Source organism: Arsukibacterium sp. (assembly GCF_033721375.1).
GTDB lineage: Bacteria > Pseudomonadota > Gammaproteobacteria > Enterobacterales > Alteromonadaceae > Alishewanella.
On record NZ_JAWWAP010000007.1, the window covers coordinates 115343 to 173013 of the forward strand.

The window sequence follows — 57671 nt, forward strand, 5'->3', positions numbered from 1 at the left end:
CAACACCTACTGCAGCAACATGCCGGCAGCACCGTAATGGTAAAACCACTGGAAGGCTTTGGTGGCTCCGGTGTTATGGCCCTTGCCATCAGTTATGACGGTGAAACACTGCAGCTGCAATCGGTTGGAGAGCAGCAATTATATAGTGCAGAACAACTATTAAGTGCTTATCAGCGCAACGGCCTGCCGCCTGAGTTTATGCTGGAAGCTTATATTCAGCAATCGGCCCAGTTTGCCAGTTTTAACCCGTCCAGTTTAAATACCTTGCGGTTATGGGTGCTGGAAACCGCACCCGATCAGGCTGAAGTTATTGGCGGTTACCTGCGAATTGGCCGGGCTGGCAAGGTTATCGACAATGCTTCTGCCGGTGGCATTATGTGTCCGATAGAGCTGGCAGCAGGTGAACTGCAGCCAGGTCTGATTAAAAAAACCCCGCATCGTGATGACATCTGCCAGCATCCCGACCATGGCGCACCCCTGGCTGGGGTTATACTGGAGCAATGGCCGCAGATTAAGCAGTTTGCCGAAAAGGTATTGTTAACGCTGCCTCACACCCGCTTTGCCGGTCTGGACATTACTATGACCGGGCAGGGGCCGTTATTAATTGAATCAAATGTTGCGCCCGATAAAGATGGGGCTGCACATGGCAATATCCCATCAGTTAAATTACAACTCGCCGCAAGGAAGCCCTATGTTAAGCACCATTAGCAAAGCTATAAAAATGTCCCGGCAACGGGCTAAAGATGAAAATGCGCTGTCATTTTCCCAACAATTAAAAGAAATGCTGTTACTGCAGCTGAAAACCGGTTTTGGTCCGGGCAATTATCATAAATATTTGTTGTGGCAAAAAAATATGCCCTGGCAACAAAAACTGGGTTACTGGCATGATCAGAAGTATTACCGCTTTTTAAACAAGATAAACCCGCTAAACTACCGGATGCTGGCCCGCAATAAAGTAATGGCCAAAGCGATACTGAAGTTTTACAACATACCCGACGCTGAATATCTTGGTTATTTATCAGCTGCCGGCGGATTTAAAGCAGATGGTTCGCCGTTAAATAGCGCTGAGCAATTAGCTACTTTTCTGCAGCAGCGGCCAGATCTGGACAGGATCTGCTTTAAACCGGTAGATGGCTCTGGTGGTGAGGGTTTTTGTGCGGTTGAAATAGACCGTTCTAACGACATCCTTTTTCGGGAGCTGGGTAAGTCGACGACTTTACCAATTGCCGATTTCCTGAGCCAGGCACTGAAAGTAGACCAGGGGTGTGACTACATTATTGAAAAATATCTGCAGCAACACCCTACTCTGGCAGCTTTTAACCCCAGCAGTTTAAATACCTTAAGGGTCTGGGTTGGTAAAGCGACCAACGGTACCCCGAAAATTATTGCGATATACCTGCGGGTTGGTCGAAGTGGTCAACTTATCGACAATAAAGCGGCGGGCGGCTTTGGCGTCTCTGTTGACATGGACAGCTTTAAAACTGTTATGCTTTTACCGCCCGACAACAACGATCATTGCTATGCTAGCCATCCTGACAGCGGCGAAAATATGATTGACCGCCAACTGCCATTTCAGCAAGAGGTTATCGCGCTTGCTGAGCGGGTTATCAGTATTTTACCCAATACCCGTTTTGTTGGACTGGATATTGCGTTAACACCTGAGCGGCCTGTTATAATTGAGTTTAATTTTGCCCCAACAGCAACTGGCACCACGAAAATGAATGCAAGCCATCAACAATTGTTGGGCTGGCTTGACGGTAGCTAGGCTCTTTCAGCCCAGCTACTCTGCAAATTTATCCGTTTATGAACCGGGCAAAAACGCTGCCTTTTTGAAGTACAGCCATTTGCCTCAAACTTTTCTTAAGCTCTGAATCTATTAGTCCTTTACCATGCACTTGTAAAATATTAGTGCCACCAAGATCATTCAGTTCGAGGAAAACTGCACCTTCTTCACTAATTATTACATCCCAATGCATTGCCCCCATATCATTAATTATTGAGGACGCGTTCAAAACCTCTGCCTTAACCTTCTCCCATAACGGCAAAGTAAACTCACTAAACTTGCGCCCTGATACTGGATGCTGTTCAAGCAGCTGAGCATCGGGCCAGTATCTATCGACTGCACCGCCAACTTGCCCTGTTACTACATCAATCTCACCCAGCATATTGCCATATGCCCCGTTACTAAAGTTATCGCTGATATTGCCGGGTGTAACGATTTTCCAAACTGCTCGATGAATATATGGTCCACTGCCTGTATTTAATACGAGAATTCGTAAACCTGATGGCGTGTCGGTTTGAGTAAACTCATTAATTGCAGAGTGCTGTTGAACTATGCGTTGCAAAGAGACACCTGCTTTTGGGCTGTATCGATGCGAAACTTTTAGACCTATAGTTTTTTCAATGAACTCATCAAAACTTATAGCTTTACCGCCTTTATCAATAATCTTTTCGCATTCGTTCTCTATACCAGCTATGTAGAAAGTACCCTGCCCCAGCGATCCTTTGACAGGTTTAACGAATATCGGCATTTTTTCACGCTTGAGAAATGCTTTGAGTTCAGAAATATCAGTAAGGTGAGTTTTCACAAATTCAGGGACTATGCCAGTTGGTTTGTAAATTGCTAATATTTCTGTAGTCCTAATGTTGTAGGCGTTACAAAGTACAGCAAATACTAATTTATCCGATGCGGGGGTAACGGCATTACGCTTGTTTAAGCTACGATTAAATTCTTCATTTGATTTTCCGCCAAGTAACTCTGTATATAATGCCCCCCCTCGCTCAACCGCAAATACCCGATAAGTATAATAATCAAAAATGCCACAAGTCGGGTTTAGTCTGGAAAGAACTATGAGATCCCAAAACTGAGCTACAAATCCTTTTCCAAAATTTTGCTTTACATAGCAAGCCTTGGAAAATAATAATTTTACTTTTTCAAAGAATTTCTTTTTAACCATGGTCATTCTCTGGGGTGGTAATTATTGTTCCCACAAACGAGGGATACTTAGGATCATACTGAGTATTTAAAGTTAAAATTCATACTACCTAAGGCATCAAAGCACATAACGAGCTTAACTACACTTTTAGATTTTTATCAGGCTATTTAATTGAGAAAATAACTCAGGTTTAAGCCCTCGCCCATAAGCAACCTGAATTAAATCAACGCCATAATTCGTATTACCTTCAACGATGATAGGACCATCTTCAGTTATCGCCATATCCCAGCCAACAGAGGGTAAATTTTCAACGCTAAGATGAGCACGGGTAATTAATTCCCGAGTCTCTTTCCAATATGGAAGAGTAATTCCTTCAATCGGATTACCTGTATAAGGGCAATGGCTAAAAGATGTTATTGCTGGCCACAATTTGTTTAATGACCCTTTGGCTGCTTTTAACATACCTGTCTCAAGGTCAATTGCCGCCACCATATTGCCAGCCCTCCCTTGTTTGAAGTTGTCAATAATATTCCCAGCTCTAACCAGTTTAATAACGCCAAAAGCCATTTCCACGCTATTGCCTCGTCTGTGAGACAGTATCCTCATTGTGCTAAGGCCACCAGGAGCTGAGATAGTGGAAATTAGTGGATGCGAACTTAGCTTTGGTTGTATAAGCCAGCCATATTTATTTTCCCGGTTAGCTGAACAATACTGATAAAGATCAGCCAAAGACCCTGTTTTACTCTGAAAATGCCATAATCCATCTATCTTGCTCGCAGTAAATGCTCCTTCTCCTCCGGAGCCCGCTGCAAGTTTAATAAAAAAAGCGTCACAACTTTCAGGAACTGCTGCTATAAAGTCAGCCTCAGACAATTCCGCCAACTCTTCATTACGGTTAAATATTTTAATTGTAGCTAATTGATTTTTCTGGCAATGGCGCCAGAAAATCAATTTGTCACCAATTATTTTTCTGTATTCTTTCGGATTAACATCGCAAAGCACAGTACGAAGCGGTATATCTACCAAATAATTTGGCCATGTTTCAGTACTGACAGTGCTAAGTTCAAAAACAGAATGAAATGCCGGGCCAATGTTATAGCGTAGCTTTGCATTTATTACCGATAGTAATGCACGGAGTTTGCTTATTTTGGCCTGCGCTGCTGCAGTGTTTACTGCATACCAATAGGCATAAACTTTATTTGGATAGTCCATTTGCTGCCAAATCCTTTTAGCTCGCCAAAATTTTGCAGGGGAATTTTCTATTATTCAGTGTCAGAGTGTTACTCCTTCTCTTGTAAGTGGTCAAGATGTTTTTTCAATTTTTTAACTTATTTCGTTATCCAAAAGACGGCCTGAGCAATTTAACCAGATTTCAACATCTTCGCAGCCTTTCCTTATGTTACTGTTGTCACCTCCCCGGGTTTGATGGTATTTTGTCAGTGCTAAACTCACCGTAACAGGAGGCAAGACATGGATTTTCTGCCCGGCAAAACGTTAGGCTGCTCACTGCTGCTCACCATTGCTTTTTTCAGTTTTTTTTCGGCTGCTGACCCACTAGCAGAAAAACTGGTAGTTGACAGATCCTGTTTTGATCTTCAATGGCGCAGGCATAAGCCGTTCGATTACTATCACCCGGAAACAAGGGAGAACACCGCTACCTATCGCGGTGGGTTATTGTATTTAGTCGAAAGCAGGCACTTTGATGACGATGTCCGTAATCTTGTCAAAGGAAGTACGTCAGTGCTTCCTGGTGATATATTGTTCGTTTTAAATAGCATTCCCAATCACCCTGCGGCACTAGACAGCTATTCTCGATATGAATATGAGCTAAAACACTCTGAAATTTTTCGCAAAAAACAAGCTAAACAGGATTTAACCTATCAGGCAGATTGTTTTTTCCTCAGAGCAAACCAGGTTTTCCCAAATAACGCTGAGACTCTGTTGGTTTGGGCAATTCATCAATTCCGGAATAACCGCTTTAATGCAGCACAACAAATTCTGGAACGGGCAGTCGCTATCGCGCCAACTTATGTTGAAGCCCACTATAACCTGGGCCTGGTATATGCAGAGCTTAATAATGTAGAGGCAGCGCAAAAACATGCAACTATAGCCTATGATGCAGGTTACCCGCTGATGGGCCTTAAGAACAAAATCGCTAAGTTGAAAAAACAATAACAAGGAATGCCCGGATGTCGTACAACGGATTGTTAATTACCGGCGGCTGTCTGCGCCCAAATGGTTTTGAACTGGGTGAAGGCAAGTACTATGGTAAAGCGGGATTATTAAAACTGGATTTAACCAACGGTCAGTTCAACACCTTGCTTAGCAAGGCGGATGGTGGCAACAACTACCCGACAGAACACCCAAACCAGCAGTTTACCGCGGCTTGTTTAGACGGCGATACATTATGGCTGCCCACCGACACTGAGGTCTACCAGTACCAACTACCAGAGCTTAAGCAGTTGAAATGCTTTTCTCACCCGTGTTTTCATAATATTCACTCAGTGCATTTGATCGACAACGAGTTAATAGTAACCTCTACCGGTATTGATAATGTCGTTATCCTTTGCCCCGCTACCGGTGCTATTAAGCGCATTATTAATACTGAAGGTAAAGATCCGTGGCACAGATTTAACCCTGATACCGACTACCGGCGGGTTCACTCAACCCGGCCGCATGACAGCCACCCAAATTATGTTTTCAAAATGGACAACAAACTCTGGGCAACAAGGTGCACTCATGATGATGCGGTATGCCTTGACAATGTTGCGGACAGAATTGACGTTGCTCATCAGGATGAAATGAGTGTACACGATGGCATATGGTGGCACGATAAACTGGTATTTACCCGGGTTGACGGCTATCTGGTTATTGTTGACCCGAACACCCGTAAGGTTGTTGATAAGCACGACCCATTTGCTAATGAACGCAACCGCCCACTTGGCTGGTGCCGCGGCTTAATGGTAGACGGTGATATATTTTACATAGGGTATTCAAAGCTCAGAAAAACCAAGCTGATGTCAAAATTAAAATTTCTGAGCCAGGGCAATTTTAAGTATATGGATGGCAACGAAGCATTAGTGGTTGCCTATGACATCAGTAAAAAGAAAGTCATTAACACCTATGCCATACCGGCAGGTATGTTAGATGCTATTTACGGCATTTTGCCCTATAACTTTGCCTAATCAGGCTGATGCACTAACATCGCCATATATTCATTTTCAGCAAAAGGATTGCAGGACAACAGCCATGGACACTCACGTTGTAATAGCCGTTAACGATTGCCCGGAAATTCGTATCGCCGCCCACCCTAAGCTGGACATTGCGAAGAGCGATGCCTGTGCTGTCGCACTGTTTGGCCGGGCCCGCTGGCAACAACAGCCTGTTACTGCCCAAAAATTACTGCAGTTATTAAACGAAAAGTCTGATTTGTCAGTGCTGTACCAGCAATTAGCCGGCGACTTTTACCTTGTGGTTATTGAAAGCGGCAAACCAGTTTTGCTGGTAAATGACATTATGGGCGTACAAAGCTGTTATTACGCTTTACAGCAACAAGTACTTTATATCGGCCATGGCCTGAAACCATTAAAACAGCTGGGGGTAACTTGTGCGCTGAATAAACAGGCTATTTATCACTATGTGTACTTTCACTGTATTCCGGCACCCGATACCATTTATCAGCAGGTATATAAACTAGAGCCAGCCAACCTTATTGCAGTAACTGCAACCAATATTACCCCAGCAACGCTTTTATATAGCCCGGATTTTAAAACAAGTACGGCAACAGCCAACAAGTTGCAACAAGAATGCTTATCCGAATTAGCACAGGCAGTACAATACAATGTAGCACCAGATTGTGGCGCCTTTTTAAGTGGTGGCCTCGATAGCTCTACTGTTGCCGGCATGCTTGCCAGACATCAGCAGCCAGCTTATACCTACTCTATTGGTTTTAAGGCAAAAGGCTATGACGAAACAGAGTATGCATTAATAACAGCAAAGCATTTTAATACCCGCCATCAGGTACATTATTTAACACCGGAGCAAGCGGCTGAAGCCTTTGTAAAAGTGGCGCAGTATTTTGACGAGCCTTTCGGTAATTCCTCGGCAATGGCGGCTTATTTCTGTGCCCGTTTTGCCAAAGAAGATGGTCGCGATGTGCTGCTGGCCGGCGATGGCGGTGATGAACTGTTCGCGGGAAATAGTCGCTACGCCAAGCAGAAAGTGTTTGAGGTGTTTGCCAATAGCCCCGAATTCTTGCAGTCACTTGCCAGAGCCGTATTTGTTAAAACACCGCTGGCAAAGGTGCCCGGCTTTAAGAAAGTAGCAAGTTATATTCGCCAGGCTGATGAAAAACTGCCAATGCGCTTGCAGAACTATAACTTTATTAATCAGTTTGGCAGCACGGCGATTTTTACTGAATCATTTCTGGCAGGCATAGATACAGCAAGGCCTGAGCAATTACTAAAACAGCGTTACGAACAATGCCAAAGTGACGATCCTGTAGACAAAATGCTGTTTCTGGATTGGAAATTTACTCTGGCTGATAACGATTTAGTAAAAGTCAGCAAAATGTGTGAGCTGGCAGGTATTGAAGTACGTTATCCATTGCTGGACAAATCATTAGTAGACTTCAGTTGCAAGGTTCCGGCAAGCGCAAAACTACCTGGACAGAAATTACGTGATTTCTATAAAAAAACATGCCAAGGGTTTCTGGCTGATGAGACGCTCAGCAAAGAAAAGCATGGTTTTGGCCTGCCTTTTGGGGTGTGGTTAACCGACAATGCTGAGCTGAAAGCCTTAGCACTGAAGGCCCTGAATGCATTCCGACAAAGAAACATTGTTAAAGCCAGCTTAATTGACGCCGCAATTGAAGCGCATACCAACAGTCATGCCAGCTATTATGGTGAACTGATCTGGATCCTGGTGGTACTGGAACTGTGGCTCCAGGCTGAAGAGCATGAGAATACTGCCGATGCATAAATTACTGCAATTGGCCGGTAAACTGCTTGGCCGCAATAAACTGAGTATTCTGATATATCATCAGGTACTGGCCGAGCATGACCCAATGCGCCCCAGTGAGCCTACGGCAGAAGTGTTCGACTGGCATATGCGCTTGCTGCAACGTTACTTTACACCCTTATCACTGGACGACGCCTTGCACCACCTGCAACACAACAGCCTGCCGGCTAATGCGGTTTGCGTTACGTTTGATGATGGTTATCTGAATAATTTAACGGTCGCCCAACCTATTCTCGCGAAATACAATATTCCGGCAACGGTATATATTGCTACCGGTTTTAGCCAGGGTACCAATATGTGGAATGACCGGCTTATTTATCTGTTTGCCGATACAAAACGACAACAAATTAACTTGCAGGGTGAGCTGATAACACTGGCCGACTGGCCGCAACGGCGTGAGCTGGCACAGCAATGGCTGATGAAACTTAAGTACTTACCTATTGATCAACGCTTAGTTGCAGTGGAAAACCTGTATCAGGAAAATGAAGCTGCCGAGCAAGCCCCGCTAATGATGAACCCCAACGAGATAAAGCAACTGGCTGCAGCAGGTGTCTGTATTGGTGCCCATACTATCAATCATCCCATTTTAAAAGTGCTGTCGCCAGCTGAGCAACAAAACGAGATAGTACAAAGTAAGCAGCAACTGGAACAATGGGCTGAGCGACCTGTTACGCATTTTGCTTACCCTAACGGTGTTCTTGGCCGTGATTTTGATGAAACAGCGGTGAACATTGTACAAAATGCGGGCTTTGACAGTGCAGTAACAACTGACTGGGGTGTATCCACCGGCGAAAACTCTGTATTTAAGTTAAAACGCTTTACACCTTGGGATCGCAGTAGGTTGAAATTTCACATAAGATTAGTCAACCGATATTGGCAAAAGGGTTAATTTACGATGGGTGAAAAGCAAGCAGCTTTAGTAATCGGGGTTTGTAGCCACGGCCTTTCTGTTATTCGCTCTCTTCATGCTAACGGCGTCACTGTATTTGCTATTGAAAAAAGCACTGATATACCAGGAGTGAAAACCAACACCATATCTCAGTTATTTCAGGTTAAAGATTTTTCGGCTGAAGAATTACTAATATCGTTGCCTCAGATCAGAAAAAGTCTATCCCAATGGAATGAAATTGTTCTTTTTGCGACTAATGACAACCATGTAAAATTCATTTGTGATTTCTTCCCACAGCTAACAACCTATTTTAAGATTAGTTGGGCAGAACAAAGAGAAATGGTTGGTCAATTAATAGATAAGCGAAATCTCGAACATTTTAGTAAAGCCGCCGGATTAAATTACCCAAAATCTGCCATCATTAATCAATCCTCTCAAAAAGATACGGTTTTAAGTGACTTCAGATATCCAGTCATTATCAAACCAGCAAAACCGTTATCTTCATTTAAAACTCAAATCGCACGTAGTCATGAAGAAGTTAATAAACTGACAGAAAAATTTGCTGCAGATCTGCCATTTGTTGCTCAGGAATACATTGAAGGGGGGGATCAAACGTTGTATTTCTGCGCCCTAACCCTAGAGGCTGGTGCTCTTGTACAGAGCATGGTCGGACAAAAAATATCGTCTTTTCCGCCGGCTAGAGGTCAAACAACTATCGCTCAAACGTCTGAAAATCATGAAGTAACAGACTTTACCTTGCGTTTCTTTGCTCAGTTTAAACTAAGCGGACCGGTGTCTCTTGAAATGAAAAAAGCGCCGGATAACACATATTGGGTAATAGAGCCTACCGTAGGAAGAACTGATTTCTGGTCAGAGTTATGTATTAAAGCTGGTTTTCATCAGCCCTATCAAGAGTTTCTGATTGCGTTAGGCCAAAAAGCTTCCACTCAATCGCTTACCGGTGCTGTCTGGTTTGATTGTGAGCGTGCTCCACTAAACTATTTTAAAGCATGTCGGGCCAAGAAAACGTTTAAGCCCTTTGGTAAGCCACCTGCTTTTACCTATTTTAGGTTAGGTGATTTAAAACCTTTCTTTGCTGCATGTCTTTTACTTTTAAAGCGGTTGATACTTAAACGATGAGTAGTGCCAGCTCTTTTGAAGTTAAGATTTTCCCGGCGGAAGATACGTTGCCACTTGTATTGCAACAATGGCTTATATTACATCAGCCTCATGCAGTATTTGCATCACCAGATTGGTACTCATCGTTAATCCAATTTAAACAACGACATGATTGTAAGCCAAATACAACGTTCTTCTGGTTGTTTATTTTCCAGTATGGCAAACCTTGCTTGGCTGCGCCATTGGAAAGGGAAGGTAATAAATTCCGGGCAGTCTCAAACTTCTATACACCTTTTAATGAAGTTTTTTTTGATAGCACAATGCTGAATTTAACCCAGGCATGGTCTTTGTTGATAAACCAGCTTAAGTCTGTAGATAAAAGATGGTTAAGTATCGAAGTTTATCCATTATTTCCGGTTCAGTTGAATACCTTGCTCTCTTTACAGAAAAACGAACACGTTTGTGTTTTTCCGTACCACTTTTCCGCTAATTTCAGTTCAGAGTTTAGTGATTTTTCAACTTATTGGGTTAATCGCCCTTCCCGTCTGCGAAACACCTATAAAAGAAGAAAAAAAGCGTTACAGAAATTTGAAAACAGTATCGAAATTCACACTGAACTTACAGATGCTATCAGACAAGACTACTGGCAGGTTTATAACCTTAGCTGGAAAATACAGGAGCCTTCCCGGGAATTTATTAACTGGTTAATGAACTGGGCTGAAGAACATAACAAACTCAGATTAGGCATATTAAAAATAAATGGTCATGCAGCTGCTTTTCAACTCTGGTTGATAAATGGCGATACCGCTTATATTTATAAGTTAGCACAAGACAAAGACAAAGACAGTTTGTCGCCAGGGACAATATTGACAGAACACATGGTTCGAACTTTAGCCGACAATGACGGTATTAAACGAATTGATTTTTTGCTTGGAGATGACAGCTTTAAAACGCTCTGGATGGACAATAAAACAGAAGTCATGGGAGCAGAGATTTTTAATCAAGCCAATTTCTGGGGAGTTGTTCTGACTAGACTCTACAAACTACGCGATCTGATCAAGCTAAAAACCGGTATTAACTTTTCAAAAAAAGCATTTGTAAAAAAAACTTCTGGGGCTAGTGATGAGTAAAGGTGTTTTTGTTAACTCTGGCTTTTATGCTTTTTCATCCGGTCAGCTTTTTGTGCATGCAAAAGTTAATAACATTACAGCAGATGCCGTTCTAATCCTCCCTCCTTTCGCCGAGGAAATGAACAAAACACGGCATCTTATTAGTGCTGTAATGCAACAACTTGCTGCGGCTGGTTGTAATTGCTTTATGCTGGATAACTTTGGTACCGGTGATAGCGAAGGTGATTTAGATCAGGCCTCTGTTGATATATGGCGCCACGATATTCTGCAATTTATTGAGCTACTGCAGCAACAGGGCTACCAACGCTTGAGTGTTGTTGCCATCCGCTTTGGCGCCATGCAGCTGTTTGATTTACTGAACAAAGACGATTTAGCTTTGCCCTTGCAGAACATTGTATTGTGGCAGCCAATATTCGACGTAAAAAAATTCTGGCAACAATTCGCCCGGATAAAGGTAGCTGAAGCAATGGCGAGCGGGAATAAAATCAGCCAGAATGAGCTTGAACAGCAATTACTGCAGGGAGATAAGCTTGAAATAGCGGGCTACCCGATAAGCCCAGAGTTTTATCAAAGCCTGTTGAATATAAAAGCGGCGATACCGGCGCAACTAAGTGACTGCCAGCTAAGCTGGTTTGAAACATCGCAACTGGATAATATTGCTTTGCCAGTGCAAAAAATGCTACAGCAACTGCAGCAACACAGCGACGTGAATTTTCAGCAATTTAAGGATGAACCTTACTGGCAAACAACCGAGCTGGCCAGCGCTGATAAGCTGATAGCATTAACGGTGCAGCAGCTTGCCGGAGGCGAGCAATGACTGAGCGTTTTATAGTTGTTCACAGCGCGGGTTATAAACTCAGTGCTATTTTACATGAAGCGCAGACATGCGGCCCTGACGACACATCAGATACCGGGGTACTGATTCTGGTTGGTGGACCACAATACCGGGTAGGTAGCCATCGCCAGTTTGTGAAATTAAGCCGGGCATTAGCCAACGCCGGGATCAGCAATCTGCGCGCTGACTTTAGTGGTATGGGCGACAGCGACGGCGAGCTTCAGCCTTTTTATGCCAATAACCAGGCGATTAAACAAGCGATAGACACCCTTATCGAACAACACCCCGCTATCAAACAGGTTGTGATCTGGGGTTTATGCGATGCGGCCAGTGCCGCGCTGCTTTATAACTATCAGCAACCTGATAGCAGAGTTGCAGGCCTGGTTTTATTAAACCCCTGGGTAAGGCAACAACACAGCCATGCACAGGTAATGCTGAAACATTATTACTGGCAACGTTTAAGCTCGAAAGCATTCTGGCAAAAGTTATTAGGTGGCGGATTGAACCCGCTGCAAAGCTTTAAAGATTTACTGCAAACCTACAGAACAAGCAAAACTAAGCAGTCCAAAGACGCTGCTGCAAAGCAGCAAGCCATCAAAGAACAAACGACTGCTGATAATTATGTACAGCAGATGCTGGCAGGCTGGCAGAGCTTTACTGGTAAAACCCTGGTGATCACCAGTGGCAATGACCATACCGCCCAGGAGTTTTTAGATCTATGTGCTGATAGCACTGCCTGGCAACAGTGTTTAGCAAATGCCCATCATCACCATATCGCTGCAGCCAACCATACTTTTGCCAATGCGCTTTGGCGCGCTGAAGTAGAGCAACAGACCATTAATTTTGTCCGGCAGATAAAATCTGGCCGTTAAGCGCTAAAGTAAAATCTCTGCCACATTCGGATGGCCCAGAAAATCCTGTGGACTGGCGGTGGGTCCGTAAGCGCCTGACTGATAAACCACCACCCAGTCCCCCACCTCAGCTTTGGGTAAGTTCATCCGGTCCGCTAAGATATCCAGTGGCGTACATAGTGGCCCTACTATAGTGACCAGTTCAGTTTCGCTCTGGTTAAACTTGTTGGCTATGGCTACCGGGTAGTTTTTGCGGATCACCTGGCCAAAGTTGCCGGAGTTTGCCAGATGGTGGTGTAAACCGCCGTTGCAAACCAGATAAGTGGTACCACGTGATTGCTTTTTATCAACCACCTGACAGGCATATAAGCCGGCTTCGGCAACAATATAACGCCCCAGCTCGATAACCAGTTCGATACCAGCCAGGTCATTGTCGTATTGCTGCAATAGCCCCTGCAGCGACTCGCCGACCGGCGCTAAATTCAGCCGCCGCTCACCGGCAAAATACGGAATACCAAAGCCACCACCGAGGTTAATCATCTCGGGCCGGTAAGGGCACGCCGCTACCAGTTTCGCCGCCAATGCAAAAGTATGCTGGTGCGCTTCAATTAATGCTTCCGCTTTCAGGTTTTGCGAGCCACAGAAAATATGAAAGCCACGCAGCTTTACTGGCATATCGCCGATTTTGCCCAGCGTTTCCAGCACAAGCTCTTCATCGATACCAAAAGGCTTGGCACCGCCTGCCATTTTCATACCCGAGGCTTTAAGCTCAAACGCCGGATTAACCCGCAGCGCCACCTGAGGCGTTTTATTGGTTTGCCCACCAAGCTGACAAATACGTTGCAATTCACCCAATGATTCGACGTTAAGAGTAACACCGGCAATAATGGCTGCCAGCAGCTCAGCATCGCCTTTGCCGGGCCCGGCAAAGCTAATGTCGGCTACCGGCATACCACTTTGCAGCGCCAGTAACATTTCTTTTTGCGAGGCGACATCAAAGCCATCAACCAATGGTTTTAAATGCTGCACCACCGGCCAGTAGGGGTTGGCCTTCACCGCATAATGCAGCTTTATTCTTGCTGGGATATGCTGGCGAAATAAGCTGACCTGCTGGTTAATAATGTTGCGGTCGTACACATAAAATGCCGGACGGTTTAACAGCTGGCTGATTTCGGCCATCCGTAAACCCGCGGCGACTAACTCACCCTGCTCGACCTTGAACTGGCTCATTTGTTCATGCTGCGGCGCGTTGTGACTAATGCTGGTACTGGTCATGTTGACGCTCCTGTCAAAAAGTAATCCTGATACTGGTTGGCCAGGGTTTTACGATCGATTTTGCCATTGGCATTTTTCGGTAATTTATCCAGCACTAAAATGGTTTTAGGCTGCATAAAATTGGGCAAACTGCGTTTTAACTGGGTTTGCCAGCTGGCAATATCCGGCTCGTCGCCCGAGGTAGCTACCACGACTAAAATGGCCTGGTCGACTCCGTCGTAAACGCCCATTGCTGCGACATCGACTAATGCCGGGTCCAGCCGGTAGATGGCTTCTTCAACTTCTGTCGGGCTTACCCGGTAGCCGGAGGTTTTAATCATTTCATCGCGCCGGCCAATAAAGTACAGGTAACCCTCTTCATCGGCCTTTACGGTATCGCCCGACCATACCGCCGGGCTGGCTATCTGAATGCCGGCCGGGGTTATTGGGTCAAATTTAAACCGCTCGGCAGTTTTTTCCGGCGCGTTCCAGTAACCCAGGCTGACCAGCGGCCCGCGATGCACCAGTTCGCCAGGCTCATTCGGTCCGCACAAGCTGCCATCTTCGCGCACCACCAGAATTTCTGCGTTAGGAATGGCTTTGCCCATAGAGCCGGGTTTGCGGGCTAAATCGGCCGGTGGCAGATAGGTAGAACGAAACGCTTCGGTTAAGCCATACATCAGATAAGGTTCAGCATTGACAAAAATAGCCTGCAGCTGGCTGAGCAGTGTCTGCGGCATGGCACCACCAGAGTTGGTTAAATAACGGACACTGGCGGCACTATCACCGGCCCACTTTGCTTTGGCCAGCTGCGCCCATAACGGCGGCACTGCGGCAATGCCGGTGACCTTATGCCGGGCTACCGCTCTGACAACATCCTGCACCAGGAAAAAATCCAGCAGCACCACGCTGGCACCGGTACTAAATGCCGTGGTCAGCTGGCTTAAACCATAATCGAAACTTAACGGTAATAACGCCAGGATAACGTCTTCTGAGTGGTTTTGCAGATAAGTGGCTACGCTATTGGCGCCAACGAGCATATTGCGCTGCGACAGCACCACCCCTTTCGGCTTACCGGTGCTGCCAGAGGTATACAGAATAGCCGCCATATCGCTGTCAGTAACCGCGCCGTGTAATACGACAGCAGTGTTATTCTGCTGCACCACAGCAGACATTAGCGGCTTAACCGCAAGGTGGGCCACAGCCTGGCCAGGCTCGGCTTCATCAGTTAATAAAACAGTATGCAAATCGGGGCAATGGGCCAGCACCTCAGTTAAGGTTGCCAGTCGGTCTTTACTGGTCACCAGCACCCGCACATTACAATCCTGCAGAATATGCTGTACCTGCACCGCTTTCAGCGCCGGATTAACCGGCACAAAGACGCCGCCACAGGCATTGGTGCCCCAGATGCTGTATATGGTTTCAAACTGCTTGGGCAAATACACCGCTACCCGGTCAAAGCGCTGTATGCCCTGTTGTTGCAGCGTGGCAGCCACCTGATTAACCTGCTGTAGCAGTTCAGTGTAACTTAAGCTTTTTTCTTTATGGTACAGCGCAGTATGGCGGGGAAACGATTGTTGAGCCTGTTGCAGCAATTGATATAGATTTTTGGTCATTGTGTCCTCTAGACCTTTCACTTTTAATCCCTTTGTGTGCAATAATAAAACAGTTTTACAGAAAAACCGATAGTAAGTTGAGGTTGTGACAAATTTAAGTTGGTAAACAACGAACTGAGCTGAACCTCACTCAGAATACTTATTCAGGATACAGGTCAGGATATAGGCCAATAAAGGACGTACTGCATGCCCAATCAACAACTACTCGCCGACATTTTACGCACTGTACTACAGATAGATAAAGATTTCAGCGCCGATACCCCGCTGCTGGGTGCTATTCCGGAGTTTGACTCTATGGCGATTATTGCCGTTATTACCGAACTGGAAGATCAACTTGGCATTGAGTTTGACGACGATGAAATCTCTGCTGAAATTTTCGAGACTTTTGGCCAGCTAAGCGCTTTTGTTGCTGAAAAACAAGCGGCCTGAAGCGTAACTTCCCATTAATACAGGATTGATTATGTTGCCATTTAGCCGGGTATCAGTGATTGGCTTAGGATATATAGGGCTGCCTACCGCAGCTGTTATTGCCTCACGCGGCGTTGAAGTTCTGGGTGTTGACGTGTCAGAGCACGCGGTTAACACCATTAACCAGGGTAAGGTACATATTGTCGAACCCGATTTGGATATGCTGGTACAGGCAGCGGTAACTACCGGCAAGTTAAAAGCTGCGCTGAGCCCGGAACCGGCCGATGCTTTTATGATAGCGGTGCCCACCCCCTTTAAAGAGAATAAAAGCCCTGATCTGAGTTACATTAAAGCTGCTTTGGAAACCATAGCGCCGGTGCTGGCCAGAGGCAATTTAATTGTGCTGGAGTCGACCTCTCCGGTCGGCACCACTGAGCAAATTTCCGAGTGGCTGGCTGAGCTGCGTCCGGATTTAAAATTACCGCACATTGATGGCGAGCAGGCTGATTTGTATATCGCCCATTGCCCTGAACGGGTGCTGCCCGGCCGGGTGCTGCAGGAGTTAGTCAGCAATGACCGGATAATCGGCGGCATTACCCCGCGCTGTGCAGAGCGGGCTATTGAGCTGTATCAGTTATTTGTCCGCGGTGAATGTCTGCGGACCACCGCCCGCACCGCGGAAATGGCGAAACTGACCGAAAATGCGTTTCGCGATGTTAATATTGCCTTTGCCAATGAACTGTCGATTATTTGTGACAGCTTAAAAATTAACGTCTGGGAATTAATTAAACTGGCTAATCGCCATCCCCGGGTCAATATTTTAAGCCCCGGCCCGGGTGTCGGTGGCCATTGTATTGCGGTCGATCCGTGGTTTATTGTTGACTCGGCCCCGGAACAGGCGCAGATTATTCGTAAAGCGCGGGAAATTAACGATAACAAGCCGTTGTATGTTATTGAAAAAATACGCCAGGCTGCAGATCAGTTTAAAAAGCCGGTTATAGCCTGTCTGGGCCTGGCTTTTAAAGCAGACATCGATGATTTACGGGAAAGCCCGGCATTGGATATTGCCAGACAACTGTTAACTGAAAATATTGGTGAAATTTTATTAGTAGAGCCGAATATTAAGAAGCTACCTGCTAAACTGGCTAATTACAACGCTGAACTGACCACGTTGAACCAGGCGCTGGAAAAAGCCAATATTTTAGTGGTACTGGTAGATCACAAACAGTTTAAGAGTTTACAGCCAGCGGATGTCACTACCAAAGTGGTAATAGATACCAGAGGTATATTTGGCTGAACCGTACTTAATATAAGTGCGGTATGACACCGCCCGAATTGTCACTGACTAAAATGTCACCGACTGAATTGTCACCGCAAAGGAGTGTAGTAGCATGAAAAAAATTACCTTAACAGCGGCCGTACTGATAGCCGCATTATCCGGTTGCAGCGGCAAAGATGCCGCTGAGCATTACCAGGATGCATTAAAATACAGCCAGAATAATGAATACAACGCCGCTGTTATTGAACTGAAATCTGCCATATCGAAAGAGCCGGATAACAGCGATTACCGCTTGTTGCTGGCCAGAATTTATCTGAAAACCGGTGACGCCATATCGGCGGAGAAAGAATTTGATCGCGCCCTGCGTAACGGCGTAGATCCGGAATCTATTGCGGTAGAGGTAATTCAAACCAGCTATCTGGCTGAAAACCATCAGAATGTGCTTAGCCTGTTCAGTGAGACTGAGGGCCTGAGCCCGAAAACACAACAATATCTGAAGTTTTACCGGGCACTGGCCGAAGTTGAACTGGGCGCGCCAGCTAATGCCGTCGTTATATTTGATGAGCTGGTCAACAGCGAATATCCTGATTTAGCGGCTTATGCAAACGCTGCGTTGCTGTTAAATGCCCGTAATGTCACCGAGGCACTTAGTACGGTGCAACAGGTAGCAGCAGATAGCGTGATTGGCAAAGAAGCATTATTGCTGACCGCACAATTACAGTTGCTGGATAAACAGCCAGACGATGCTATTGCAAATTTACAACGGTACATTGAGCAGGTACCCGGCGCATTAAAAGCCAGACTGTTGCTGGCGCAAACCTATGTACAGCAACAGAGCTTTGCCGAGGCTGATGAACAGCTTGTGTTTATTCTGAAACGGGCGCCGGAACATGGCCTGAGCAATTACCTTAAGGCCACTATTGAGTATCAGAAGCAAGACTATGCCAAAGCAAAAGAGCATATCGACAAAGCCATTAGCGCCCGCTTTATTAATACACCAAGCCGGGTTCTGGCCGGTATTGTCAGTCATCAGCTTGGCCTTGAAGCCCAGGCGCTGAGTCATCTTGCCGCTGTTAAAGACAGTCTGCATACCTATCCGCCAGCGCAACGCCTGTATTCGCTGTTACAATTACGTGCCGGAGAAACTGCCGACGCAGCCAGTAGTCTGAGTAGTGCCGAACTTACCGAACAGGATTTATCGCTGGTTGCAGGAACGGCATTTCAATTAATCAGCCAGGGTGACGAGAGCCTGGCCGCCGAGATCCTCAGTCGTTACGAAAATATGGTGGTGCCGCAGGATGGCCGGTCACTAAGCACTCTGGGCAGCCTGAAACTAGGCTTGCCAAACCGCGGGGCTGAAGGCATTAAAAACCTGGAACAGGCGCTGATGATGGATCCGGGCTTACATGATACCCGCCTGGTACTGGCCGGCAGCTATATACGCCAAAAACAATTCGATAAAGCGGCTGAGCTGGCCGATGAATGGCTGAAAACCGCTGAAACCCGCAACGCTGGCTATAACCTGAAAGCACTGACCTATCTGCTGCAGCAAGATCTGGAAAATGGTAAGTTAATGCTGGCCGAAGCGCAAAAAGCCGACAGCGACAATGTATTTACCTTGTATATGCTGGCAGCCGTTGCCAGGGATGAAAATGATATCGCCAAAAGTGATGCGCTGCTGGAACAGGCCATTGCCTTACGCGCGGATTATGTGCCTGCATTGATCGCCTATTATGCATCGAAACAGCAACAAGGTAGCCCGGAAGTTGCAATGGAGGTGGTAGAGCGCTCTCACAAAGCTCACCCGGATAATAGTCAGATCCGGATGTTGCTGGCAAATCTGTATCAGAGCCAGAATAACTTTGCTGAGGTGGTTGATATCCTGAAACCGGTAAGTGAGACCCAGCAACAATTTACCCCGGCATTTTATAATTTGATGGTCAATGCCTACGTCAGAACAAATCAGCCTGATCAGGCGTTTGCTCTGGCAGAGCGCTGGTATAACAGTGATGAGAAGAATGTTCGCGCCGGTTTGGCGTATGCCAATTTACTGGCCAATGCGGGGCGCTTTAAAGAAGCAATAATGATATTGGATAAACAACTTAAGGCTCATCCAAAGGAGCCGATATTACTGCGCTCAAAAATTGCCGCCCAGTCTGAAAATGGCGATCATAAAGCTGCACTGGCGACTTATGAGCTACTACCCGCTGAACTGGCCAATAGCCCTGAAATGTTATATCACAAAGGCCGTATTCAGATATTGAATAAGCAAATCAGTCCGGGGCTGGAAACCCTGAATAAGTCATATAACATTGCACCGCGCGCAGCTACTGCTATTGCAATAGCCGGGGCCTATGCCACAGATATATCTTATCGCCGCGCCGTTTCCTTTATTGAAGACCACTTTGCCAAACATGGTAATAACAGTACCGAGCTGCGGGCTTTTTATGCAAACTTACTGATAGAAGATGATGTTAACAAAGCAGTTACCGTTTACAGCGATATTGTTCAGCAGTCGCCAGACAACCTAATTGCCCTGAATAACTATGCCTGGGTATTGCTGGAAGTGGGCAATGTCACAGAAGCGAAAACCTATGCTGAGCAGGCATTAAAAATTAACGACCGTCACCCGGATGTATTAGATACCTACGGCAGAGTATTGCTGGAGCAGGGCAAACACGCCGAGGCAAAAGCGCAGTTTGAGCAGTCGTTGGCAATCCGGCCCGGCCATGCCGAAGTGCAGCTTAATCTGGCGCAGGCATTGATTAATAACGGTGAGCAGGAACCGGCCCGGAAGGTACTGGCTGCGGTTAAAACAGATAATATTAAGTATCTTGACCGGGCCAAGGAACTACAGCAGAAACTGCAACAATAGCCTCATTAAAGCATCTCAGCATCATTGACTAATTGTAGCAATGTAATAAAAAGCCGGGCAATCCCGGCTTCTTTTACATTCATAACATTGTTTTTGCAGCCACTGAGTTTTGACTATATAAATTTCAATTGCTCGAAACCTATTGGTGCTAATGGTGTTGCTTAGCAAGCTCAATTGCTTGTGTTAGCTTAGTTAAATCATCTGATTAGCCCCTTTACATGTGATGTCAGAATAATTTACACCCACCTGGCGATTAACAAAAAATAATCAATAAAAACAATCAGATGAATTTTGGCCCGAAAAGTGCTTAATGTACTTAGAATGCGAATGCTATAAGTAGTTCGCCCTTTTGTTCGATTAAGGAGATGTATATGAACAAATTTTGTAAGGGTATGCTGGCAGGTACAGCTTTACTAATTGCCCCTGTAACACAAGCAGCAGTAATTGAGTGGGCATATACTGTAACAACAGAATGGACATCGGCTACATTCACTAACGGTGGTGCAAACGCAAATGCCATCGAAAATAATTCGCTAGTTAGCTGGGGTAGTGCGAGCGGTGACCACACCATGCTTGGACAGGGAGCTGCCGATTCACGTAGTGCATTAGAAATTACAGCTTCAACTGTTTCAGGCAATGTTTTTACCAATGATTTAATGCCTGAATCAACCAACACTATCACACATTTCAATAACACACTGGCTAGTAGTTTCGATACGTTAACAGGTGCAAATTTGAGAACGACTTTAAACTTGACGCCTGTAAACCCGGTCGGCCCCGCATTACCATCATTAATGACCGACTTTACTATTGATTTTATCGAAACAAATAACTTTTTAGCTTGTACCTTTCCAAGCAGTTCATTTTGCGACGATATTTTTATTCTTCAGGTAGGTGCGCTGAATTCGTCTTTCAATTACGAAGGCGTCAACTATTTCGTAAATATTGTTGAATTAACTGGTAATTTGCGTCTGCTACCGGATAGAACATGTGCTACTGCAGGTGTCGCAAACGGATGTTTTGGTTTTACAACCAGAGAAAATGCGATTACTCCGGCAAACTTTGGCTTCATTATTACTGCGGCAATACCTGAACCGGCAACTTTAGGTATATTTGGGTTAGGTCTGTTAGGTTTAAGCGTGTTTGGCCGTCGCCGTCAAATTAAAAAGTAATTAAGTGTTAAGTTAGAAAAAACCTCCGGAAGGAGGTTTTTTTATGGCTGCAAATCAGACCCCGGGGTTTGATATCCCGGCTGATAGCGACCAGGGCTGATAATATTATCCGGATCTAGTGCCTGTTTAATCTTGTTACTTATTTGCCAGAATGGCTGGTCTGCTTTAAGCAAGCTGGCTTGTTGCGCCAGGTTAAGCCGGTATGGCACCCAGCCCTGCTTCAAGCCTTCGCTGACTAACTCGTCAAGGCAGGCCTTTGCCTGTGCTACAGCTTCCGGATCTGCCAGATTAAAGACAATTGGAATAGTACTGTCTACTGTATCGTGCTTTAAACTGGTAAAGGTGATCATCGGTTCAATACCGTACTTTGGACAAATCGCTCTGACATGGCCGATAAAACGGCGCATGGCTTCGCTTCTCATCGGCACTAACGGCGCATACCAGAGTAAACCGCAACCATCAGCTGCAGGGTTCAGCGGCTGGTTTGTTGTCGGTTGTACCCGGGGATTACGCCAATATGCCAGCGGCAGCGCGACCTGATTCGGATAACCACGCATTATTGCAATACCGCCATCCAGCGAGCTTAACATTTTGCGTGGTTTGCTAAGCACAGCTGCTGGCATTAACTGCAGCAGGCTGCGACCAATATTGATTAGCCAGCTGTCTGAGAAGATCATTTTACTGCACTGGCCGCCGGTAAAGCGTTTTACTTCAGCCCGGGCCGCTTTCACCACAGATTTCTGGCCGTACAGGGTGCCGGCAATGGTCCAGGCAGGGATATCATAGTCTTTGGCTAACCTGGCAACCTGCTGGTTAGTCATTACCTGATGAGCCGCAGGCCCATTGGGGTTAGGTGCCATCATCGCCGTTACCCGGCGCTGGTCCATAATATTAACGGATCCCACTACCCCTTCCAGCTTCTGTAAGATGGTAAAAGCGATTTGCTGCGCCTGTTCAAACTGATGCTCACTGGCAAACTGCAGGTAGAAGGCACTGAAAGCCTCCGGTTCGGCTTTTAGTCTGAGGCTTATTTCTGTAACCACGGCCAGATTGCTTTGAGTCCATAAGCCATCAAGATAAGGCCCCAGCCCGTATTTATAGGTTTTATCTATAAAGTCATCGTCACTGCTATCAAGCTCAGCCACCGCTGAACGAAAGCGGGTGCCGTCTGCCAGGTAGCCTCTGATACTGTTAACCGCAGCGAAGTGATCCGGATATGGGGTAATGCCATAACCGCGCTCCAGGGCATTACCTAAAATGCTGCAGCCTGGCCCTGCGCCAGTTACCGGCACCATAAATTTCAGTTGATGATGATTAAGATAATCGCGCAGATCCTGTTGCGTCACACCGGGCTCCACCGTAAAAATACCCAGTGTTTCATCGTCACACTTAATGGCATTTAATCGGGAGAGATCAAGAATAACGGCTTGGTGGTTATTGGCACGGGCAGTGGCATAACCCCAATTCCGACCTGTGCTGATTGGGTGAATAACAAAGGGTACTTTGGTATTTCTGTGATCAGACGCCAGTTTAAGCACCGTCAGAATATCCTGCTGGCTGCCAATACTAACGACGATGCTGGTCTGAGCCTGACTGCCTTCACAATTCTGCTGATAGGCTGCCAGTTCTGCTGCACTGGTTAAAATACGGCTGGCTGTGCTCAGGTTAGCAGCAAGTAAGTCAGCTACCGCATCAGCAGAGTCATTTGCCGACGTGGTATTCAATAGTTAACCCCCAGTTTTCCGTTGAAATTAATACCAAAACGATTGTCACCATCGCCCCTGTCCTGCTCAAATAAATCCCGCTCTATTGACTGGAGCAAGCGGGTAAAACCCGACGAAATACTGGTTCTGAACATATCTGAATTTATGTAATAAGCTGCCCGTTTACCATGATATTCAATGGGATTGCCCAGTTGTTTAAAGTTGATGCCGATAAAACTTAAACTTCGCGCTAATCGGGGTTCCATCATTACATAGCCGTGAAAACGGTTGGAGTGAAAGCCCATCGCTGCGGCCGCCATATATAAACATATCGCAATATAGGGGAAACAACGTAACTCACTTTCTGAGTAGTCTTTCTCATTAAAGGCGCCTGTGGCTGCCCCTTTAAACTTATCAATTGCCCGCTTCCGGAAATTTTCAGGTACCGCTAACCGGGAAATCTCGCAGATTGTTTCCCGCGGAAAATTCCATGGCGCAAAATCATTGTTGTCTATGGCGTGCGAACAGTATTTTTCGATGGGCAGCAGTTCATCATCTTTGGCGGACGTAATAAGACGGACAGTGCCTGCCAGAGCGTTTGAATTCAGATGTCGGATAAAACAATGAATTGAGCGCTCATCAAACTCGTCAAATTCCTCATAGCCTTCTTTAATATCTTCAAAATGTAATTCTTCACAATAAACCTGATGCCGCAGCCGGTATACCTCATGTCTGAGCGCTTCGGTATTGGCTATCTGGGGCCGCAAATATTTGGAAAAATGTGCTGAGATGGTTTTAGCGTCATTACTGGCCAGGCCAGCCATAGCTTTTTTGACCACACCACCAATAATGGGTTTATCTGCCAGAGATTTTAGCCGTCTCATAGACCCCTCTTATAGCTGTTTTTAATATCCATATCACTACGCATTTCCTGAGTTGACGCCCTGCTGGCTGCCAGCGGATATAACTAAAATTAGCTGCTGTTTGCTATGTACCCGGATATCAGTCAAGTGTAGATGATCCTGCCGTAATGTTTAATATAAACGCCAATAATGTTCTGCTGTCAGATTAGCACTTTTCCCGGCTAACGGTTGATTATTAATCTGTTACTTAAATAATTCTGCCAGTTTCACCGGCACAATTTCAGCAGCAGTCTGATAGCCGATATCATATAACCATTGCTTCTGGGCCAGCGTCATATCAAAGTTAACCGAAGATATCAGGCCGGTATTAACCACAATGGTATTATGCCAATACTCAGCATGGACATATTCACGCGAGATTGCGTTCATAAAGGTTTGAATTAACATATAGATATATGACAGTACCGGAAAAAAACGGCTGGTAACCACCGGCTTGCTGTCAGCCTCACTTTTTAGCCGGAAACAAACCAGCGGCAAGCCCTGCCCCGACCAATCCCGGTGCAGCGCATCCTCAGATAAAATAACACCGTCTGTCATAACATGATGTTTAAAGCGTTTAAATGCAAAGAATAACGGAATGGACATTGAAAAACGGATAGCCTGTGACACTTTTAGATCAGGGGTCAGCTGACGATTAAAGATCACCGGGCCACCACCTTGGATATCGGTAGCCAGCACGTGTAAGTCTATCGGCAAATCGGCAAAACATTTGCCCTCGAGTAGCTGGTCGAGCCACGACTCAAAGGCATTGCCGTCACTTAGCCCCCCTAAGCGAACGAGCTTGGTCAGTGACATACCACGAAACTGTCGGAAATCAGTGGTCATTGCTAACTCATGCATCTGGCTTAAACTCCAGCCCGCTGCATATAAAGCGGCAACAATACTGCCACCGGAGACACCAACCAGATGGCTGAACGTCAGCCCTTGTTCCTGCAACGCTTTCAGAATGCCGATATAACAAGCTAATCGTGTGCCACCGCCAGATAATATTGGCACGATTTCCTTTGGCATCTGCATCCTTATCAGCGTAATTAAACATTCTGCTTCAGTATGGGCCAATATCAGTAAGTTTCCAGCAGCGAGTAGAGCAATTTGTAAACAAATACGCTAGTATGTCAGGGTTCACTAAGGAAAGGGAAAGTACTATTGCTATGGTTAAGCATTTTTATCTTTTGAGCATCCTCTTATTATTTAATTTTCCAGCCCAATCAACTGAACTTATTGAAACGCTGAAAAAAATTAAACCCTCTGTGGTCGCAATTGGTATTGCCAACCCAACGGCTTCGCCGCGGATCAGACTGATTGGCAGTGGCTTTGTGGTGAGCCCGGGCAATCGGGTTGTCACCAACTACCATGTCATCGCCAACCCGCTGGATGAAAGCAAACTCGAACAATACGTGGTTCTGTCGGGCCAGGGCACGGTATTTAAAGTTCATCCGATACAACAACAAAAGCATGCGCCCGCTGTTGATTTAGCCCTGCTTACCATCGCCGGACAGTTGCCGGCACTTAACGTAAGCCAGGCCCCGTTAATCGAAGAAGGCTCAGCCATCGCCTTTACCGGCTTTCCGATAACTCAGGTGCTGGGGCTGTATCCAGCTACCCATAGCGGCATTATCGCCGCACAGACACCTATTGCTATTCCGGCAGTGAATGCCCGCAACCTGCAAGCTGCGATGTTGCGGCAACTTGATGAGCCCTATCTGGTATATCAACTGGATGCTGTGGCCTACCCTGGTAACAGCGGTAGCCCGCTCTACCGTCCTGACAGCGGTGAAGTCATCGGTATTATTAACCAGGTTTATATTAAATCCAGCAGAGAGGCGGTGCTAAGTGACCCTAGTGGCATCAGCTATGCCATTCCAAGCCGGCATCTGCTTGAACTAATGCAGCAGCCAGACTGAGCAGGCTATCATCAATGGATAACTTACTTAGCTTTGGTCTTGATAAAATAGGCTTTATCCTGGCTGCAGTGGCTTACCTTTTTTTCTTTGGCTTATTGCTTACTACTCAGGTACGTAACAATCCAAAGTATTTATTGTTAGCGCTGTCTGTAACCAGTTTTTGCTGGGCAGGCTATTACAGCTGGTCAGCAGCACTGCCCTTTACCACACCCGGCTCGCATATTATTGAAAATAGCAAAAATGCCATGCTGTTGTTATTTCTGCTGGCTGCACTGAGTTCCGCCGGAAAAACGCTAAGCCAGTTTTTCCGGTTGCCGCATGTTTACGGTCTATTAATAGCAATCAGCGGCTGGACCCTTGTCTCAGCCAGTTCGCTGCTCAGTGCCAGCAATGTTTTCACCGGAAATCTTGCCATTTGTATTTTACAACTCGCCCTGCTAGAAGCACTGTATCGCCGCTCAGGCGACGCGAAGTGGCAATATAAACCACTGGTGCTCGCGCTGACAGTGACTACGCTGTACGACTTTGCTCTGTTGGCAGAGTCCGCCTTATTTGGCCGTATCGACGATCAAATCTGGTTTGCCCGGGGCTATGTCTACTGTGCAATGCTGCCATTGATGGTGATCGCTGTGCGCCGGATTAAGGCCTGGGGCATAAATGTCTACATCTCCCGGGACATTGTATTGCAAAGTTCGCTGGTGCTGGGTGCCGGCGTTTATCTGTGCTTGTTAGCTGTTACCGGCTTTTACATTCGCTATTTTGGCGGCGACTGGTCAAATTTAATTCAGGCAACATTTCTGATCCTTGGAATTGCGACCCTGGTATTGTTAATGCTGTCAGGCGCTTTAAGAAGAAAACTCAAGGTATTTATAGAAAAACACTTCTTCGCTAATAAATTCGATTACCGGGAGAAATGGCTGCTGCTTACCCGCACCCTGCAAAAAATTGATATAACCCAGGCCGATGATCATTACAAAAGTCTGCTGCAGGCCTGGCTAGACAGTATTGGCTACAGCCGCGGCGCAATAATCAGGTTTAAAGCAACCAGTATCAATACTCTGGCCTTGCTGCAACGCCCGCAGCTAACTGCCGATGAACATGAGTTAATCAGTGCCTACCAACAGCACTTTGCCAATCGCAGCTGGCTGTTGGACTTGTCGGATAATACTGATCCATTTGTCCAGCAAAACGCTGCTACCAAACTGTTGGATATTCAACTGATTATCCCCATTCACACTAAAGGAAAACTCTGGGGGCTTTGCCTGATGAACGCCCCGAAAGTCAACAGGCTAACATTAAACTGGGAGCTCAGAGACTACCTTGGCCTGGTTTCCGAGCAGATTTCCAGTCAGCTGCTACTAATGCAAGCCAGCCAGACCTTGAGTGAAAATGCCCAGTTTATCGCCTTTAGCAGAATGTCAGCCTTCGTTGTCCATGATCTGAAAAACGTAAAAGCACAAATAGATCTGATACTGAAAAATGCAGACAAACACCGGAATAATCCTGAGTTTATTGATGATAGTTTCAGCACCCTGGCTGCAATGCAACAACGCTTGCAAAAAATGCTGAGTCAACTGACCAACAAAAGACCTGACCAGCAAACAAACAGCTATGTATCTGTCGGTCAGCTGGTGCAGGATGTCATTGTTAATCGCTGTGCCGTCCGAAAACCTGTTCCCACCCTGCATATTGAAAAAGACTGCAGCATTTTTATCGACAAGGACCGTTTTAGCAGTGTGTTGTTTCACCTTATCGATAATGCCCAGCATGCCACAGAGAGTAATGGCAAAGTCACAGTTACCGTGACAGAAAACAACGGCTTGTTGCAACTGACTATTGCCGATACCGGCTGCGGTATGAGTGAAGAGTTTATTCAGAACCGGTTATTTAAAGCGTTCGATTCAACTAAAGGCAATGCCGGCATGGGTATTGGTGCGCACGACGCACTGCATTTTGTCGAGCAACAAGCTGGTCAGCTTACTGTCAGCAGTTTACCCGGACAGGGCTCTACATTTACGCTGCAACTTCCGTTAAAATCGTCGCTTAGCTTTGCTGAGCAGACAGAAACAGCAATACAAGGAACGTAATATGAAAACTGTACTGGTCGTTGAAGACGACATTGGTATTCAGAAGCAATTAAAATGGAGTCTGAGCGACTACGAACTGATATTTGCTGATGATAAAGCCAGCGCTATGACCCAGCTCAGACGGCACGAACCTGCTGTAGTCACACTCGATTTGGGCTTGCCACCTGATCCGGCTAACGCCTCTGAGGGCCTGGCCTGCCTGGCAGAAATTTTATCTGTACAACCAGATTGTAAAGTGATTGTCCTGACCGGCAATACAGACAACGAACATGCTCTGAAAGCTGTTGCGTTGGGTGCCTACGATTATTATCAGAAACCAATTGATGCCGATGTGCTGAATATCATTATACAGCGTGCTTTTAAACTGACTGAACTTGAGCAGGAAAACCGGGCATTAAAGGCCAGTAGCAGCGCCCAGTTAGATATTATTGGCAACAGCGATGCCATGATTAAAGCGTGTAGAACAGTCGAAAAAATAGCACCTACCGAAATTACCACCCTGCTACTGGGTGAAAGTGGCACTGGTAAAGAAGTGTTCGCGCGGGCTATTCATAAGCAAAGCCCGCGTGCCAATAAACCCTTCGTTGCCATTAACTGTGCGTCAATACCAGAAAACCTGCTGGAAAGTGAGCTGTTCGGCTATGAAAAAGGTGCTTTTACCGGTGCCAACAAAACTACCTTAGGCAAAATTGAATGTGCTAATGGTGGCACGTTATTATTGGATGAAATTGGCGATATGCCTTTAAGTTTGCAGGCAAAAATGTTGCGGTTTCTGCAGGAGCGGGTAATAGAACGAATTGGCGGGCGCCAGGAAATCGAAGCCGATGTCAGAGTGATATGTGCCACTCATCGCAATCTGGCTGAAATGGTCGCAGATCAGACATTCCGCGAAGATCTGTATTATCGGATCAGTGAAATTACCCTGACAATTCCACCACTGCGTGAGCGGGGTCACGATATCATTATCATTGCCAAAGCGTTATTGCACAGGTTTAACAAGGAATATCATTCGCAGATCCATGGCTTCACCGACCATGCAATTCAGGCGATGTTACAGCATAGCTGGCCCGGCAATATCCGTGAGCTGCAAAACAAATTAAAATCAGCCGTTATTCTGGTCGATAATAAACTTATAGATGCGGCTGATCTCGGTCTGAATGGCAATGGCCACAAAAAGCTCGATACCCTGCGAAAGGTCAGAGAGCAGGCTGAGACCCAGGCCATTCGCCATGCTTATGCTGTTGCGAACACCAACCTTTCCAAAACTGCAGACTTACTGGGAATTACCCGGCCCACTTTATATGCACTGATTGATAAGTACCGTTTACATGACTTAAGGCATACCGACACCGAGCATTAATCACGGCGCTTAGCCAGCACGGACTGAGGTAAGTCATTTTTAACACAGCAAAGCACAGCCACAATGTTCAGCCAAAAAAAAGCCCGCATTAAGCGGGCTTTTTTTATAAGTGCTGTAATTAAAGGCTGATACCTTTTGTTTTAGCACGGTCTCTTATGTAAGAGTCCCAACTGCGAACCTGACGTGCCGCTGCGGGATCTTTTTTCGCTTCCTGCAGCGCAGCATAGGCTTCTTTCAGTTTACCCTGATAAAAGTAAGCTTCCAGAATATTCAGATGAATACTACCAGAGCGGTCTGCATCTCTGCTTAACGCAGCATTAAACGCAGTAATGGCATCCTGATAACGCTGAATAGACATTAACGCCATACCTTGCCGGCGATAAGCATCTGCTTCGTTGGTCATTTTAGCAAGTTCACCATAGTAGTCAGCTGCTTTGCTGAACTCGCGGGCCGCCTGAAAATTAGAAGCAATTGCAGTTAACATGGTCTTATCTTTTTTGATCTGACCACTCTTCATATACTTCTCATAAATCGTTGCGGCTTTATATGGAATATTATTATTCGCATACATCTGACCTAACGCTTTAAACTCAGACTCTTTCTCAAGATACCCTTGGGAATGAGCAATCTGAAATGCACTCAGCGATTTACTGTAGTCTTCCACCAGGGTGTAAAAGTTACCCAGATATATCCAGTAAGTTTTTTCCTGAGGAAACAACTGCACCATGGTTTCTACAGTTGCTACCGTCTCCGGATATCGCTTCAGCTCGTACAAGGCACCCATTTTCATTAAATAATGATTTTTATTAGGCTCTTGCGAAAAGCGAATTGCACTTTCAGCTGCAGGAATAACCTTGTCATACTCACCCAGTTGAAAATGGGCATTAGCTATCCGCAGATAAGCATCAGGGTCATTCTCACCGGTAAAGCGCATCCATCGACGGTAACTTTCAATAGCAACCTTAAAACGGCCTTCCTGAATTTGCAGGTCAGCTAAAATTTTAAGAGCAGCAGCCTGGTCGTTAAACCCCAGAACATCGGGTTTTACTGCCAGTTCCAGATACTTTATTGCCTGTGGTATATCTTTGAAAGCATAGAGGTTACCGAGAAACCGGTTTAAAAATGCTTTATCGAATTCACCACTCGGATCAGCATCAATTAAAACAGCAATCGCCTCATCAACTTTCTCTTCGTTGTATAACTCAAGCGCTTTAGTGATAACCCGACCTACCCGCTCACCAGGTAACTGGGTTTTAGCGTTTTTGCGCGCTTCTATCCTTTCACGGTCAGCTGCGGTCAAATCCTGAGCCGCTGCCGGTAGTGAAAAAATACTGAAGCTCGCTGCTAACACTAAACTGGAAGTTAATAACGTTAATTTGTTCATAGTTAACCTCCGGCCATGTCTAGGGTAAAGTCTAACTGTACCTGCTGACCTGGCTGTTGCTGTGGTTTACCGTCAACAACTTTAGGGCTGTACTTCCAACGGCGTAGTGCACGAATTGCTTCACGGTCAAAAACCCGACGCGGTTCAGCTTCGATAACTTCGACATTGTCGACACTGCCATCTTCCATAATAGTGAAGCTTAACCGTACCCAGCCTTGTAAGCCGTCACGGGCAGCTTGCACCGGGTAACGCGGTTCAATCCGCACTATCGGTGTTGCATCACCATCACGTAACAACGAGCCTGGGTTATTCAGGCCAACATTTGCCCCAAGATCCATACCTGGCATGTTAAAACCAACCGCACCAGCGGTGTTGGTTTGCTCAGGCTCGGGCTGTGGCGTCTTTGGCGGCTCAGCCGGTGGTGGTGGCGGTGGTGGCGGTGGTGGCCGCCGCACCTGTGTATCTGAATCAGGCGGCGTAGTGTTGATTTCAACAACAATACGCTCTTGCTCAGGCGCCCGACGTTCGCCGCTGCCTTTAATAAGCAACGCCATAATCAGAAACAACAGAAACGTTACCACTGCACCGATGATTAACGATGTTAGGAAACGCATCATAACTAGTTTTTCTCCCCGGCAATGGTAATTATAAGCGACTGGTCAGCAGCTTTAACCTGATCCATTACTTCCATTACTACACCGTGCTTAGCGCCAACATCTGCCTGCAGAATAATAGTATCTGTAGGGGATTCAGCTCTTAAACGCTCAATGTTGGCAGAAACCCGCTCAATATCAACCATCCGCTTATCCATCCATACTTCACCATTCTCACGAATAGCGATAAAGATAGTCGCTGACGGCTTTTGCTGTGCCTGGGTTGCTTCCGGCTTGTTTACATCGATACCCGCCTCTTTTACGAAAGAAGTAGTTACGATGAAGAATATCAACATAATGAAAACGATATCCATCATCGGCGTGATGTCGATTGCCGCTTCCTCGTCTTCACGAATACGTTTACGTGCCATAAAATTCTCTCTTAATGATGCGGTAAGCTGTCAACGAGATCTGCTTTTTCCCGTTTCACTTTCACTTCCAGCCGCGAACTGAAAAACAATCCCGATAACGCTGCAACCATACCCGCCATTGTCGGAATTGTTGCCATCGATATACCGGCCGCCATTGTACGTGGGTTACCAGTACCTTGGGTTGCCATGATATCGAACACCGCTATCATGCCGGTTACTGTGCCAAGCAAACCAACCAGTGGACACATCGCAACCAGAGTTTTTATCAGTAACATCCGCTGATCAAGGTCATTTGTCGCCTCAGAAATCCAGGTATCACGGATTTTATGGGCATACCAGGACGTGGTATCTGCTCTGGCATCCCATCTGGCAATAATATCCCGTTTAATTTTAGGAAATACTGCCGATACGTACCAGTAGCGCTCTAACATCAAAAACCACATGATGAAGAGAACCACGGCAACAACGTATAACACGTTGCCACCGGTATGAATAAAATCCTGTACCGATTCCCACAGCTCAATTAGCTGGGTCATCATCAGGCGTTCTCCTTCTCCGCATGAGCAGCAACAATACCTGCGCTTTGCTCATCTAACACGTGTAAAATCGATTTTGCTTTAGCTTGCACAATGCTGTGAACAAACAGTAATGGTAAAGCTGCAATCAGACCCAGAGCGGTTGTTACCAGCGCCAGCGAGATTGAACCTGCCATCAGTTTCGGGTCACCGGTTCCGTACAGAGTAATTTGCTGGAACGTCAGAATCATACCGATAACAGTACCTAACAGACCCATAAGCGGAGCAACAGCTGCAAACAACTTAATTAAACCAATACCACGGTCAATTTTTGGCGTTTCACGCAGAATGGCTTCATCCAGTTTCAGTTCAAGGTTTTCAACGTCAGCAGAGCGGTTCTGATGATACACATTCAGAATACGGCCCAGTGGGTTGCTGTCTGATGGGCTGGCCAGGTTTTTCAGCTGTGAACGCATTTTGCCGCCAACCATGGTTAATACCAGGAAGCGCTCAAGCGCAATCAGTAAACCGATAAACAGTAATACAGTGATCAGGTAACCTACAGTACCACCCTGGTGGTAGTATTCCATTAAGGTGCTACGCTGCTGATTTAAGCGCAGTAAGCTGTTGCCTTTAGTCGGGTCAACATATAAACCTGCCAACTCACCTTTTGCGGCATTATGATATGCAGCAACTGATTCGTGAATTTTCGCTTGTGGCTGACGGCCCAATGGCTGAATTTGGTCAGTATCAACGTTACGAATTAAGTACTGCTCATCAGTAGTCAGGTGGAAAGCACCAAAACGGGTAACCCGCTCAGTTGAACTGCCGCCATCTAACTTAACCACTTCAGCATCAAATTTAGAAATTTTTGCTGATTCAGTCATTTCAGTCAGCATGGCAACCCACAGGTCCTCCATCTGACTTAATGTTGGTAATTCAGTCGCAGCAGCAATAGCACGCAGCGGTTCTTCACGACCCGGGTACTGAGCACTGATCAGTGAACTGGTGATAACACCAATTGTCTGGTTAGCCGCCTGACGGACCACACCAAACACTTCACCCATGGTACCCTGAGCACTTTCCAGCTCCTGGATTTTCTGAGCGATTAAGATGTCGTTATCAGAATATGCTTTCGCCAGGCGTTTACCGCGAGCTTCTTCATCGGCAAATTCTTTTTTAGCGGTGTTCAGCATCGCTTGTTTATCAGAACGTTCAGCCAGGAATTCGCGCTCACGTTGCTGATTCATGCGGCCTTCAACAGCGCGCTCTTTCTTAATTTGCTCTAGTAGCTGGTCAAGCTGCTCAGTGTTAGCTGCAGCGTTAAATGCCACCGATGCCGACAACGTTACGGCAGCAGCAACAACTAAAGTTTTAATAGCCTTTCTCATTTATTCTTACTCCGCTGCGAAAAGTGGTACACGGTCCATATCAGGGGTCGCTTCACGACGCGACATCTTGATAAGGTTGGTGATTGAATTCATGTATGAATCAGGTAGCTCTTCCCAGCTCTTCGTTTCTTTATTGTACGCCCACGCTGCGTTGCCGTCTAAAGACTGTGCAACCAGTGCTAAGCGGCCAACACTCAGGTAATCAACAGTAATATCCTGACCTTCGTAATTAAGGGTACCCTGGAAAGCAGCCATTTCGGTGCCATAGCCCATTTCAATGCTGTAGGCTTCCAGGATCTGACGATACTGCTCTGAACGTTGCACGTCAGAACGCTCCATCAGTTCACGTAATTTTTCAACCCGCTCTAACCGGCGCTCGGTGCGCAGCGGAATATCAGCCTTAACAAATTGCTCTAACGCATCAATCATCCGGAACATCAGAGGTACGGTACCTTTGTTGGTGTTTTCCAGATCATCCATCTGCCGTTGCAAAGAGTTCAGTTGGCGTTGTTGATCGTTAACCAGCGTTTGTAAAAAGTCGTTATAAACTTTTAAGTTTTCAGTTTGCACCACGACAACACGGTACTCACCCAGTAATTCCTGAGTTTGTTCATATATGGTGTTTATTTTTTCCTGAGACTGCACGGCAGCACGTTGGATTTGGCTATTCGCCTGGTGTAAATCTTTTAAGTCTGTTGCAGCGGCAGAGCCGGCAAAAGCTAAGCTGCCAGCCAGTGCTGAGGCAACAAGACTCTTTTGAATTTTTTTGTTAAACATAGTTCCCAACCAATTATTGCTGATTAACGTAACCTGATTAGTGTAAGGGCTTATGCTGAAATATTAACTTGTAAAATTCAGATACAATAAGCCCTCGGTTAGAGGGTAAACCGTCCGCATCATTGCAGTTAAAACATAGGTTGTCAACAGCATGCAGCTGCCTGAGCCCAGGGTTTACCACGATGATCCGGCCGGTTTATCACCAATTTTAAGCGCCATTAAACCTATAGTTGTTAATATTTAATGACGCATTAAACATTTTGGTTATTTTATATTCGGCGTCAACTTTCCTGCCGTATATAAATCAACCATTGCATCGAGCGACAATGCTTTAATTTTACTGGCATTGCCAGCACAACCAAAGGCTTCATAGCGGGCAATACAAATGTCTGCCATTGCCTGTACCGACGCCTGTAAATACTTCCGTGGGTCAAATTCAGCCGGATGCTGCGCCAGATAGCGACGAATAGCTCCGGTAGACGCTAACCGCAAATCAGTATCGATATTAATTTTACGTACCCCAAACTTTATACCCTGCTGTATTTGAGCAACAGGAACACCATAAGTTTCAGGGATTTTTCCGCCATATTCATTTATCACTTCCAGCCAGTCCTGTGGCACTGAAGACGAGCCATGCATTACCAGATGGGTATCCGGGATCCGTTGATGAATCGCCTTAATCCGGTCTATTGCCAGAATATCGTCTGTCGGTGGCCGGCTGAATTTGTAGGCCCCGTGTGAAGTGCCACAAGCAATAGCCAGCGCATCGACTTGCGTTTCACGGACAAACTGGGCAGCTTCTTCAGGATCGGTCAACATTTGATCATGGGTTAACACACAATCGGCGCCAATACCGTCTTCTTCACCGGCTTCACCGGTTTCCAGCGAGCCCAGACAACCTAACTCACCCTCTACCGAGACGCCACAAGCGTGCGCTATTTCGACGACCTTGCGCGTTACATTAACATTGTAAGCATAATCCATTGGCGTCTTGCCATCTTCGCCCAGCGAGCCGTCCATCATCACTGATGAAAAACCCAGCTGAATTGAGCGCTGACAAACAGCCAGTGAAGTGCCGTGATCCTGATGCATCACCACCGGAATATGCGGAAACTCTTCCACTGCCGCTAATATCAGATGCCGTAAAAACGGCGCACCTGCATATTTGCGCGCGCCGGCCGAAGCCTGCACGATCACCGGGCTGTCCGTTTTATCTGCCGCCAACATTATGGCGCGCATTTGTTCCAGGTTATTTACGTTAAATGCCGGAATGCCGTAACCCACTTCGGCGGCGTGATCCAGCATTTGCCGTAATGATATCAGTGCCATGAAAGCCTCTCTTTTATACTAAGGTACAGTTTGTAGGTAAAATGTCGTATTTATTTTATTATGAATTTTTTATGACGCCGCCAGCACGTCGTTTTTATTGGCTGTCTTTGGCGCGTTGCTCCAGTATAGCGACTGCCGGTAAGGTTTTGCCTTCTAGAAACTCTAAAAAAGCGCCGCCGCCGGTTGAAATGTAAGATACGTCCGCAGCAATACCAAATTTATCAATCGCAGCAAGGGTATCACCACCGCCAGCAATCGAGAAGGCATCACTGCTGGCAATCGCCTGCGCTACGGCTTTGGTACCGGCCGCAAATTGTTCAAATTCAAATACACCCACCGGGCCATTCCAGACAATGGTACCGGCATTTTTCAGAATATCGGTTAGCTGGCCGATGGTGGCCGGCCCCACGTCAAAAATCATTTCGGTACTGGCGACATCTGACGCCAGTTTTAAACTGGCCACAGTTTGCTCACTGAATTCCTGACCAACAACCACGTCGGTTGGCACCGGAATCATCGCTCCGCGCGCCCTGGCCTGCTCGATAAGCCGTTTCGCTTCCGGAATTAAATCCGGCTCGTACAACGATTTGCCAACATTGTTGCCCTCAGCAGCAATAAAGGTGTTGGCGATACCACCGCCGACAATCAACTGGTCAACTATGCCGGATAACGACTCGAGCACCGTCAACTTGGTTGATACCTTAGAGCCACCGACAATCGCTACCAGCGGACGTTTCGGATTCTTTAATGCCGCGCCTAATGCATCAAGCTCAGCGACCAGCAGCGGGCCAGCACAGGCAACCGGCGCATATTTTGCCACTCCATGAGTGGAAGCCTGGGCCCGGTGTGCGGTGCCAAAAGCATCCATCACAAACACATCGCAAAGCGCAGCCAGCTGCTTTGCCAGCTGATCATCGTTTTTCGCTTCACCGTTGTTAAAGCGGACATTTTCAAACACCACAACTTCGCCGCTATTAACTTCAACCCCTTGCAGATAGTCGCTGGCAAGTCGCACTGGCACTGTCAGCGCCTGAGCCAGATAATCTACCACCGGCTGCAATGAAGCCTCTGCTGCAAAAGCCCCCTCTTCCGGGCGGCCAAGGTGTGACATCACCATGACTTTAGCACCTTTATCCAATGCCAGCTGCAAGGTTGGTATCGCTGCCTTTAACCGGGCATCCGAGGTCACTTTGCCCTCTTTAACCGGCACATTTAAGTCTTCCCGGATTAACACCCGCTTACCGGCTAAATCCAGATCACTCATCCGAATAACGCTCATTATTTGCTCCTTGTCATTAATATTGTTGCAGCATGGCCCGCGCTGTATCGAGCATTCTGTTGGCAAAACCCCATTCGTTATCGCACCACACCAGGCATTTCACCAGGCGTTTATGGCTGACCCGGGTCTGGGAGCCATCGACAATGCAGGAGTGGGGGTTATGATTAAAATCAACAGACACCAACGGCTCTTCAGTATAATCCAGAATGCCGGCCAAACTGGTAACACCGGCTTGTTGCAGTACCTTATTAACCTTGTCGATGCTGACATCCTGATGCAAGGTAACACTTAAATCCATGGCGGTAACGTTAACTGTGGGCACCCGCACGGCAATCGCTTCAAACCTGCCGGCAAATTTAGGCAGTATCCGTTCTATTCCCAGCGCCAGTTTAGTGTCTACCGGGATAATTGACTGACTGGCTGCCCGGGTGCGCCGTAAGTCCGGATGGTAGGCATCAATTACCTGCTGATCATGCATCGAAGCATGAATAGTAGTAATGGTGCCGCTTTCTACGCCAAAATGCTGATCGAGTACCTGAATAACCGGCACAATGCAATTTGTGGTGCATGAACCGGCTGATACTACTGTCATTTCGCCGCTGAGCAGTTGCTGGTTAATGCCATATATAATAGTGGCGTCGATATCGGTGTCGGCCGGATGAGAAAATAACACCTTTTTAGCCCCGGCGGTTAAATGCCAGCTGGCATGCTGCCGGCTATGAAATACGCCAGTGCACTCTAATACAATATCAACATCCAGCTCGGCCCAGGGCAGTTCCAGCGGGTCAGCTTCACTAAATAACGCAATATCATCGCCAGCGACCCGGATACCACCGGCAAATGACGCTACCTCAAAGCCAAACCGGCCATGCGAGGTATCGTATTTCAACAAATGGGCGACGCCTTTGGCATCGGCCAGCTCATTAATAGCAACAACCTGTAACTGTTGCTGCCAACCATTTTCATAAATAGCCCGCAATATATTGCGGCCAATCCGGCCAAAGCCGTTAATTGCCAGTTTAATGACGATATCACCATATAGGATCGGGACCGCAAAGCGGCCCCGAAATTGTTTAAGCTAACCGCTAGCCGTTAAATTGTCTGGTTGCCGCCTGCACAATAGCCTCAGCAGTAATGCCAAAGTGTTTAAACAGCTGCTCGGCCGGCGCCGACTCGCCAAAACTGGTCATGCCGATAATATCACCGGCTAAGCCGACATATTTATACCAGCTGTCAACTATACCCGCTTCAACTGCTATTCGTTTAGTTATCGCAGCAGGCAGCACTGTTTCGCGGTAGGCGGCGTCCTGGGCATCGAACACATCGGTTGAGGGCATTGACACTACCCGCACCTGCTTGCCCTGCTCTGTCAGCGTTTTTGCAGCCTGAACCGCCAGCTCAACCTCGGAGCCGGTAGCAATAATGATAAGCTCTGGCTGTTTTTCGCTGTCCAGCAGCACATAACCACCGCGTCTTATATTACTGACTGTGGCCGCATCACGCGCTTGCTGCACCAGATTCTGCCGGCTGAAGATTAATGTTGTCGGGCCATCGTTGCGCTCAATCGCCGCCTGCCAGGCGACGGCAGATTCTACCTGATCACAGGGCCGCCAGTTCGTTAAATTTGGCGTGGCACGTAAACTGACCAGCTGCTCTACCGGCTGGTGAGTCGGGCCATCTTCACCCAAACCGATTGAGTCGTGAGTATAGACAAAGATCACCCGCTGCTTCATCAGGGCCGCCATGCGCACGGCATTGCGGGCATATTCCATAAACATTAAAAAAGTCGCACCGTACGGCACAAAACCACCGTGCAGCGCAATGCCATTCATCATGGCTGACATGCCAAATTCCCGCACGCCATAATACACGTAGTTGCCACTGGCATCTTCCGCCGTCAGTGCTTTAGAACCATCCCAGATGGTCAGGTTCGAACCGGCTAAATCGGCCGAGCCACCCAGCAGTTCAGGCAGTAACGGACCAAACGCATTCAGGGCATTCTGCGACGCTTTGCGACTGGCAATCGTCGCCGGGTTGGCCTGCAGTTTCTCAATATAAGCCTGTGATTGCTCAGCCCAGTTGGCCGGCAATGCTCCGGCGGTACGACGGCTGAACTCAGCAGCAAGTTCCGGGTGAACCTTCTGATAAGCGGCAAATAAGCTGTTCCATTGCTGCTCGGCCGCAGCTCCCTTCTCGTGGGCACTCCACTGGGCGTAAATGTCATCTGGAACTTCGAACGGCCCATGTGGCCATTGCAGATAATCACGGGCGGCAGCAATTTCAGTATCACCCAGTGGCGCACCGTGACAGTCATGACTGCCACCTTTATTTGGCGCACCATAGCCAATAACCGTTTTGCAGCAAATCAGGGTGGGTTTATCTGTCTGCGCCTGCGCTTGCGCTATCGCCGCTTTTACCGCATCACTGCTATGACCATCGACATTAGCAATTACATGCCAGCCATAAGCCGCAAACCGCGCCGGGGTATCATCGGTAAACCAGCCTTCAACGTGGCCGTCAATTGAAATACCATTGTCATCCCAGAAGGCGATAAGCTTGTTTAAACCCAGGGTGCCGGCAATAGAACAGGCTTCATGCGATATGCCTTCCATTAAACAGCCGTCACCTAAAAACGCATAGGTATAGTGATCCACCACCGGAAAATCCGGCTTGTTAAACTGCGCCGCCAACGCTTTTTCGGCCAGCGCCATACCTACGGCGTTGGTAATACCCTGGCCAAGCGGCCCTGTGGTGGTTTCAACACCCGGGGCATAGCCATACTCAGGATGACCAGGCGTTCTGGAATGCAACTGGCGGAATTGTTTAAGGTCGTCAATGGTTAAATCATAGCCGCTCAGATGCAACAGCGAATACAACAGCATAGAACCATGACCATTTGATAAAATAAACCGGTCGCGGTCGACCCAGGCCGGGTTAGCCGGGTTATGCTTCAGGTAATCCCGCCACAGAACTTCTGCAATATCTGCCATGCCCATAGGGGCGCCGGGGTGGCCTGATTTTGCTTTTTGAACGGCATCCATACTTAAGGCACGGATTGCATTGGCGAGTTGTTTACGAGATGGCATTGTAGCTCCTGCTGGTGGCTGTAATGAGGATGACATAAAACTTGGCCGTTATTTTCACTTACTGCCGTCCAGATGGCAAATGATAATCCGTGACAGTGAGTATTTTCCGGTTTGATGTGATCGACCTGTTAACTTTAGCGTAAACTTTGGCATTAAAGACGTCTGGGCGTCAAATATTACTAGCCAAGGCCGGTCTGTTTCACTAAAATAAGCGGCTATTTTTCTGGCGGCAAGGGTCAGGCAGCAGATCAGGCCTGACACAACGGTATTTTGGCCCCCAGCGTGATGAATTAACCAACTTTGGTGGAATACACAGATGGCACAACATATTTTTACTTCTGAGTCGGTATCTGAAGGACATCCGGACAAAATCGCCGATCAAATCTCCGATGCAGTATTAGATGCAATTCTGGAACAAGACCCGAAGGCCCGTGTTGCCTGCGAAACTTTTGTTAAAACCGGGATGGTGCTGGTAGGTGGTGAAATTACCACTACAGCCTGGGTTGATATTGAAGAACTGACCCGTAAAACCGTCCGTGAAATTGGTTATACCCATTCTGATATGGGCTTTGATGCCGATTCCTGTGCCGTATTAAATGCCATCGGCAAACAGTCGCCGGATATTAATCAGGGCGTAGACAAGCACGACCCACGGGAACAGGGTGCGGGCGATCAGGGCTTAATGTTTGGTTATGCCAGCAACGAGACTGATGTATTAATGCCGGCACCGGTAACCTATGCTCACCGTCTGGTACAACGCCAGGCTCAGGTGCGCAAAGACGGAACCCTGCCCTGGTTGCGGCCGGATGCCAAGTCACAGTTAAGTTTTATTTATGAAGACGGCAAACCGGTAGGCATTGATGCCGTGGTGTTATCAACCCAGCACTGCGATACCATCAGCACTGAAAACTTACGTGAAGCCGTTATGGAAACCATTATCAAGCCGGTATTGCCCGCTGAATGGTTAACCAAAAGCACCAAATATTTTATTAACCCGACTGGTCGCTTTGTTATTGGCGGCCCGATGGGCGACTGCGGCTTAACCGGTCGTAAAATTATCGTTGATACCTATGGCGGTATGGCACGCCATGGTGGCGGTGCTTTCTCTGGTAAAGACCCGTCAAAAGTTGATCGCTCAGCTGCTTACGCCGCGCGCTATGTTGCGAAGAACATTGTCGCTGCCGGCCTGGCAGACCGCTGTGAGTTGCAGGTTTCGTACGCCATTGGTGTGGCTGAACCTACCTCTATCAGCCTGGAAACCTTTGGGACCAGTAAATTGTCTGAAGAGCAGCTGATTAAACTGGTTCGTGAACACTTTGACCTGCGGCCTTACGGCCTGATTGAAATGCTGGATCTGGAGCGGCCTATCTACGGCGCCACCGCCGCTTACGGCCACTTTGGTCGCAGCGAGTTCCCGTGGGAGCAGACGGATAAAGCCGATATACTGCGTCAGTACGCAAAGTAACCCATTCTTAATAGCGAATAGGTATAAAGGAGAGCTTCGGCTCTCTTTTTCCTTTTTAATTGGCACTTCAGCTGATTTTCCACTTACCTGCACGAGCGTTTTGTGTATGATAAAGGCGTTTTACCTTCCAGGGGTAAGCTGCACGTAATAGCAGCTGACAAACTAAAAAGATAAGAAAGATTATAAGGTCAAAGGAAATATTATGTCTGAGCAAACTGCTGCCGTAAAAACCGGTTGGCTGAACCGTGCGCTGAACGGAATTGAAGTTGTCGGTAATAAATTACCCGATCCGGCGGTACTATTCGCCCTGTTAATGGTTGTGGTATGGCTGGCTTCATGGCTGCTGTCTGGTGTCACTTTTAACGAAGTCGACCCCCGTACCGGCGAAGCTATTTTAGTCAACAACCTGTTACAAGCCGATTCTTTAGCCACCTTTATGGCAAAAATGGTTAATACATTCGTTACTTTCCCACCGCTGGGTGTGGTGCTGGTGGCCATGCTGGGCTTAGGGGTTGCCGAATATACCGGTTTTATTAATGCCGGTTTGCGTTCTATTCTAAGCGTCACCCCCAAAATGCTGCTTACCCCGGTTCTGGTATTTGTTGGTGTGGTCAGCCATATGGCAGTCGACGCCGGTTATGTTCTGGTTATTCCATTAGGTGCAGTAATTTTTTATGCGGCTGGTCGCCATCCCCTGGCTGGTATAGCGGCAGCCTTTGTTGGGGTATCAGGCGGTTTCTCGGCAACAGTATTGCCTTCCAGTCTGGACCCGCTGCTATCTGGTCTTACTCAGGTTTCGGCACGGTTATCGGCCGATCCGGCCGCAGCAGAAATGTTTATCAGCCCGATGAATAATTATTATTTCACCACCGCATCCACTGTTTTAGTGGTGCTGATAGGCTGGCTGTTAACTGATAAGTTTATTGAACCACGACTGAAAGCAACGGTAGTTGATGGTGATCCGGCTGACATGCCTAAAATGGACGACCTTAAGCCAAACGAGCGGAAAGGTCTACGCTGGGCCAGTATCTCAATGCTGTTGAGTATTGTTCTGCTTGTGCTGTCAACACTACCCGAAACTTCTGCCTGGCGTGCCCCGGCAGGAACAGTGCTTGCTGAAGGCCAGAGTAATCTGCTGGTATTCGCTGCACCACTAATGCAATCAATCGTCAGTATTATTTTTATCTTCTTTTTAATCCCGGGCATTGTTTACGGCTATGTATCTGGCACAGCTAATAATCATCGTGAAATCATCAAAGGTATGAGTAAGGCGATGAGCGGCATGGGCTACTACATCGTTATGGCGTTTTTCTGTGCCCAGTTTATTTATGCTTTCGGTCAGTCAAACCTTGGCGCGCTGCTGGCCATTAAAGGCGCCAACTGGTTGCAGGAAATGGCCTTCCCGATGGGCTTTACCCTGATTGGTATTGTATTTTTATCAGGGTTTGTCAATTTAGTGGTCGGTTCAGCATCTGCTAAGTGGGCATTAATTGGCGCGGTGATGGTACCGATGCTGATGGAACTGGGTGTATCACCTGATTTAACCCAGGCAGCATACCGGGTAGGTGATTCTTCTACTAATATTATTACCCCCCTTCTGCCGTATTTTCCTCTGGTAGTGGTGTTTTGTCAGAAGTATGTTAAATCTACTGGTATCGGTACCCTTATTGCACTGATGCTACCCTACTCTATTGCAATGTTAATTCTCTGGACCTGTTTCCTTCTAGGTTTCTGGGCGCTGGATATCCCATTGGGCATTGGCTCAAGCTATTCATTCCCACCTGCTGTTCAGTAATTATTGTAATTACCTTTAATCTGAAACCGCTGCAATTGCAGCGGTTTTTTATTTTGGAAAGCCTTTTTCCCTGCTACCATTACTCTCTTTTCAGGCCGGAGTATTGTGGATGCGCATCCCAAGAATTTTTACGCCGCACCCCATGGCAATCAATGCCAATTTGCAACTTGATGACGAGGCGGCCAACCATGTTGGCCGGGTACTGCGGATGCAACCGGACCAGGCACTGCAGTTATTTAACGGTGATGGCAATAACTACGCTGCTACTATTACTGAAGTGACTAAAAAGCAGGTTATTGTCCGTATCACCGACGTTCAGGCTAACCCGGTAGAGTCGCCGCTTCAAATACATCTTGGCCAGGCAATATCACGCGGTGACCGGATGGATTTTGCTATTCAAAAAGCCGTTGAACTGGGGGTTACTGAAATCACCCCCCTGTTTACCGAGCGCTGCGGCGTAAAGCTGGACGGCGAGCGGCTGACAAAACGCAATGAACAGTGGCAGAAAATTGCTATCAGTGCCTGCGAACAATGTGGCCGCAGCGTTATTCCGACGGTACACCCAGCCATGCCATTAGAGAAATGGCTGGCCCAAAATACAAATTCATTGCAGCTGACCTTGGATCCAAGAGCCAGCGCCACCATTAAAACCTTAACAGCCAGTCAGCATATCAGGCTGGTGATCGGCCCGGAAGGCGGCTTTACTGATACTGAAGTTGCGGCCACCAGCCAGGCTGGTTTTACTGGCATTCAGCTAGGGCCACGGGTGCTTCGTACAGAAACAGCGGCGCTGAGCGCAATCAGCGCCTTACAATTGCAATTTGGCGATCTCGCCTGAGGGTATTATGAGCGCAATTAAACTAGGGGTTGTTATGGACCCTATCAGCCAGATCACTATTAAAAAAGATTCCAGCTTTGCCATGTTGCTTGAAGCTCAGCATCGCGGCTATGAAATTCATTATATGGAAATGGCTGACTTATACCTGCTGGAAGGCGAAGCACGCGCGACGACTAAAACCCTGACCGTGCGTGAGGACAGTCAGCGCTGGTATCAGTTTAATAAAGAGCAGGATATCGCCCTTAGTGAGTTAAACGTTATTTTAATGCGTAAAGATCCGCCGTTTGATACCGAGTATATTTATGCAACTTATATTCTGGAGCGGGCCGAGCAAGCCGGCAGCCTGATTGTTAATAAGCCGCAAAGCCTGCGTGATGCCAACGAAAAACTGTACACCGCCTGGTTTAGCCAGTTCACCCCGAAAACCCTGGTAAGCCGCGATGCAGCCCGCCTAAAAGCGTTTTTTAAAGCAGAGCAGGACATCATACTGAAACCGCTGGACGGCATGGGGGGCGCCTCTATATTCCGGCTGCAACCGGGCGATCCGAATGTCAGCGTTATAATTGAAACCTTAACCGAACATGGCAGCCGCTATGCGATGGCGCAGCAATACATTGCTAAGATTAACGAAGGTGATAAACGGATCCTGGTAGTAGACGGCGAGCCGGTACCCTATTGTCTGGCACGGATCCCGGCCAGTGGCGAAACCCGAGGTAATCTGGCGGCTGGTGGCCGCGGTGAAGCGCGTCCGTTGTCTGAGTCCGACTGGGCGATAGCGCGGGCGCTCGGCCCGGTATTAAAAGAAAAAGGACTTATTTTTGTGGGATTAGACGTAATTGGTGATAAGCTTACTGAGATAAATGTCACCAGTCCCACCTGTATTCGTGAAATCGAGGCGGCCTATCCGGTTAGTATTACCGGTATGTTATTCGATGCAATCGAACGACGTCTGAATGTAACCTGAGTGCCGTAACCACGTTACTGCATTAACTCTGCAGTAACCACAATGCTCTAACTGCAAAAGTGAGGTTGTTATGCAAGATTTCCAGGATCACTTTTTAATTGCTATGCCAGCGCTGGACGACCCGATGTTTAAGCGCAGCGTCACCTATATTTGTGAACACAGTGCCGAAGGTGCCATGGGCATTGTTATTAATCATCCTTTAAACGTGACCGTGGCCGAATTATTACAACAACTGCAAATTGAGTTTGATCATAAAAGTAAGGTAGCAAGCAGCGCCGTCTGTGCCGGCGGGCCCATTCAAAGCGATCGCGGCTTTGTGCTGCACAGCCCGAAAGACGGTTACAGCAGCAGTTTAGTGTTAAATAACGGCCTGATGGTGACCACCTCCAAAGATATTTTGACAGACTTAACCACCGCAGAGGCACCGGAGAAATTTTTACTGGCGCTTGGTTATGCGGGCTGGACCCCGGGCCAGCTTGAGCAGGAAATAGCCGATAACAGCTGGTTAGTGATCCCGGCTGACAACGATATTATTTTTGATTTAAGCCATGCTGAAAAATGGAACTCTGCGACGGCTAAAATGGGTATTAAGCCGTGGCAGCTGACCACTGAGGCAGGTCACGCCTGATGAGTAGCAGTAAAACCGTACTCAGTTTTGATTACGGCACCAAAAGTATTGGCGTGGCGGTAGGCAACGATCTTACCGGCAGCGCCAGCTTATTACCGGCATTAAAAGCCCAGGATGGCATCCCTGACTGGCAGCAGATAGCCAAACTTATTGCTGACTGGCAACCCCAATTGCTGTTGGTGGGGTTACCTCTTAATATGGATGGCAGTGAGCAGGATTTTACCAGCCGCACCCGTAAATTTGCTAACCGGCTGCATGGCCGGTTCGGCTTGCCGGTAGAATTTCATGACGAGCGCTTATCTACCGCCGATGCCCGCAGCCGGCTGTTTGCCGAAGGCGGATATCGTAAATTGAGCAAAGATAAAGTAGATAGCGTCTCAGCACAGATTATTTTTGAGGGCTGGTATGAACAACAGCCCTGAGCGAATTAACAGCCCTGAGCGGAATAACAGCCCTGAGCGAATTAACAGCCCTGAGCGGGATAACCCCGCTGAACCTGATATTGCCCGGGGTTATTATCAGCATTACAAAGGCGCCTATTATCAGGTTATCGATTTAGCCAGGCACAGTGAAACAGAACAGTGGCTGGTGATCTACCGGGCACACTATGGCGATTTTGGCCTCTGGGCCCGTCCGGCCAGCATGTTCACTGAAACGGTTACCATTGCCGGCGAGGAGCTGGCCCGCTTTCAGTATATTGGCGAGCAGCCCCCGGTTTAACTGCCGTTTGTTGCCGCAAGCGCTTAAGCTGGCAAACTGCGACCTCCTTTCCTTAGCTTTATCTGCCGAAAATCACCCGATATTACCGTTTATCATTTTTTTACCGTTGCAATGGCTGCGATGCTTTATGTTGACTGCACTGAGTTATGACAAAAATCGTTACATTTAACTTTTATGTTAACAACAAGGAGCATGTTATGTTTGATTCTACTGAATGGTTACATGTCTATCAGCAAAGCAGTGCTGGCTTTTTGCTTTGGTTTGTACCCTTATTTCTCGTTATTTATTTTGTTCCAAGCCTGATCGCGCTATTTTTTAACCGCAAACACCTGGGCAAAATTGTGCTGGCCAATATCCCGGCAGGCTTATCTGTTATAGCATGGTGTGCGCTGATAGGTGTTGCCTTCAGTGGCAACTTACTGAATAAAACGGTGCTTAATAAAAATAAAACTGAATAACACATGGAGAATTGTTATGAGTAAAAATATCGGACAGGCGCTTTTAGATATTTATGTTGCGCCCAAACAACTGTTTAATACCTTACCAGAGAAAAAAGGCTGGAGCTGGATAGCCTTGGTTATCATATTGGCCGTGCATGCATTCGGCCTCTGGTATTTTTATGCCGGCATGAGCCCCGAGTGGATAGTCGAGCAGCAAATCGCCCAGGCTGCACATAGTCTGACCCCGGCAGAAATTGAGCAAAGCCGGGCGGTTATGGGGCAGATGGCTGATAAATTCGGCATTATTTCAGTCGCCACTATTCTGATAATGACCCCTATTATGCTGGCCATTATGGCTGTATATCTGATGCTGGTCGGTAACCCCGGCCATAAGCGTCCTTATGGTGACTGGTACGCCATGGCGGTGTGGAGCAATATGCCCGCTGTGTTAAGTATGCTGGGCCTTATTGTGCTGGTGCTTATCAGCACTGATCCAAATTTACCGTTAACCACTGCCAACTATCTAACAATAAACCAGTTATTGCTTGGACTGGAGCCTGGCAATGCTTGGTATACATGGGCTGAAAGCTTCAACCTGATGTTTCTGTGGATAGCCGCGCTATTTGCGGTCGGTCTGCATTGCTGGAGCGGCTACAGCGCAGCAAAAAGCGCACTGCTGGGCTTTGCCCCCTTACTGGTGATATACGGGCTGTGGGCTGTATTTATCTGAAACGGTTAAACGGAAGTAACCAATGAAAAAATTGCTGATATTGCTGGTAATTGTCGCTGTACTGGTCGGTCTGATTAGCCTGAGTCAATACCGTAAACAACAACAAACCACCAGTGTCACCACGGCGCTGGTGACAGAAGGCGCCCTCGCTGACAGTATTCTGGCCTCAGGTAATCTGGAATTTAACACCCAAATCCAGATCCGCTCTGAGGTCACCGGCCGGGTGCTGGAAGTGTTGGTGGAAGAAGGCGAAACGGTGACCAAAGGCCAGATGTTGATGCGCCTCGACGACACCGCTTTTGCCGCAGACGTTAACCGTAACCGCGCCATGGTGCAAAGCCAGCAAATTGATATTGCCAGGGCGAACGCCCAGTTGGCGGATTTGCAGCGCCAGTTTGACCGGCAACAGCAACTCTATAACAGCGGGCTTATTCAGCAGGAAACCATCGACAGCCTGCAAAGCCAGCTGGACATTGCCAGAATTAATGTCCGCTCGGCAGAAGCCGCATTGCAACAAGGCCAGGCGATGCTGGCTATGGCAGAAGATAATCTGAGTAAAACCCTATACAGGGCCCCTATTGCCGGCTTACTGGCCACCGTTGATATTAAACCCGGTGAAACCGTTATTGCCGGCAGCACCAATATTATCGGCAGCCCGTTAATGACCCTCGCTGATCCAAGCGCTATTCTGGCCGAGCTGCGGGTAGACGAGGCCGATATTGCCAATGTTCACCTGGGCCAGCAGGCTGAGGTTTATGCTGCGGCTTATCCGCACCAGGCCATTAAAGGTGAAGTAATTCAAATTGCCACCTCAGCCAGGTATCTTAATCAGAGCCAGAGCCTGTCGTTCCGGGTGAAAGTGCTGCTGCAACCGGATGACATCGCGCTTTATCCTGGCATGAGTTGCCGCGCTGAAATTATTCTGTCGCAAAAGCAGCAAAGCCTGCAGGTGCCAATAGCAGCCATTCAGCAAAGCACTCAGCAGCCGGAAGCGGCGTACTTTGTCTGGAAAGTGGTGGATAACTTTGCGGTTAAACAAACCGTTACCCTTGGCATGGCCACCGATATTGCCCAGGAAGTACTGAGCGGCCTGCAGGTGGATGACGAAGTGATTGTCGGCCCGGCGCGCACTATGCTTGGCCTGGCTGAAGGCCGGCGGCTTAACCCGGAACGGCAGGAATACTGATATGAGCAACGCGGTAATTCAGTTGCAACAGGTCAGTAAAAGTTATCAGATGGCAGATGAGACATTTTATGCCCTGAAACAGGTTAATCTGGCTATTAATGAAAATGACTATGTTGCCATTATCGGCCCATCCGGTTCCGGTAAATCCACGCTGATGAATATCCTCGGTTGTCTTGATACACCAAGCGCCGGCCACTACCAGCTGGCGAACCGGGATGTGTCAACGATGAATGAAACCGAGCTGGCCGGACTGCGCAACGAAGCTGTCGGTTTTATATTCCAAAGCTTTAATCTGCTGCCACGGGCAACGGTACTGGCGAATGTTATGCAACCGCTCATTTACCGTTTAATGGCGAATAATGAGCGCAAAAAACTGGCACTGGAAGCCCTGCAACGGGTTGGCCTGGCAGATAAAACCGGCAATTTACCGAACCAGCTGTCGGGTGGTCAGCGTCAGCGGGTTGCCATTGCCCGGGCGTTAGTTACCCGGCCACGGATTTTGCTGGGCGACGAGCCGACCGGTAATCTGGACAGTAAAACCAGCAACGATATTATGGCTTTATTTGACCAGCTGCACCAGGAAGGCCATACCATTATTCTGGTGACCCATGAGCAGGATATTGCCGATCACTGTCAGCGGGTGATCCGGCTGGTCGACGGTGAAATTGAACAGGATTTTCGCAATCCGCCAGGAGCTGCCGGCCATGCTTAAATTACTTCATGCCAGCTTTGAAGGCAGTAAAGCAGCCTTTGCCTCTATTCGCGCCCATGGCCTGCGCAGCGCGCTGACCACCCTGGGTATTATTATTGGTGTGGCAGCAGTAATTACCGTTGTCGCGATTATGCAGGGGCTGAGCCACAGTATTACCAGTCAGCTGGATGATTTAGGCAGCGATATGATTACGTTGCGCGCCTACACCCCGACTAACCAGCAAATGCTGGGTATTCAGAACCGGCTGCATTATGACGACTTCCTGCTGCTGAAAAGCCGGGTCAGTAATGTCGACGATATGACAGCCACAATGCAGGCATTCAGTATGGGCTCGCAGGTGCAATATGGCCGGAATACCGCCCAGTCACAAATTATCGGCACCGACAGCAGCTATCAGAATGTGGTGCGGGTGTATCCTGAAGCAGGCCGGTTTATCTCTGCCAGTGACGATGACCGCCGGCGCCGGGTGGCGTTTATTGGCTCATCGTTAATCAAGAAGCTTGATTTACCCGATAACCCGGTTGGCGAATTTATCAATTTATCGGGTGACTGGTTCCGGATTATCGGCGTGGCGGAAACCCGCGGCAGTATGTTTGGTTTTGATCAGGATAACTATATTATTGCGCCGTTCAGTACCATCCTGTCACTCAGTGGTGAGCGGGCAGCCCGCAATATTGATGTGATGTTCCGCCCCGCTGCCGGCGCTGATGCCGAGCAAATACAACAGCAAATGCGCGCTATCCTGCGCCAGCACTATAAACTGGCGGCAGATGAGCCGGATCCGTTTGAATTTGTCAGTGCCGAGCGAATGATCGAGCAGTTTAATACCATCACCCGCACCATTACTCTGGTTGCCGGCGGCGTGGTCAGTATCAGCCTGCTGGTTGGCGGTATTGGGGTAATGAATATTATGCTGGTCTCCGTAACCGAACGCACCCGGGAAATTGGTATTGTCAAAGCACTGGGTGCCACGCCGCAGTTTATTCTGATCCAGTTTCTGGTAGAGGCGCTGGTGCTGTCGCTGTTTGGCGGCATTATTGGCCTGGCATTAGGCGCCGGGGTGGCCAGTTTTATCGGCCTGATGATGCCAGCGATGCCCGAAGCATTAATTCCGTTATGGGCCGTGCTGCTGGCGATAGGTTTTACCACCTTAATTGGTGTGGTATTTGGCCTGGCGCCAGCAATAAAAGCCGCCCGCTTAAACCCGATTGATGCCTTACGTTATGAATGATCAGCTTAGCTACTGGCGCCAGCACTGGCAGCTGTGCTGGCACACCAACCGCAGCTACCGGATTGGTCAGCTGCTGACGTTCTTGCTGTTTGTCAGCTTTTACTTGCTGTATAGCCTGCCTTTTATGCAAGATGAGCAAAATGGCTTAGTGGTTATATTCTTTATTCGTTATCTGCTTGAAGCCATATGCTTTGTACTGGTTAGCCATTTTCTGCTGCGCCCGTCACTGAAAATTTTTTACCAGCGCGGCTTTACCTTTGGCGCCGGGTTGAAACTCGGCTGCTGGTTGGCCGTCGCAGCGCTGTTACTGGCGCTGTTTAGCACTTTTATTTCGTTTTTACCGGCACTAAGCAGCACTGATATGCAGCAAGTCACTTTGGTTAATAAAGACAGTGTTGAAGGCCTGCAGATGCAATTCTCGCTGGCGACGCTGGTGGTGATGATGTGGCTGATGCACCTGAGCTTATTTATCTTCTGGAGCTTACTGTATCTGGGCTGGCAAATGCGCCAGAGCCGTAAAGCTTTACAACAGGAAATGCAGCAGGCCAGGCTGCAGCAACTGACTAATCAGCTTAATCCGCATTTTTTATTTAATGCCTTAAACAGTATCCGCGCGCTTATTTTTGAAGATCAGCATAAAGCCGCTGATACGGTAACCCAGCTGGCTGAATTGTTCCGGGTGCATTTACAGGCGCACCTGCGGCCTACCGCCAGCCTGGAGGAAGAATGGCAGCTATGCTTGCACTATCTGAAAATTGAGCAGGTAAGGCTGGAACAACGGCTGCAGCTTGAAGTCCGGCTGGCCGATGATGTTTTGCAGCAACGCCTGCCAACCCTGTGCTTACTGACGTTGCTGGAAAACGCCGTAAAGCACGGCATCAGCCCGAATGCGGCACCCGGCAGTATAGACATAAGCGCCCTCAGGCACGGAAACCGCTGGCAACTGCAGATCATTAACACTGTCGGGGCGAAAACCAGCTGTCAGGGCACCGCTACCGGGCTGAGTAATTGCCGCAAACGGCTGCAACTGATGTACGGCGATCAGGCCAGCATCAGTACGAAGCAGAGCGACAGCCATTTTACTGTGCATCTGGAGCTGCCTTATGCCCCGTCCCTTTAAAACCTTAATTGTTGATGACGAGCGGCTGGCCCGTACCGAGCTGAAACGTTTATTGCAGGCGCATCCGCAATGCGAGGTGGTGGCCGAAGCCGCCAGTGCCGCCGACGCGCTGGCGATACTGGCAGCAGAGCCAATCGATTTGGTATTTCTGGATATTCAGATGCCAGAGGTAACGGGCATCGAGCTGGCGCAGGACATTCCTGCCCGCATCCGTTTTGTCTTTGTTACCGCCTTTAACAGCTATGCCCTGGATGCGTTTTCACTAAATGCCATTGATTACTTATTAAAACCGGTTGCGCCAGAGCGACTGGCAAAAACCATTGCCCGTCTGCCGGCAGCAGACAGTAATGGCCAGCAGTCTGAGCTGGCAGAGCAGCCAGCTGCAGCACACTTTTTACCGGAACATCATGGTATTTTACTGAAGTTTGGCGATATTAACCGTATTGTCCGCTTACAGGAAATTTACCGCTTTGAATGCATTGGCAACCATGCTGCAGTGTACAGCGCTTATGGCAAAAGTTATCTGCACAGTTCACTGGCCAGAATAGAGCAAAAACTGGACCCGGCATTTTTCTTTAAAACCAGCCGGGCCGACATTGTCCGGCTGGATGCTATTGAACATATTGAAGCGGGGATAAGTTCAGGCTCTATGCTGGCAGTACTTCGCGATGGCCAGCAAATAGAAGTCAGCCGACGCCAGACTCAGCAACTGCGCCAGCTGTTCAGTGGCTTTTAAAGCAGGCTATTATTTTCGCTATGCTGGCGGTACCACTCGCCGACAATTAAACTGGCAGCGACACTGACGTTCAGTGATTCAACCTTGCCACTACCGGGAATTTGCAACGCAATATCCGCGCGGCTGGCCACGGCTTTTGATACGCCAAACATTTCTTCACCAAATACAATCACCACCTTTTGCGGCAAGGCTGTCTGATACAGCGACTGGCCGTTATGGCTGGAAGTGGTTACCAGGCTGTAGCCGGCCTGCTTACACAGCTGCAGCGCCAGCGGCATATCATCACAGCTCAACGGGCTGATAAATTCCCCACCGCCCTCTGCAGTGCGAAGGGCCGCGCCGGATTGCAGCAACTGCGGCTCACGCATAATAATGCCGGTAACGCCAAAGTGCGCACAGGTGCGGGCAATAGCTCCTAAATTATGCGGGTTGCCGACACCATCCAGCGCCAGCAAGCAGTCCCGGCGGGGTTTAGTCTGACTAAGATATTGGGCAATACCGGTGATGGGTTTGCGTTTAACCAGCAGCACAATACCGCCATGATGCTGACTGGCCGCGACTTTCTCCAGTTCAGCATCTTCGACGATATGATAGGCTTTTTTCTCAGCTGCTAAATATTTCATCACATCAGCAAACCGGGGGGCCAGCTGCTGCGAAATATACAAACGAATAATGGCTTCTGGCCGCTGACTGAACAAAACCCGGCAAGCGTTTTCGCCGTATACTTTGCTCTCGTCGCCATGGCTATGGGCTGGGCTCTTAACTGCGCTTTGCGCTGACTGACGGGCCGGATTAGCGTTGCTTTTGGCTGCTGCTGTCTTTTTCAGCCACGGCTTTTGCATGACGTCTTTGCCGGCGGCTGAATGCTTTGCTTTATTAGCGGGTTTATTGCCTGGGGTCGTGGCTCGTGGCTGCTGGCTGCGGCCAGCGCGTTTTGGTTTATCAACCATTAAAATGTCCTGCATAGCGCGAAATGACGCCAATTTTAGCATCGCTACCGTGCTATTACTTGTATTTTTCCGCTACCCCAGTATCCTTGGCGGCATTATTAACCGGTGTCAGCAAATCAGGGCCAGAACAGCATGCTCAGTTATCGCCATAGTTACCATGCCGGCAATCATGCCGATGTGTTAAAACATTTGGTGCAGGTAACCATTCTCGATTATCTGCTGCAAAAAGATAAGCCGCTGTGCTATCACGACAGCCATGCCGGCGCGGGCTTATACAGCCTTGGCAGTGAGCAGGCCCAAAAGACGGCGGAATATCAGCAGGGCATTGGCCGGCTGTGGCAGTATCAGGCCAAAGCCGCACAGCTGGCCCGTTATTTAAACCTGATCCACAGCCTGAACCCGGATAATACTCTGGCGTTTTACCCGGGCTCACCGAAAATTGCCGGTTTAATGTTAAGACCGCAGGATTCCATTCAGGCCACGGAGTTACACCCCTCCGACTACCCTATTCTGGCCAGCCAGTTTGCCCGGCGTCGCCATAGCCGGATTGAAAATATCGATGCTTATGCCGGCTTTAAAGCCATGTTGCCGCCGCTGGTAAAACGCGGCCTGGTGCTGCTTGACCCGCCGTACGAGCTGAAAAGTGAATATAACGATTTAGTGGCAGGGCTGACAGAAGCCTACCGCCGCTTTCCGCAGGCAACTTATGCTATCTGGTATCCGGTAATCGAACGCGCGGCAGCAGAAGCCTTTATTGCTGCCATTGTCGGCACCGGCATTAAAAACCAGCTGCGGATTGAATACTGCCCCTACCCCGATAAAGCAGGTTTTGGCATGAGTGGCAGCGGTATGCTGGTGATTAACCCACCCTATACCCTGGCCGATAACATGCGCGAGGCATTAACGGAGCTTGCACCGTTACTGGCCGCGACACCGCCGGCCAGTGTCGGCGATGCCAGCTTGCTGTGGCAAGTCAGCCAACTGGTTGGAGAATAAAAATGACGTTTATCCGGGTGATATCCAAACTGGCCGCTTATGCCCTTACCGCTATCCTGTTGCTGGGAATGTCTGCCGACAGTCAGGCGTTTGGCCGCAGTGGCCATATAATGATTTGCGACATGAGTTATCAGTTAATTCAGCCTGCCACCCGGCAGAAACTTGATAAGCTGTTACAGTCAACCCCTTACCAAAGTTTTGGCCCGGCCTGTGTCTGGCCGGATGAAGTGCGTTCGCAAGACGACTTCGCCTGGACTAAACCGCAGCACTATATCAATTTGCAGCGCGGCGAAACGGTCGTTACCCGCAGCCACTGTCCGAAGGACGGCTGTGTGCTATCCGCTATTGAAGATATGCAGAAAAGGCTCAAACAGAACGAACAAGACTGGCAGGCATTGCTTTTTTTAAGCCACTATATCAGTGACTTACACCAGCCTTTACATGTCAGCTTTGCCGATGATTTAGGTGGCAACCGCACTGCCGTGTATTTTTATGGCGAGCCTTCCAACTTACATGGGGTCTGGGATACTAACATGCTGACCAAGCTGGGCTACAACGAGCCGGCTAAGCAACAACAGTTGTTTGCCAGCCTTACTGAGGCTCAGCAGCAGCAATGGCGACAAAGCGACGTTATGGCCTGGACTAACGAGTCGGCCCGCATCACTGTCGGTTTATATCAGGACTACCGGCCCGGTATGTTAATTGATGATAACTACCTGGCTAAATACCAGAACGTGCTGGAGCAACGTTTACTGCAAGCCGCAGTACGGCTGGCCGCAACCCTGGATAAATTACTCGCAGAATAACATGCTATGTCAAAACAACGGCACCGCACAGGTATACGCTAAGAAGTCAAAGGTGTCAGCAGATCCAGCCTTTGCTTATCTGCCGGAAGCTTTCGTGATCGCCCCGCTCCAGCCATTCGAAAGCCAGCATTTCCCTGCTGATGATCTGACAGCCGGCCTGCTGCATCCGGCTTAGCGCCAGCTGTTTATTGTCGGGAGTACGGGAGCCCACCGCCTCAGTGACTACAAACACCTGATAATCTGCCGCCAGCAAATCAAATACCGTTTGCAGCACACAAACATGGCTCTCAGTACCAATCACCACAACCTGGCGCCGGCCGAGGGTCGCAACTTTTTGCTTAATTGCCGGCTCACGCCAGGCACTGAAATGAATTTTTTCAAGCACTGCTTCATCGGCCAGTAGTTCGCGCAGCCCCGGCACGGTGGTGCCGAGCCCTTTAGGGTAATGCTCGGTTGCCAGTATCGGAATATTCAGCTGTAGCGCCACCTGCAACACCCAGGCAGCGGCCTGCTCCACCGCTCTGGTATCCGCGATGGCCGGTGCCAGCTTTTGCTGCATATCAATCAGCAGCACCACACTGTCATTAGCTTGTACCAGCATTTGCGCTCCGTTTCTTTTAACCTTTGCCAGCCTTTATCGGTCGGTGTTAATTTGTTAACCCTGCTGGTTTTCCAGCTTTGACTGTTATACGGCCGGACACTGGCCCGCCTGCCGGTCTGACGGCATTGCTGCAATACCCAGAATATGGCCGGTTGGCGCAAACTTCAGTTCAACCCACTGAGGTTGGAGTTGTGGTTGCGGTAGTGCGTCCAGCTGCAGCATATCTGTTAGCTGCTGCACCAGTTCAATTGCCACATTCAGCTGCATATTGTCACACATAGCGATCTGCCACGAGTCCTGATGTCGGGTCAGTATACCTACCTGCCGGTGCAACTCACTGCTAAGTTCACCTGCACGCAGCAACTGCTTTTGCTGGGCCTTCAGGGATTGTAACCGCTGGCGGACAATACCGCTTTCCTGCTCACCGACTGTTGCTGCGGTTAAATGGTGCCATTGCACTGTGGTTACTACACTGTTATTGGCTACCACGCCACCACTTGCATCTGTCTGTCCGCTGGCTGTCTGCCCGGGGTCCAGCTGCCCTGCATTTAGCTGCACAGTATCTATCTGATAATAAGCCGGAAGCTTAGCAGGGTTAACCCAGCTAAGCACTAAGACTAAAGCCGCACAGCCAAGTGCCAGTTGGGAAAAATACCACCACGAGCGCCAGTTGCGATTGGCGGATGCCTGTTTTGCCTGGCGCATAATGCGCTGCTTTGTCGCATGCGGCAGTGGCGCTTCTGCTTTTAGCGCCTGATATGCCGCCCTCAATTTGGCATCAGATAAGTCGGTATCAGGTAAGCCGGTATCAGGCAGTTTATCATTTGCTGGTTTTTCAGCTGAGTCGGGCTTAGCCATTATCTTCTCCCAAAAGTTGCGCTAAGCGCTCACGGGCATAGCGTAAGCGGCTTTTAATAGTTTCAGGCCGCTCGCGGGTTATCGTGGCAATATCGTCCAGGCTGAATTCATCCAGCTGCAACAAAATGGCTTCGCGCTGCAATGGTGGCAGTGCCGCTAATGCCGCAGCCAGTCGCTCTTTTTGCTGTAGCGCAGCAATATGGTTGCTGACGCAACCTTGGCTATTCGGGTTGCCATAGTTGCTGATTTCTGTCGATGCTGCCCCCTGACCTTCCTGCCATTCGGTTAACTGCCAGCGCTGTTGCTTGCGTAATTCATCCACCAGCGCATTTCTGGCCAGGGTAAACAGCCAGGTTTTAAAGCGGCTTTCAGCGCGGTAACTGTGGCGGTTTTCCAGTACTTTTAACCAGCATTGCTGGCTGATATCAGCAGCCAGCTCAGCATCGGCCTGACGTAGTAAAAAATGATATAAATCATCACCACATTGCATTATCAGCTTTTCCAGCCACTGCAGCTGGCCACTTTGCTGAAATTGTTGCATCAGCTCATCGGCACAACTGCTGCGGCTAAACCAGAATGGAAGCATCACCGACCATGTCATAAGCCACATCCTTCTGTTAGCGTCAGTTGCGCCGTCACGGCCAACTACCTCTTGTGCCTGATCTGAGCTTAGCCAGCATCCACAGTAAAATCGAGTACTACCTGTAAATTTGTCTGACGAATAGCTTTGCCGTCAATAACTTGTGGCTG

At 48.0% G+C, this 57671-nt stretch carries 55 protein-coding genes (2 of these 55 running past the window's edge); 33 read left to right on the forward strand and 22 right to left on the reverse strand.

Features of this window, described 5'->3' with window-relative positions; translation table 11 throughout:
- Together R3187_RS12215 and R3187_RS12220 are read left to right on the forward strand one after the other, a co-directional pair.
- Positions 1-708, forward strand: the 3' portion of a protein-coding gene (locus tag R3187_RS12215; RefSeq protein ID WP_318967334.1) for a sugar-transfer associated ATP-grasp domain-containing protein. Its footprint begins 393 nt before the window's first position; only the last 708 of its 1101 coding nucleotides appear in the window; its start codon lies off the left edge, out of view; the stop codon is at positions 706-708.
- Positions 692-1765 carry a sugar-transfer associated ATP-grasp domain-containing protein gene (locus tag R3187_RS12220; protein WP_318967335.1) on the forward strand — a complete coding sequence of 358 codons (1074 nt, stop codon included), beginning with the start codon at positions 692-694 and terminating at the stop codon, positions 1763-1765. Before R3187_RS12215 ends, R3187_RS12220 begins: the two co-directional genes overlap by 17 nt.
- A 28-nt stretch (positions 1766-1793) precedes the next feature.
- Here R3187_RS12220 and R3187_RS12225 read toward each other — a convergent pair whose 3' ends face one another.
- Entirely contained in the window at positions 1794-2957 is a 1164-nt protein-coding gene (locus R3187_RS12225; protein ID WP_318967336.1) for a sugar-transfer associated ATP-grasp domain-containing protein, read from the reverse strand.
- 126 nt (positions 2958-3083) lie between these two features.
- A complete protein-coding gene (locus tag R3187_RS12230) occupies positions 3084-4148 on the reverse strand; it encodes a sugar-transfer associated ATP-grasp domain-containing protein (RefSeq protein WP_318967337.1) in 1065 nt (354 codons plus the stop codon).
- Between the two features lie 258 nt (positions 4149-4406).
- Between R3187_RS12230 and R3187_RS12235 the strand changes: the two genes are divergently transcribed.
- The 8 genes from R3187_RS12235 to R3187_RS12270 all read left to right on the forward strand — a co-directional run bounded on the left by R3187_RS12235 (position 4407) and on the right by R3187_RS12270 (position 12800).
- The gene (locus R3187_RS12235; protein ID WP_318967338.1) at positions 4407-5111 is read left to right on the forward strand and encodes a tetratricopeptide repeat protein; all 705 of its coding nucleotides are present in this window, start codon (positions 4407-4409) and stop codon (positions 5109-5111) included.
- A gap of 14 nt (positions 5112-5125) precedes the next feature.
- Positions 5126-6121, forward strand: coding sequence for a hypothetical protein (locus R3187_RS12240; RefSeq protein WP_318967339.1), 996 nt, complete (start codon positions 5126-5128; stop codon positions 6119-6121).
- A 64-nt stretch (positions 6122-6185) separates the two neighbouring features.
- The gene (locus R3187_RS12245; RefSeq protein ID WP_318967340.1) at positions 6186-7916 is read left to right on the forward strand and encodes an asparagine synthase C-terminal domain-containing protein; all 1731 of its coding nucleotides are present in this window, start codon (positions 6186-6188) and stop codon (positions 7914-7916) included.
- Positions 7894-8844 carry a polysaccharide deacetylase family protein gene (locus R3187_RS12250; RefSeq protein WP_318967341.1) on the forward strand — a complete coding sequence of 317 codons (951 nt, stop codon included), beginning with the start codon at positions 7894-7896 and terminating at the stop codon, positions 8842-8844. The genes R3187_RS12245 and R3187_RS12250 overlap by 23 nt, the downstream gene beginning before the upstream one ends.
- Positions 8845-8850: 6 nt before the next feature.
- On the forward strand, positions 8851-9984 hold the full coding sequence (locus R3187_RS12255; protein ID WP_318967342.1) for a hypothetical protein: 1134 nt from the start codon (positions 8851-8853) through the stop codon (positions 9982-9984).
- The gene (locus R3187_RS12260) at positions 9981-11093 is read left to right on the forward strand and encodes a GNAT family N-acetyltransferase (RefSeq protein ID WP_318967343.1); all 1113 of its coding nucleotides are present in this window, start codon (positions 9981-9983) and stop codon (positions 11091-11093) included. The genes R3187_RS12255 and R3187_RS12260 overlap by 4 nt, the downstream gene beginning before the upstream one ends.
- Entirely contained in the window at positions 11086-11910 is an 825-nt protein-coding gene (locus R3187_RS12265) for a serine aminopeptidase domain-containing protein (protein WP_318967344.1), read from the forward strand. The genes R3187_RS12260 and R3187_RS12265 overlap by 8 nt, the downstream gene beginning before the upstream one ends.
- A complete protein-coding gene (locus tag R3187_RS12270) occupies positions 11907-12800 on the forward strand; it encodes a hydrolase 1, exosortase A system-associated (protein ID WP_318967345.1) in 894 nt (297 codons plus the stop codon). Before R3187_RS12265 ends, R3187_RS12270 begins: the two co-directional genes overlap by 4 nt.
- Before the next feature lie 3 nt (positions 12801-12803).
- Here the strand turns inward: R3187_RS12270 and R3187_RS12275 are convergent, their stop codons facing one another.
- Together R3187_RS12275 and R3187_RS12280 are read right to left on the reverse strand one after the other, a co-directional pair.
- Positions 12804-14054, reverse strand: a complete 1251-nt coding sequence (locus R3187_RS12275; protein WP_318967346.1) for a pyridoxal-dependent decarboxylase, exosortase A system-associated — start codon at positions 14052-14054, stop codon at positions 12804-12806.
- On the reverse strand, positions 14051-15649 hold the full coding sequence (locus R3187_RS12280; RefSeq protein ID WP_318967347.1) for an acyl-CoA ligase (AMP-forming), exosortase A system-associated: 1599 nt from the start codon (positions 15647-15649) through the stop codon (positions 14051-14053). Before R3187_RS12280 ends, R3187_RS12275 begins: the two co-directional genes overlap by 4 nt.
- A 186-nt stretch (positions 15650-15835) precedes the next feature.
- On the opposite strand from R3187_RS12280, the gene R3187_RS12285 reads away from it, so the two are divergent.
- The 4 genes from R3187_RS12285 to R3187_RS12300 all read left to right on the forward strand — a co-directional run bounded on the left by R3187_RS12285 (position 15836) and on the right by R3187_RS12300 (position 21383).
- Complete coding sequence (locus R3187_RS12285; protein WP_217666577.1) at positions 15836-16078, forward strand: acyl carrier protein; 243 nt, start codon at positions 15836-15838, stop codon at positions 16076-16078.
- Between the two features lie 31 nt (positions 16079-16109).
- On the forward strand, positions 16110-17354 hold the full coding sequence (wecC, locus tag R3187_RS12290; protein WP_318967348.1) for a UDP-N-acetyl-D-mannosamine dehydrogenase: 1245 nt from the start codon (positions 16110-16112) through the stop codon (positions 17352-17354).
- 94 nt (positions 17355-17448) lie between these two features.
- Positions 17449-20211 (forward strand): XrtA/PEP-CTERM system TPR-repeat protein PrsT, encoded by a 2763-nt coding sequence (prsT, locus tag R3187_RS12295; protein WP_318967349.1) that lies wholly within the window; start codon positions 17449-17451, stop codon positions 20209-20211.
- Positions 20212-20582: 371 nt separating this feature from the next.
- Positions 20583-21383, forward strand: a complete 801-nt coding sequence (locus R3187_RS12300; RefSeq protein WP_318967350.1) for a THxN family PEP-CTERM protein — start codon at positions 20583-20585, stop codon at positions 21381-21383.
- A gap of 41 nt (positions 21384-21424) precedes the next feature.
- Here the strand turns inward: R3187_RS12300 and R3187_RS12305 are convergent, their stop codons facing one another.
- The 3 genes from R3187_RS12305 to R3187_RS12315 form a co-directional block, all read right to left on the reverse strand.
- Complete coding sequence (locus R3187_RS12305) at positions 21425-23107, reverse strand: FAD-binding oxidoreductase (RefSeq protein ID WP_318967351.1); 1683 nt, start codon at positions 23105-23107, stop codon at positions 21425-21427.
- The gene (locus R3187_RS12310) at positions 23104-23970 is read right to left on the reverse strand and encodes a PEP-CTERM/exosortase system-associated acyltransferase (RefSeq protein WP_318967352.1); all 867 of its coding nucleotides are present in this window, start codon (positions 23968-23970) and stop codon (positions 23104-23106) included. Before R3187_RS12310 ends, R3187_RS12305 begins: the two co-directional genes overlap by 4 nt.
- 222 nt (positions 23971-24192) lie before the next feature.
- Positions 24193-25020: a patatin-like phospholipase family protein gene (locus R3187_RS12315; protein WP_318967353.1), complete on the reverse strand. Its 828-nt coding sequence runs from the start codon at positions 25018-25020 to the stop codon at positions 24193-24195.
- A gap of 161 nt (positions 25021-25181) precedes the next feature.
- Between R3187_RS12315 and R3187_RS12320 the strand changes: the two genes are divergently transcribed.
- Genes R3187_RS12320 through prsR form a run of 3 tightly spaced genes read left to right on the forward strand, consistent with a single transcriptional unit; the run spans position 25182 to position 29360 of the window.
- Positions 25182-25913: a serine protease gene (locus R3187_RS12320; RefSeq protein ID WP_318967354.1), complete on the forward strand. Its 732-nt coding sequence runs from the start codon at positions 25182-25184 to the stop codon at positions 25911-25913.
- A 14-nt stretch (positions 25914-25927) separates the two neighbouring features.
- A complete protein-coding gene (gene prsK / locus R3187_RS12325; protein ID WP_318967355.1) occupies positions 25928-28000 on the forward strand; it encodes an XrtA/PEP-CTERM system histidine kinase PrsK in 2073 nt (690 codons plus the stop codon).
- 1 nt (position 28001) lies between these two features.
- Complete coding sequence (gene prsR, locus R3187_RS12330; protein ID WP_318967356.1) at positions 28002-29360, forward strand: PEP-CTERM-box response regulator transcription factor; 1359 nt, start codon at positions 28002-28004, stop codon at positions 29358-29360.
- A 118-nt stretch (positions 29361-29478) separates the two neighbouring features.
- On the opposite strand, the gene R3187_RS12335 is transcribed toward prsR, so the two are convergent.
- The 10 genes from R3187_RS12335 to tkt all read right to left on the reverse strand — a co-directional run bounded on the left by R3187_RS12335 (position 29479) and on the right by tkt (position 40145).
- Complete coding sequence (locus R3187_RS12335; protein ID WP_318967357.1) at positions 29479-30744, reverse strand: tetratricopeptide repeat protein; 1266 nt, start codon at positions 30742-30744, stop codon at positions 29479-29481.
- A 2-nt stretch (positions 30745-30746) separates the two neighbouring features.
- Positions 30747-31361, reverse strand: a complete 615-nt coding sequence (locus R3187_RS12340; RefSeq protein ID WP_318967358.1) for an energy transducer TonB — start codon at positions 31359-31361, stop codon at positions 30747-30749.
- A gap of 2 nt (positions 31362-31363) precedes the next feature.
- Positions 31364-31768 carry an ExbD/TolR family protein gene (locus R3187_RS12345; protein ID WP_097111182.1) on the reverse strand — a complete coding sequence of 135 codons (405 nt, stop codon included), beginning with the start codon at positions 31766-31768 and terminating at the stop codon, positions 31364-31366.
- Between the two features lie 11 nt (positions 31769-31779).
- Complete coding sequence (locus R3187_RS12350) at positions 31780-32307, reverse strand: MotA/TolQ/ExbB proton channel family protein (protein WP_318967359.1); 528 nt, start codon at positions 32305-32307, stop codon at positions 31780-31782.
- Complete coding sequence (locus tag R3187_RS12355) at positions 32307-33674, reverse strand: MotA/TolQ/ExbB proton channel family protein (RefSeq protein WP_318967360.1); 1368 nt, start codon at positions 33672-33674, stop codon at positions 32307-32309. The genes R3187_RS12350 and R3187_RS12355 overlap by 1 nt, the downstream gene beginning before the upstream one ends.
- Positions 33675-33680: 6 nt before the next feature.
- Complete coding sequence (locus tag R3187_RS12360; RefSeq protein WP_318967361.1) at positions 33681-34451, reverse strand: DUF3450 domain-containing protein; 771 nt, start codon at positions 34449-34451, stop codon at positions 33681-33683.
- 264 nt (positions 34452-34715) lie between these two features.
- On the reverse strand, positions 34716-35780 hold the full coding sequence (gene fba, locus R3187_RS12365; RefSeq protein ID WP_318967362.1) for a class II fructose-bisphosphate aldolase: 1065 nt from the start codon (positions 35778-35780) through the stop codon (positions 34716-34718).
- 94 nt (positions 35781-35874) lie between these two features.
- Positions 35875-37059, reverse strand: a complete 1185-nt coding sequence (locus tag R3187_RS12370) for a phosphoglycerate kinase (protein WP_318967363.1) — start codon at positions 37057-37059, stop codon at positions 35875-35877.
- 16 nt (positions 37060-37075) lie between these two features.
- Positions 37076-38089: an erythrose-4-phosphate dehydrogenase gene (epd, locus tag R3187_RS12375; RefSeq protein ID WP_318967500.1), complete on the reverse strand. Its 1014-nt coding sequence runs from the start codon at positions 38087-38089 to the stop codon at positions 37076-37078.
- A gap of 55 nt (positions 38090-38144) precedes the next feature.
- Entirely contained in the window at positions 38145-40145 is a 2001-nt protein-coding gene (gene tkt / locus R3187_RS12380; protein WP_318967364.1) for a transketolase, read from the reverse strand.
- Positions 40146-40461: 316 nt separating this feature from the next.
- Between tkt and metK the strand changes: the two genes are divergently transcribed.
- The 14 genes from metK (at position 40462) to R3187_RS12450 (ending at position 52710) form a co-directional block, all read left to right on the forward strand.
- Positions 40462-41610 carry a methionine adenosyltransferase gene (metK, locus tag R3187_RS12385; RefSeq protein WP_318967365.1) on the forward strand — a complete coding sequence of 383 codons (1149 nt, stop codon included), beginning with the start codon at positions 40462-40464 and terminating at the stop codon, positions 41608-41610.
- Positions 41611-41812: 202 nt separating this feature from the next.
- Positions 41813-43405 (forward strand): AbgT family transporter, encoded by a 1593-nt coding sequence (locus R3187_RS12390; RefSeq protein WP_318967366.1) that lies wholly within the window; start codon positions 41813-41815, stop codon positions 43403-43405.
- A gap of 109 nt (positions 43406-43514) precedes the next feature.
- Positions 43515-44243 (forward strand): 16S rRNA (uracil(1498)-N(3))-methyltransferase, encoded by a 729-nt coding sequence (rsmE, locus tag R3187_RS12395; protein ID WP_318967367.1) that lies wholly within the window; start codon positions 43515-43517, stop codon positions 44241-44243.
- A 7-nt stretch (positions 44244-44250) separates the two neighbouring features.
- A complete protein-coding gene (gene gshB, locus R3187_RS12400) occupies positions 44251-45207 on the forward strand; it encodes a glutathione synthase (protein ID WP_318967368.1) in 957 nt (318 codons plus the stop codon).
- Positions 45208-45277: 70 nt separating this feature from the next.
- The gene (locus R3187_RS12405) at positions 45278-45835 is read left to right on the forward strand and encodes a YqgE/AlgH family protein (protein WP_318967369.1); all 558 of its coding nucleotides are present in this window, start codon (positions 45278-45280) and stop codon (positions 45833-45835) included.
- Complete coding sequence (ruvX, locus tag R3187_RS12410) at positions 45835-46257, forward strand: Holliday junction resolvase RuvX (protein WP_318967370.1); 423 nt, start codon at positions 45835-45837, stop codon at positions 46255-46257. The genes R3187_RS12405 and ruvX overlap by 1 nt, the downstream gene beginning before the upstream one ends.
- Positions 46241-46555, forward strand: coding sequence for a DUF1653 domain-containing protein (locus tag R3187_RS12415; protein ID WP_318967371.1), 315 nt, complete (start codon positions 46241-46243; stop codon positions 46553-46555). The genes ruvX and R3187_RS12415 overlap by 17 nt, the downstream gene beginning before the upstream one ends.
- Positions 46556-46752: 197 nt before the next feature.
- On the forward strand, positions 46753-47013 hold the full coding sequence (locus R3187_RS12420; RefSeq protein ID WP_318967372.1) for a superinfection immunity protein: 261 nt from the start codon (positions 46753-46755) through the stop codon (positions 47011-47013).
- Between the two features lie 16 nt (positions 47014-47029).
- Entirely contained in the window at positions 47030-47725 is a 696-nt protein-coding gene (locus tag R3187_RS12425) for a YIP1 family protein (RefSeq protein ID WP_318967373.1), read from the forward strand.
- Positions 47726-47747: 22 nt separating this feature from the next.
- A complete protein-coding gene (locus R3187_RS12430; protein WP_318967374.1) occupies positions 47748-48911 on the forward strand; it encodes an efflux RND transporter periplasmic adaptor subunit in 1164 nt (387 codons plus the stop codon).
- Position 48912: 1 nt separating this feature from the next.
- Entirely contained in the window at positions 48913-49623 is a 711-nt protein-coding gene (locus tag R3187_RS12435) for an ABC transporter ATP-binding protein (RefSeq protein WP_318967375.1), read from the forward strand.
- Positions 49616-50854, forward strand: a complete 1239-nt coding sequence (locus tag R3187_RS12440) for an ABC transporter permease (RefSeq protein ID WP_318967376.1) — start codon at positions 49616-49618, stop codon at positions 50852-50854. Before R3187_RS12435 ends, R3187_RS12440 begins: the two co-directional genes overlap by 8 nt.
- The gene (locus R3187_RS12445) at positions 50847-51974 is read left to right on the forward strand and encodes a sensor histidine kinase (RefSeq protein ID WP_318967377.1); all 1128 of its coding nucleotides are present in this window, start codon (positions 50847-50849) and stop codon (positions 51972-51974) included. The genes R3187_RS12440 and R3187_RS12445 overlap by 8 nt, the downstream gene beginning before the upstream one ends.
- On the forward strand, positions 51958-52710 hold the full coding sequence (locus R3187_RS12450; RefSeq protein WP_318967378.1) for a LytTR family DNA-binding domain-containing protein: 753 nt from the start codon (positions 51958-51960) through the stop codon (positions 52708-52710). Before R3187_RS12445 ends, R3187_RS12450 begins: the two co-directional genes overlap by 17 nt.
- Here the strand turns inward: R3187_RS12450 and R3187_RS12455 are convergent.
- Positions 52707-53660, reverse strand: a complete 954-nt coding sequence (locus R3187_RS12455) for a tRNA/rRNA methyltransferase (protein ID WP_318967379.1) — start codon at positions 53658-53660, stop codon at positions 52707-52709. The two genes, R3187_RS12450 and R3187_RS12455, sit on opposite strands and share 4 nt — an antisense overlap.
- Positions 53661-53765: 105 nt before the next feature.
- On the opposite strand from R3187_RS12455, the gene R3187_RS12460 reads away from it, so the two are divergent.
- Entirely contained in the window at positions 53766-54656 is an 891-nt protein-coding gene (locus R3187_RS12460; protein ID WP_318967380.1) for a 23S rRNA (adenine(2030)-N(6))-methyltransferase RlmJ, read from the forward strand.
- Between the two features lie 2 nt (positions 54657-54658).
- Positions 54659-55462 carry a S1/P1 nuclease gene (locus R3187_RS12465; RefSeq protein WP_318967381.1) on the forward strand — a complete coding sequence of 268 codons (804 nt, stop codon included), beginning with the start codon at positions 54659-54661 and terminating at the stop codon, positions 55460-55462.
- A gap of 55 nt (positions 55463-55517) precedes the next feature.
- Here R3187_RS12465 and R3187_RS12470 read toward each other — a convergent pair whose 3' ends face one another.
- From R3187_RS12470 to R3187_RS12485, 4 genes are all read right to left on the reverse strand, one after another.
- A complete protein-coding gene (locus R3187_RS12470; protein WP_318967382.1) occupies positions 55518-56063 on the reverse strand; it encodes a hydrolase in 546 nt (181 codons plus the stop codon).
- An 84-nt stretch (positions 56064-56147) separates the two neighbouring features.
- Positions 56148-56921 (reverse strand): hypothetical protein, encoded by a 774-nt coding sequence (locus R3187_RS12475; protein ID WP_318967383.1) that lies wholly within the window; start codon positions 56919-56921, stop codon positions 56148-56150.
- Positions 56914-57522: a sigma-70 family RNA polymerase sigma factor gene (locus R3187_RS12480; RefSeq protein ID WP_318967384.1), complete on the reverse strand. Its 609-nt coding sequence runs from the start codon at positions 57520-57522 to the stop codon at positions 56914-56916. Before R3187_RS12480 ends, R3187_RS12475 begins: the two co-directional genes overlap by 8 nt.
- Positions 57523-57590: 68 nt before the next feature.
- Positions 57591-57671, reverse strand: partial view of a TonB family protein gene (locus R3187_RS12485; RefSeq protein WP_318967385.1) — the 3' portion only. 552 nt of this gene lie beyond the right edge of the window; only the last 81 of its 633 coding nucleotides appear in the window; its start codon lies off the right edge, out of view — the gene reads right to left on this strand; it ends in the stop codon at positions 57591-57593.

What these genes read in the sequence shown, in the direction of transcription:
- tkt (WP_318967364.1), bottom strand. Translation starts at nt 40,145, where the DNA reads ATGCCATCTCGTAAACAACTCGCCAATGCAATCCGTGCCTTAAGTATG.
- R3187_RS12220 (WP_318967335.1), top strand. Translation starts at nt 692, where the DNA reads ATGTTAAGCACCATTAGCAAAGCTATAAAAATGTCCCGGCAACGGGCT.
- gshB (WP_318967368.1), top strand. Translation starts at nt 44,251, where the DNA reads ATGAGCGCAATTAAACTAGGGGTTGTTATGGACCCTATCAGCCAGATC.
- R3187_RS12275 (WP_318967346.1), bottom strand. Translation starts at nt 14,054, where the DNA reads ATGACCAGTACCAGCATTAGTCACAACGCGCCGCAGCATGAACAAATG.
- ruvX (WP_318967370.1), top strand. Translation starts at nt 45,835, where the DNA reads ATGAGTAGCAGTAAAACCGTACTCAGTTTTGATTACGGCACCAAAAGT.
- R3187_RS12470 (WP_318967382.1), bottom strand. Translation starts at nt 56,063, where the DNA reads ATGCTGGTACAAGCTAATGACAGTGTGGTGCTGCTGATTGATATGCAG.
- R3187_RS12260 (WP_318967343.1), top strand. Translation starts at nt 9,981, where the DNA reads ATGAGTAGTGCCAGCTCTTTTGAAGTTAAGATTTTCCCGGCGGAAGAT.
- R3187_RS12315 (WP_318967353.1), bottom strand. Translation starts at nt 25,020, where the DNA reads ATGCCAAAGGAAATCGTGCCAATATTATCTGGCGGTGGCACACGATTA.
- R3187_RS12455 (WP_318967379.1), bottom strand. Translation starts at nt 53,660, where the DNA reads ATGGTTGATAAACCAAAACGCGCTGGCCGCAGCCAGCAGCCACGAGCC.
- R3187_RS12240 (WP_318967339.1), top strand. Translation starts at nt 5,126, where the DNA reads ATGTCGTACAACGGATTGTTAATTACCGGCGGCTGTCTGCGCCCAAAT.
- R3187_RS12270 (WP_318967345.1), top strand. Translation starts at nt 11,907, where the DNA reads ATGACTGAGCGTTTTATAGTTGTTCACAGCGCGGGTTATAAACTCAGT.
- R3187_RS12255 (WP_318967342.1), top strand. Translation starts at nt 8,851, where the DNA reads ATGGGTGAAAAGCAAGCAGCTTTAGTAATCGGGGTTTGTAGCCACGGC.
- R3187_RS12310 (WP_318967352.1), bottom strand. Translation starts at nt 23,970, where the DNA reads ATGAGACGGCTAAAATCTCTGGCAGATAAACCCATTATTGGTGGTGTG.
- prsK (WP_318967355.1), top strand. Translation starts at nt 25,928, where the DNA reads ATGGATAACTTACTTAGCTTTGGTCTTGATAAAATAGGCTTTATCCTG.
- rsmE (WP_318967367.1), top strand. Translation starts at nt 43,515, where the DNA reads ATGCGCATCCCAAGAATTTTTACGCCGCACCCCATGGCAATCAATGCC.
- R3187_RS12475 (WP_318967383.1), bottom strand. Translation starts at nt 56,921, where the DNA reads ATGGCTAAGCCCGACTCAGCTGAAAAACCAGCAAATGATAAACTGCCT.
- R3187_RS12360 (WP_318967361.1), bottom strand. Translation starts at nt 34,451, where the DNA reads ATGTTTAACAAAAAAATTCAAAAGAGTCTTGTTGCCTCAGCACTGGCT.
- R3187_RS12450 (WP_318967378.1), top strand. Translation starts at nt 51,958, where the DNA reads ATGCCCCGTCCCTTTAAAACCTTAATTGTTGATGACGAGCGGCTGGCC.
- fba (WP_318967362.1), bottom strand. Translation starts at nt 35,780, where the DNA reads ATGGCACTGATATCATTACGGCAAATGCTGGATCACGCCGCCGAAGTG.
- R3187_RS12250 (WP_318967341.1), top strand. Translation starts at nt 7,894, where the DNA reads ATGAGAATACTGCCGATGCATAAATTACTGCAATTGGCCGGTAAACTG.
- R3187_RS12340 (WP_318967358.1), bottom strand. Translation starts at nt 31,361, where the DNA reads ATGATGCGTTTCCTAACATCGTTAATCATCGGTGCAGTGGTAACGTTT.
- R3187_RS12390 (WP_318967366.1), top strand. Translation starts at nt 41,813, where the DNA reads ATGTCTGAGCAAACTGCTGCCGTAAAAACCGGTTGGCTGAACCGTGCG.
- R3187_RS12225 (WP_318967336.1), bottom strand. Translation starts at nt 2,957, where the DNA reads ATGGTTAAAAAGAAATTCTTTGAAAAAGTAAAATTATTATTTTCCAAG.
- R3187_RS12435 (WP_318967375.1), top strand. Translation starts at nt 48,913, where the DNA reads ATGAGCAACGCGGTAATTCAGTTGCAACAGGTCAGTAAAAGTTATCAG.
- R3187_RS12405 (WP_318967369.1), top strand. Translation starts at nt 45,278, where the DNA reads ATGCAAGATTTCCAGGATCACTTTTTAATTGCTATGCCAGCGCTGGAC.
- R3187_RS12280 (WP_318967347.1), bottom strand. Translation starts at nt 15,649, where the DNA reads ATGACCAAAAATCTATATCAATTGCTGCAACAGGCTCAACAATCGTTT.
- R3187_RS12355 (WP_318967360.1), bottom strand. Translation starts at nt 33,674, where the DNA reads ATGAGAAAGGCTATTAAAACTTTAGTTGTTGCTGCTGCCGTAACGTTG.
- R3187_RS12480 (WP_318967384.1), bottom strand. Translation starts at nt 57,522, where the DNA reads ATGACATGGTCGGTGATGCTTCCATTCTGGTTTAGCCGCAGCAGTTGT.
- R3187_RS12415 (WP_318967371.1), top strand. Translation starts at nt 46,241, where the DNA reads ATGAACAACAGCCCTGAGCGAATTAACAGCCCTGAGCGGAATAACAGC.
- R3187_RS12430 (WP_318967374.1), top strand. Translation starts at nt 47,748, where the DNA reads ATGAAAAAATTGCTGATATTGCTGGTAATTGTCGCTGTACTGGTCGGT.
- R3187_RS12335 (WP_318967357.1), bottom strand. Translation starts at nt 30,744, where the DNA reads ATGAACAAATTAACGTTATTAACTTCCAGTTTAGTGTTAGCAGCGAGC.
- prsR (WP_318967356.1), top strand. Translation starts at nt 28,002, where the DNA reads ATGAAAACTGTACTGGTCGTTGAAGACGACATTGGTATTCAGAAGCAA.
- R3187_RS12420 (WP_318967372.1), top strand. Translation starts at nt 46,753, where the DNA reads ATGTTTGATTCTACTGAATGGTTACATGTCTATCAGCAAAGCAGTGCT.
- R3187_RS12235 (WP_318967338.1), top strand. Translation starts at nt 4,407, where the DNA reads ATGGATTTTCTGCCCGGCAAAACGTTAGGCTGCTCACTGCTGCTCACC.
- R3187_RS12230 (WP_318967337.1), bottom strand. Translation starts at nt 4,148, where the DNA reads ATGGACTATCCAAATAAAGTTTATGCCTATTGGTATGCAGTAAACACT.
- R3187_RS12265 (WP_318967344.1), top strand. Translation starts at nt 11,086, where the DNA reads ATGAGTAAAGGTGTTTTTGTTAACTCTGGCTTTTATGCTTTTTCATCC.
- R3187_RS12245 (WP_318967340.1), top strand. Translation starts at nt 6,186, where the DNA reads ATGGACACTCACGTTGTAATAGCCGTTAACGATTGCCCGGAAATTCGT.
- R3187_RS12300 (WP_318967350.1), top strand. Translation starts at nt 20,583, where the DNA reads ATGAACAAATTTTGTAAGGGTATGCTGGCAGGTACAGCTTTACTAATT.
- R3187_RS12465 (WP_318967381.1), top strand. Translation starts at nt 54,659, where the DNA reads ATGACGTTTATCCGGGTGATATCCAAACTGGCCGCTTATGCCCTTACC.
- R3187_RS12425 (WP_318967373.1), top strand. Translation starts at nt 47,030, where the DNA reads ATGAGTAAAAATATCGGACAGGCGCTTTTAGATATTTATGTTGCGCCC.
- R3187_RS12440 (WP_318967376.1), top strand. Translation starts at nt 49,616, where the DNA reads ATGCTTAAATTACTTCATGCCAGCTTTGAAGGCAGTAAAGCAGCCTTT.
- R3187_RS12285 (WP_217666577.1), top strand. Translation starts at nt 15,836, where the DNA reads ATGCCCAATCAACAACTACTCGCCGACATTTTACGCACTGTACTACAG.
- R3187_RS12345 (WP_097111182.1), bottom strand. Translation starts at nt 31,768, where the DNA reads ATGGCACGTAAACGTATTCGTGAAGACGAGGAAGCGGCAATCGACATC.
- R3187_RS12370 (WP_318967363.1), bottom strand. Translation starts at nt 37,059, where the DNA reads ATGAGCGTTATTCGGATGAGTGATCTGGATTTAGCCGGTAAGCGGGTG.
- R3187_RS12350 (WP_318967359.1), bottom strand. Translation starts at nt 32,307, where the DNA reads ATGATGACCCAGCTAATTGAGCTGTGGGAATCGGTACAGGATTTTATT.
- prsT (WP_318967349.1), top strand. Translation starts at nt 17,449, where the DNA reads ATGAAAAAAATTACCTTAACAGCGGCCGTACTGATAGCCGCATTATCC.
- metK (WP_318967365.1), top strand. Translation starts at nt 40,462, where the DNA reads ATGGCACAACATATTTTTACTTCTGAGTCGGTATCTGAAGGACATCCG.
- R3187_RS12445 (WP_318967377.1), top strand. Translation starts at nt 50,847, where the DNA reads ATGAATGATCAGCTTAGCTACTGGCGCCAGCACTGGCAGCTGTGCTGG.
- wecC (WP_318967348.1), top strand. Translation starts at nt 16,110, where the DNA reads ATGTTGCCATTTAGCCGGGTATCAGTGATTGGCTTAGGATATATAGGG.